Annotated in this window: 56 protein-coding genes; 37 read left to right on the forward strand and 19 right to left on the reverse strand. The window is 48.7% G+C overall.

Features of this window, described 5'->3' with window-relative positions:
- Positions 1 to 51 precede the first annotated feature (51 nt).
- From RN22_RS11730 to RN22_RS11745, 4 genes are all read left to right on the forward strand, one after another.
- Positions 52 to 549, forward strand: a complete 498-nt coding sequence (locus tag RN22_RS11730; RefSeq protein WP_046304419.1) for a heme-binding protein — start codon at positions 52 to 54, stop codon at positions 547 to 549.
- A gap of 152 nt (positions 550 to 701) precedes the next feature.
- Complete coding sequence (locus RN22_RS11735; RefSeq protein WP_052737529.1) at positions 702 to 1,607, forward strand: GyrI-like domain-containing protein; 906 nt, start codon at positions 702 to 704, stop codon at positions 1,605 to 1,607.
- On the forward strand, positions 1,604 to 1,840 hold the full coding sequence (locus tag RN22_RS11740) for a hypothetical protein (protein WP_046304420.1): 237 nt from the start codon (positions 1,604 to 1,606) through the stop codon (positions 1,838 to 1,840). The genes RN22_RS11735 and RN22_RS11740 overlap by 4 nt, the downstream gene beginning before the upstream one ends.
- A gap of 113 nt (positions 1,841 to 1,953) precedes the next feature.
- On the forward strand, positions 1,954 to 2,415 hold the full coding sequence (locus RN22_RS11745; protein ID WP_046304421.1) for an isoprenylcysteine carboxylmethyltransferase family protein: 462 nt from the start codon (positions 1,954 to 1,956) through the stop codon (positions 2,413 to 2,415).
- Between the two features lie 4 nt (positions 2,416 to 2,419).
- Here the strand turns inward: RN22_RS11745 and glcF are convergent, their stop codons facing one another.
- The 4 genes from glcF to RN22_RS11765 form a co-directional block, all read right to left on the reverse strand.
- Entirely contained in the window at positions 2,420 to 3,643 is a 1,224-nt protein-coding gene (gene glcF / locus RN22_RS11750) for a glycolate oxidase subunit GlcF (RefSeq protein ID WP_046304422.1), read from the reverse strand.
- Positions 3,640 to 4,734 (reverse strand): glycolate oxidase subunit GlcE, encoded by a 1,095-nt coding sequence (gene glcE / locus RN22_RS11755; protein WP_046304423.1) that lies wholly within the window; start codon positions 4,732 to 4,734, stop codon positions 3,640 to 3,642. The genes glcF and glcE overlap by 4 nt, the downstream gene beginning before the upstream one ends.
- Positions 4,727 to 6,169, reverse strand: a complete 1,443-nt coding sequence (locus RN22_RS11760; RefSeq protein ID WP_046304424.1) for an FAD-linked oxidase C-terminal domain-containing protein — start codon at positions 6,167 to 6,169, stop codon at positions 4,727 to 4,729. The genes glcE and RN22_RS11760 overlap by 8 nt, the downstream gene beginning before the upstream one ends.
- Before the next feature lie 122 nt (positions 6,170 to 6,291).
- Positions 6,292 to 7,206 carry a LysR family transcriptional regulator gene (locus RN22_RS11765; protein ID WP_231590888.1) on the reverse strand — a complete coding sequence of 305 codons (915 nt, stop codon included), beginning with the start codon at positions 7,204 to 7,206 and terminating at the stop codon, positions 6,292 to 6,294.
- Between the two features lie 81 nt (positions 7,207 to 7,287).
- On the opposite strand from RN22_RS11765, the gene RN22_RS11770 reads away from it, so the two are divergent.
- The 3 genes from RN22_RS11770 (at position 7,288) to RN22_RS11780 (ending at position 9,518) form a co-directional block, all read left to right on the forward strand.
- A complete protein-coding gene (locus RN22_RS11770; RefSeq protein WP_046304425.1) occupies positions 7,288 to 7,887 on the forward strand; it encodes a glutathione S-transferase family protein in 600 nt (199 codons plus the stop codon).
- On the forward strand, positions 7,884 to 8,294 hold the full coding sequence (locus tag RN22_RS11775) for a VOC family protein (protein WP_046304426.1): 411 nt from the start codon (positions 7,884 to 7,886) through the stop codon (positions 8,292 to 8,294). Before RN22_RS11770 ends, RN22_RS11775 begins: the two co-directional genes overlap by 4 nt.
- A 63-nt stretch (positions 8,295 to 8,357) precedes the next feature.
- Positions 8,358 to 9,518 (forward strand): AAA family ATPase, encoded by a 1,161-nt coding sequence (locus RN22_RS11780; protein WP_046304427.1) that lies wholly within the window; start codon positions 8,358 to 8,360, stop codon positions 9,516 to 9,518.
- Positions 9,519 to 9,961: 443 nt separating this feature from the next.
- On the opposite strand, the gene RN22_RS11785 is transcribed toward RN22_RS11780, so the two are convergent.
- Both RN22_RS11785 and RN22_RS11790 read right to left on the reverse strand, forming a co-directional pair.
- Positions 9,962 to 13,054, reverse strand: a complete 3,093-nt coding sequence (locus RN22_RS11785) for an efflux RND transporter permease subunit (RefSeq protein ID WP_046304428.1) — start codon at positions 13,052 to 13,054, stop codon at positions 9,962 to 9,964.
- A 5-nt stretch (positions 13,055 to 13,059) separates the two neighbouring features.
- Positions 13,060 to 14,151, reverse strand: coding sequence for an efflux RND transporter periplasmic adaptor subunit (locus RN22_RS11790; RefSeq protein ID WP_046304429.1), 1,092 nt, complete (start codon positions 14,149 to 14,151; stop codon positions 13,060 to 13,062).
- Positions 14,152 to 14,290: 139 nt separating this feature from the next.
- On the opposite strand from RN22_RS11790, the gene RN22_RS11795 reads away from it, so the two are divergent.
- Complete coding sequence (locus tag RN22_RS11795; protein ID WP_046304430.1) at positions 14,291 to 14,917, forward strand: TetR/AcrR family transcriptional regulator; 627 nt, start codon at positions 14,291 to 14,293, stop codon at positions 14,915 to 14,917.
- On the opposite strand, the gene dgt is transcribed toward RN22_RS11795, so the two are convergent.
- Positions 14,914 to 16,374 carry a dGTPase gene (dgt, locus tag RN22_RS11800; RefSeq protein WP_046304431.1) on the reverse strand — a complete coding sequence of 487 codons (1,461 nt, stop codon included), beginning with the start codon at positions 16,372 to 16,374 and terminating at the stop codon, positions 14,914 to 14,916. The genes RN22_RS11795 and dgt overlap by 4 nt on opposite strands.
- Before the next feature lie 383 nt (positions 16,375 to 16,757).
- Here dgt and RN22_RS11805 point away from each other — a divergent pair, with 383 nt between their 5' ends.
- Positions 16,758 to 17,147: a VOC family protein gene (locus RN22_RS11805; protein WP_046304432.1), complete on the forward strand. Its 390-nt coding sequence runs from the start codon at positions 16,758 to 16,760 to the stop codon at positions 17,145 to 17,147.
- A 238-nt stretch (positions 17,148 to 17,385) separates the two neighbouring features.
- Positions 17,386 to 17,703, forward strand: a complete 318-nt coding sequence (locus RN22_RS11810; protein ID WP_039849570.1) for a PilZ domain-containing protein — start codon at positions 17,386 to 17,388, stop codon at positions 17,701 to 17,703.
- Between the two features lie 33 nt (positions 17,704 to 17,736).
- On the opposite strand, the gene RN22_RS11815 is transcribed toward RN22_RS11810, so the two are convergent.
- Positions 17,737 to 18,327, reverse strand: coding sequence for a hypothetical protein (locus RN22_RS11815; RefSeq protein WP_052737530.1), 591 nt, complete (start codon positions 18,325 to 18,327; stop codon positions 17,737 to 17,739).
- 499 nt (positions 18,328 to 18,826) lie between these two features.
- On the opposite strand from RN22_RS11815, the gene RN22_RS11820 reads away from it, so the two are divergent.
- On the forward strand, positions 18,827 to 20,944 hold the full coding sequence (locus tag RN22_RS11820; RefSeq protein ID WP_046304433.1) for a PTS sugar transporter subunit IIC/EAL domain-containing protein: 2,118 nt from the start codon (positions 18,827 to 18,829) through the stop codon (positions 20,942 to 20,944).
- 38 nt (positions 20,945 to 20,982) lie between these two features.
- On the opposite strand, the gene dctP is transcribed toward RN22_RS11820, so the two are convergent.
- Entirely contained in the window at positions 20,983 to 22,014 is a 1,032-nt protein-coding gene (gene dctP / locus RN22_RS11825) for a TRAP transporter substrate-binding protein DctP (RefSeq protein WP_046304434.1), read from the reverse strand.
- 350 nt (positions 22,015 to 22,364) lie between these two features.
- On the opposite strand from dctP, the gene RN22_RS11830 reads away from it, so the two are divergent.
- The 17 genes from RN22_RS11830 (at position 22,365) to phnP (ending at position 37,525) form a co-directional block, all read left to right on the forward strand.
- The gene (locus RN22_RS11830) at positions 22,365 to 24,908 is read left to right on the forward strand and encodes an Ig-like domain-containing protein (RefSeq protein ID WP_046304435.1); all 2,544 of its coding nucleotides are present in this window, start codon (positions 22,365 to 22,367) and stop codon (positions 24,906 to 24,908) included.
- A gap of 119 nt (positions 24,909 to 25,027) precedes the next feature.
- Entirely contained in the window at positions 25,028 to 25,597 is a 570-nt protein-coding gene (locus RN22_RS11835; protein WP_046304436.1) for a hypothetical protein, read from the forward strand.
- Positions 25,598 to 25,695: 98 nt separating this feature from the next.
- Positions 25,696 to 26,007, forward strand: coding sequence for a hypothetical protein (locus RN22_RS11840; RefSeq protein WP_046304437.1), 312 nt, complete (start codon positions 25,696 to 25,698; stop codon positions 26,005 to 26,007).
- Positions 26,008 to 26,237: 230 nt separating this feature from the next.
- On the forward strand, positions 26,238 to 27,071 hold the full coding sequence (gene phnC, locus RN22_RS11845; protein WP_002536192.1) for a phosphonate ABC transporter ATP-binding protein: 834 nt from the start codon (positions 26,238 to 26,240) through the stop codon (positions 27,069 to 27,071).
- A 27-nt stretch (positions 27,072 to 27,098) separates the two neighbouring features.
- The gene (phnD, locus tag RN22_RS11850) at positions 27,099 to 28,094 is read left to right on the forward strand and encodes a phosphonate ABC transporter substrate-binding protein (RefSeq protein WP_046304438.1); all 996 of its coding nucleotides are present in this window, start codon (positions 27,099 to 27,101) and stop codon (positions 28,092 to 28,094) included.
- Between the two features lie 73 nt (positions 28,095 to 28,167).
- Entirely contained in the window at positions 28,168 to 28,956 is a 789-nt protein-coding gene (gene phnE, locus RN22_RS11855) for a phosphonate ABC transporter, permease protein PhnE (protein WP_002536190.1), read from the forward strand.
- 71 nt (positions 28,957 to 29,027) lie between these two features.
- Positions 29,028 to 29,723 carry a phosphonate metabolism transcriptional regulator PhnF gene (phnF, locus tag RN22_RS11860; RefSeq protein WP_046304439.1) on the forward strand — a complete coding sequence of 232 codons (696 nt, stop codon included), beginning with the start codon at positions 29,028 to 29,030 and terminating at the stop codon, positions 29,721 to 29,723.
- Complete coding sequence (gene phnG, locus RN22_RS11865; RefSeq protein WP_046304440.1) at positions 29,724 to 30,176, forward strand: phosphonate C-P lyase system protein PhnG; 453 nt, start codon at positions 29,724 to 29,726, stop codon at positions 30,174 to 30,176.
- Positions 30,173 to 30,781: a phosphonate C-P lyase system protein PhnH gene (phnH, locus tag RN22_RS11870; protein WP_046304441.1), complete on the forward strand. Its 609-nt coding sequence runs from the start codon at positions 30,173 to 30,175 to the stop codon at positions 30,779 to 30,781. The genes phnG and phnH overlap by 4 nt, the downstream gene beginning before the upstream one ends.
- The gene (locus RN22_RS11875; protein ID WP_046304442.1) at positions 30,772 to 31,872 is read left to right on the forward strand and encodes a carbon-phosphorus lyase complex subunit PhnI; all 1,101 of its coding nucleotides are present in this window, start codon (positions 30,772 to 30,774) and stop codon (positions 31,870 to 31,872) included. Before phnH ends, RN22_RS11875 begins: the two co-directional genes overlap by 10 nt.
- Positions 31,869 to 32,756: an alpha-D-ribose 1-methylphosphonate 5-phosphate C-P-lyase PhnJ gene (locus RN22_RS11880; RefSeq protein ID WP_046304443.1), complete on the forward strand. Its 888-nt coding sequence runs from the start codon at positions 31,869 to 31,871 to the stop codon at positions 32,754 to 32,756. The genes RN22_RS11875 and RN22_RS11880 overlap by 4 nt, the downstream gene beginning before the upstream one ends.
- The gene (phnK, locus tag RN22_RS11885) at positions 32,747 to 33,568 is read left to right on the forward strand and encodes a phosphonate C-P lyase system protein PhnK (protein ID WP_046304498.1); all 822 of its coding nucleotides are present in this window, start codon (positions 32,747 to 32,749) and stop codon (positions 33,566 to 33,568) included. The genes RN22_RS11880 and phnK overlap by 10 nt, the downstream gene beginning before the upstream one ends.
- Before the next feature lie 8 nt (positions 33,569 to 33,576).
- A complete protein-coding gene (phnL, locus tag RN22_RS11890) occupies positions 33,577 to 34,299 on the forward strand; it encodes a phosphonate C-P lyase system protein PhnL (protein ID WP_197076288.1) in 723 nt (240 codons plus the stop codon).
- A 15-nt stretch (positions 34,300 to 34,314) separates the two neighbouring features.
- Positions 34,315 to 35,451, forward strand: coding sequence for an alpha-D-ribose 1-methylphosphonate 5-triphosphate diphosphatase (gene phnM / locus RN22_RS11895; protein WP_046304445.1), 1,137 nt, complete (start codon positions 34,315 to 34,317; stop codon positions 35,449 to 35,451).
- 20 nt (positions 35,452 to 35,471) lie between these two features.
- Positions 35,472 to 36,047, forward strand: coding sequence for a ribose 1,5-bisphosphokinase (gene phnN, locus RN22_RS11900; protein ID WP_046304447.1), 576 nt, complete (start codon positions 35,472 to 35,474; stop codon positions 36,045 to 36,047).
- Entirely contained in the window at positions 36,040 to 36,702 is a 663-nt protein-coding gene (locus RN22_RS11905) for a DapH/DapD/GlmU-related protein (protein WP_046304448.1), read from the forward strand. The genes phnN and RN22_RS11905 overlap by 8 nt, the downstream gene beginning before the upstream one ends.
- Positions 36,703 to 36,766: 64 nt before the next feature.
- On the forward strand, positions 36,767 to 37,525 hold the full coding sequence (gene phnP / locus RN22_RS11910; protein ID WP_046304451.1) for a phosphonate metabolism protein PhnP: 759 nt from the start codon (positions 36,767 to 36,769) through the stop codon (positions 37,523 to 37,525).
- 31 nt (positions 37,526 to 37,556) lie between these two features.
- Here phnP and catB read toward each other — a convergent pair whose 3' ends face one another.
- Positions 37,557 to 38,186: a type B chloramphenicol O-acetyltransferase gene (gene catB, locus RN22_RS11915; protein ID WP_046304453.1), complete on the reverse strand. Its 630-nt coding sequence runs from the start codon at positions 38,184 to 38,186 to the stop codon at positions 37,557 to 37,559.
- 133 nt (positions 38,187 to 38,319) lie between these two features.
- Between catB and RN22_RS11920 the strand changes: the two genes are divergently transcribed.
- Positions 38,320 to 38,895, forward strand: coding sequence for a redoxin domain-containing protein (locus RN22_RS11920; protein ID WP_046304458.1), 576 nt, complete (start codon positions 38,320 to 38,322; stop codon positions 38,893 to 38,895).
- A 49-nt stretch (positions 38,896 to 38,944) separates the two neighbouring features.
- Here the strand turns inward: RN22_RS11920 and RN22_RS11925 are convergent, their stop codons facing one another.
- Both RN22_RS11925 and RN22_RS11930 read right to left on the reverse strand, forming a co-directional pair.
- Positions 38,945 to 39,766 carry a c-type cytochrome gene (locus RN22_RS11925; protein ID WP_046304460.1) on the reverse strand — a complete coding sequence of 274 codons (822 nt, stop codon included), beginning with the start codon at positions 39,764 to 39,766 and terminating at the stop codon, positions 38,945 to 38,947.
- 241 nt (positions 39,767 to 40,007) lie between these two features.
- Positions 40,008 to 40,973, reverse strand: a complete 966-nt coding sequence (locus tag RN22_RS11930) for a hypothetical protein (protein ID WP_046304462.1) — start codon at positions 40,971 to 40,973, stop codon at positions 40,008 to 40,010.
- 147 nt (positions 40,974 to 41,120) lie between these two features.
- Between RN22_RS11930 and RN22_RS11935 the strand changes: the two genes are divergently transcribed.
- Positions 41,121 to 41,585 carry an Lrp/AsnC family transcriptional regulator gene (locus tag RN22_RS11935; protein WP_046304464.1) on the forward strand — a complete coding sequence of 155 codons (465 nt, stop codon included), beginning with the start codon at positions 41,121 to 41,123 and terminating at the stop codon, positions 41,583 to 41,585.
- Between the two features lie 22 nt (positions 41,586 to 41,607).
- Here the strand turns inward: RN22_RS11935 and RN22_RS11940 are convergent, their stop codons facing one another.
- Positions 41,608 to 41,979 (reverse strand): hypothetical protein, encoded by a 372-nt coding sequence (locus RN22_RS11940; protein ID WP_046304466.1) that lies wholly within the window; start codon positions 41,977 to 41,979, stop codon positions 41,608 to 41,610.
- Between the two features lie 157 nt (positions 41,980 to 42,136).
- On the opposite strand from RN22_RS11940, the gene RN22_RS11945 reads away from it, so the two are divergent.
- Positions 42,137 to 43,036, forward strand: coding sequence for a 1-aminocyclopropane-1-carboxylate deaminase/D-cysteine desulfhydrase (locus RN22_RS11945; protein ID WP_046304502.1), 900 nt, complete (start codon positions 42,137 to 42,139; stop codon positions 43,034 to 43,036).
- 50 nt (positions 43,037 to 43,086) lie between these two features.
- Here the strand turns inward: RN22_RS11945 and RN22_RS11950 are convergent, their stop codons facing one another.
- Positions 43,087 to 43,740, reverse strand: coding sequence for a heme-binding beta-barrel domain-containing protein (locus tag RN22_RS11950; protein ID WP_046304468.1), 654 nt, complete (start codon positions 43,738 to 43,740; stop codon positions 43,087 to 43,089).
- A 428-nt stretch (positions 43,741 to 44,168) separates the two neighbouring features.
- Here RN22_RS11950 and RN22_RS11955 point away from each other — a divergent pair, with 428 nt between their 5' ends.
- Positions 44,169 to 44,801, forward strand: coding sequence for a flavin reductase family protein (locus RN22_RS11955; RefSeq protein ID WP_002536158.1), 633 nt, complete (start codon positions 44,169 to 44,171; stop codon positions 44,799 to 44,801).
- A gap of 62 nt (positions 44,802 to 44,863) precedes the next feature.
- Here the strand turns inward: RN22_RS11955 and RN22_RS11960 are convergent, their stop codons facing one another.
- Both RN22_RS11960 and RN22_RS11965 read right to left on the reverse strand, forming a co-directional pair.
- Complete coding sequence (locus RN22_RS11960; RefSeq protein ID WP_046304471.1) at positions 44,864 to 46,204, reverse strand: calcium-binding protein; 1,341 nt, start codon at positions 46,202 to 46,204, stop codon at positions 44,864 to 44,866.
- A gap of 449 nt (positions 46,205 to 46,653) precedes the next feature.
- The gene (locus tag RN22_RS11965; protein WP_052737531.1) at positions 46,654 to 46,959 is read right to left on the reverse strand and encodes a hypothetical protein; all 306 of its coding nucleotides are present in this window, start codon (positions 46,957 to 46,959) and stop codon (positions 46,654 to 46,656) included.
- A 198-nt stretch (positions 46,960 to 47,157) separates the two neighbouring features.
- Between RN22_RS11965 and RN22_RS11970 the strand changes: the two genes are divergently transcribed.
- From RN22_RS11970 to RN22_RS11990, 5 genes are all read left to right on the forward strand, one after another.
- On the forward strand, positions 47,158 to 47,679 hold the full coding sequence (locus RN22_RS11970) for a GNAT family N-acetyltransferase (protein WP_046304474.1): 522 nt from the start codon (positions 47,158 to 47,160) through the stop codon (positions 47,677 to 47,679).
- Positions 47,680 to 47,786: 107 nt separating this feature from the next.
- A complete protein-coding gene (locus RN22_RS11975; RefSeq protein ID WP_046304477.1) occupies positions 47,787 to 48,377 on the forward strand; it encodes a TetR/AcrR family transcriptional regulator in 591 nt (196 codons plus the stop codon).
- Positions 48,378 to 48,459: 82 nt separating this feature from the next.
- Complete coding sequence (locus RN22_RS11980; RefSeq protein WP_046304479.1) at positions 48,460 to 49,314, forward strand: alpha/beta hydrolase; 855 nt, start codon at positions 48,460 to 48,462, stop codon at positions 49,312 to 49,314.
- Between the two features lie 24 nt (positions 49,315 to 49,338).
- Positions 49,339 to 49,722, forward strand: a complete 384-nt coding sequence (locus tag RN22_RS11985) for an MAPEG family protein (RefSeq protein WP_046304481.1) — start codon at positions 49,339 to 49,341, stop codon at positions 49,720 to 49,722.
- A gap of 61 nt (positions 49,723 to 49,783) precedes the next feature.
- On the forward strand, positions 49,784 to 50,257 hold the full coding sequence (locus tag RN22_RS11990; protein WP_046304483.1) for an NYN domain-containing protein: 474 nt from the start codon (positions 49,784 to 49,786) through the stop codon (positions 50,255 to 50,257).
- Here RN22_RS11990 and RN22_RS11995 read toward each other — a convergent pair.
- The 3 genes from RN22_RS11995 to RN22_RS12005 all read right to left on the reverse strand — a co-directional run bounded on the left by RN22_RS11995 (position 50,252) and on the right by RN22_RS12005 (position 53,552).
- Entirely contained in the window at positions 50,252 to 50,755 is a 504-nt protein-coding gene (locus RN22_RS11995; RefSeq protein ID WP_046304485.1) for a GNAT family N-acetyltransferase, read from the reverse strand. The genes RN22_RS11990 and RN22_RS11995 overlap by 6 nt on opposite strands.
- A 68-nt stretch (positions 50,756 to 50,823) precedes the next feature.
- Entirely contained in the window at positions 50,824 to 52,167 is a 1,344-nt protein-coding gene (locus RN22_RS12000) for a TldD/PmbA family protein (protein WP_046304487.1), read from the reverse strand.
- Complete coding sequence (locus RN22_RS12005) at positions 52,167 to 53,552, reverse strand: TldD/PmbA family protein (protein ID WP_046304489.1); 1,386 nt, start codon at positions 53,550 to 53,552, stop codon at positions 52,167 to 52,169. Before RN22_RS12005 ends, RN22_RS12000 begins: the two co-directional genes overlap by 1 nt.
- Positions 53,553 to 53,767 lie beyond the last annotated feature (215 nt).

Raw genomic sequence — 53,767 nt, forward strand, 5'->3', positions numbered from 1 at the left:
TCAGGTCGTTTGGGTATATCACATTAGGACGAACAGAAAGGAAAAAGGCTCATGAAATTATCAATGAAACATTTGGCACTGGTTATTGGCGCAACCTGTATTACCTCCTTTGGCGTAATGGCTAAGGACATCAGCATTCAGAAATCAGAACTCTCTTCTTCTGTTGCTTTTAACCTTGCAGTGGAAGCGATGAATAAGTGTAAGAAAGACGGCTATGCGGTGACGGCAACCGTGGTTGATCCGACCGGAAGGGTGTTAGCGCAGGTTCGTGATAACAATGCAGGGACCCACACACTGGAGAGCTCGCGCCAGAAAGCGTTCACATCCGTCAGCATGAAACGCCCAACGGTGGATCTGATGAAAACCATCAATGACAAGCCCATTCTGCAGCCCCTGCAATACATGGACGAGAACCTGTTGTTTTTGGCAGGCGGTATTCCTCTGAAAGAGAAAGACATGATTGTTGGTGGGATTGGTGTCGGCGGTGCGCCTGGCGGCCATCTTGATGTTGCCTGCGCAGAAGCTGCCATTAAGAAACATCTGAAATAGTGCGACAAGAGCAGGGGAGACTCTGCTCTTTCCATTTCCGGTGCTTGATAAAGCCCAGCGTAGATCGAAGCTCAGCAATTTTGGTCATGTTTTATTTTCGGTTTCAGGATACTTTGGTCTAACTGGTTTGCCTTGCGAAAGGCAGACCCAGAATGACACCAAACATGGATGAAACGGTAAATAGAACCAAGATGCATCATTTAGCGGAAAAACTGGAAAGAGCGCGCGAATTCATTGAACTTAACCTTGATAGCGACATTGATTTGGATGCGCTCTCAGGCGTGGCATGCTTATCCAAGTTCCACTTCCACCGTCAGTTTTCCATCCGCTATGGCGTTAACGTTGCCACTTATGTCAGGCTGCTTCGCCTGAAAAAAGCCTCCTACCAACTGGTTTATCGGCCTGATATCTCCGTCACTGATATTGCGCTCGATTGTAGTTACGAAAACAGTGAATCTTTCTCCCGCGCGTTCAGGAAAGTCTTTGGTGTTTCCCCCTCTGCTTTTAGGCAGGATCCAGACTGGGCGTCGTGGGAAACCCATTTTGATGCCATTGTGCGGGTGAGAAATGAAGTGTATGTGAATCGGACTGACTTTGAGGTAGAGATTGTGGATTTCCCAAGCATCACGATTGCTGCCATGGAGCACCGAGATTCACCTAATCGACTCGGTGGAACGGTGGGAGAGTTTATTGAATGGCGACGTGCCAATCATTGTCCTCCATCGAAGTATCGTACCTTCAATCTGGTTTTTGATGACCCCGATGCGGTAACCGACTCTTCTTTCCGCTTTGATATTGGTTGTGAGCTCCCTGAAAAAGCGGATCTATCTGACCCGCGCATCATAGTGAAAACCATTGAAGGCGGCCGATGCGCCAAGATCCGCTTTGTGGGTAGCACGGATGCCATTGGTGTCGCTGTTCGCTACCTTTATTCCCCGTGGCTGGAACAATCGGGTGAGAAGCTTCGTGATTTTCCGGTGTTTTTCGAACGAATCAACTTGTTCCCAGAAGTACCGGAGCGGGAGATGATCACTGATATTTACCTGCCAATACTATGAATGTGGCGAGGATTGAGAAGTTTTTAGGTTACGCCCGGCTGGGTGTATCGAGCTTTATCAAAACCTATCTTGCGGCATTGCTTGTTGTCACGGTGAAAGGGGAGATGTTCGTATTGTCATTGCGGATTTGGTCTGATGAACCTCTGACGTTTTGGGGGAATGGGCTTTGGCAGGTGAACTTCATACTGGCGCTTTTCTTCACTCTTTTTTATTACGTGAATCCAAACCCTTGAACCTACTCGCGTAAGTATCTTTAATTCAACAGGTTAGTATCTGGTCGGGGCGCGCTGTTTGCTATAACGCGTTAGTATATTGGCAAACGAAATAAGCCCAAGGAACAAATGTGATGGATAGCCTGAAACTGAAAATCCCCCCTGTTATTGTTGTCGCACTGGCACTTGCATTAATGAAGGTCATTTCCCTGTTTACCCCTGCCAGCGAATGGTTGGTTTCCCTTCCTTCCGGTTTGTTTTTGTTATTTGTGGCTATTGGTGCGTTTGTTGCTGTGAGCGGTGTGGTCGAGTTTCGTCGCCATAAAACCACAGTAAACCCAATGCTGACGACGGAAGCCACAGCACTTGTTTCCGGTGGCATATACAAAATCACCCGAAACCCTATGTACCTTGGAATGCTTCTGGCGTTGGTGGGTGGTGTTTTTTATTGGGCGAATCTGTTCACTGCGTTGGGCTGTTTAGCGTTTGTGTTTTACATGAACCGTTTTCAGATTGAGCCGGAAGAAGCATACCTGACGGGTCAATTCCCGGATGCTTTTCCTGAATACATGACCAAGGTAAGACGCTGGATTTAACCGCTCAGTTTTCCAAACGTTCCGCAATCAATTCAATCCAATGTTTCACCGGCACTTGGGCTTTCGAGCCTAAGTGCAATTGGCAGCCAATGTTGGCTGTGACAATCCCTTCAGGATCACCTTCACTGAGCGCCTTCATTTTACGTTTCAATAATTGCTGACTGAGCTCTGGTTGGAACAGTGAATAGGTGCCTGCTGATCCACAACAAAGATGATCTTCCGTCGTGCGGGTTTGCTCGACACCTAATCGCCTCAATACCTCGTAATAGGTTTCCTTAGTCTTCATGCCGTGTTGGAGCGTGCAGGGGCAGTGAACGGCAACTCGCTCCTTGTTCGTTTTAAGCGGCAATTGGGTGAGATCTTCGGCGAGTAAGATGTCACTCAAATCCTTGGCTTTTCCAGCAATAACCAAAGCCCTCTCTCGATAGTAAGGGGATTCGACCAGAAGCTGCGGGTACTCCTTGATGGTGACACCACAACCTGATGCAGACATGACAATGGCTTCAGCACCATGTTCGAGATAGCGCCACCAGGCATCGATGTTTCGTTTGGCTTGCTGAACGGCCCGCTCATGCTCAGAAAGGTGAAGATTGACTGCGCCACAACAGCCTTCCTGAGCCACTTCAATCAGCTCAATCCCCAAATGACTTAACACCGCTTTGGTAGCTTTGACAGTATTGGGCGTAGCGGTTTGCTGCACGCAGCCTCTGAAGGCAATCATGGTCCGGTTGGTTTTCGTTGCGGAAGGATAGGACTTTAGCGGTTGTTCCGTTGGAATTTGCTCACGGAAGGTGTCTGGCATCAGAAACGTAAACTGGCGTGCGAGCCTGAACATTACCTTGTTCCATGAAGCATTGGGTAGGATTCGTGTGACGCCGTAACGTAGTATTCTGTCGCTAAACGAACGAGGCACATGCTTTTCAATGTGCTGCTTGCCGATATCCAACAGCTGGCTGTATTCGACGCCAGAGGGACAGGTGGTTTCACAACTTCGGCAAGTCAGGCACCTATCCAGATGCGTTCGTGTTTTCTCTGTGGCTTCGCCGTTTTCCAGCATTTGTTTGATGAGGTAAATTCGCCCGCGCGGTCCGTCCCGTTCATCGCTGAGTTCTTGGTAGGTTGGGCAGGTAGCATTGCAGAAGCCGCAGTGAACGCATCGTCGCAGGATTTCTTCGGCCTTTTTGCCATCCAGCGTGCTTAGAAACTCATCTTTCAGTGATGTCTTCATTGGCTATTGTCTCCCTGAGCTTCATCTCGCCCTAACCACGAATACATGCGGCCGGGATTAAACAGACTGTGTGGGTCAAAAGCCATTTTCAGGTTCTGGTGAATGCGTTTGGCCGTGTCCGACTGCGGATGAAAACACTCGGCATGACGATCAATGGGACGATAACAAGCGGCATGTCCACCTTGCAGAGCTGCAAGATTGGCGAGGGTGGAGAGCGATTGTTCCGAGTAGACCCATCTGACGCCACCTGCCCAGTCGATCAGTGTATCGCCCAATTGCTCATAGTGCGGTGCGGCGGGAGAGAGGGAGAGCCGATATAACGGCTGTGCACGATGAGCAAAGAATGGGTGACGGAAATTTCTGATGGAACGCCAGAACAAATCCTGATTTTCCAGCCGTTCTCCACCAAGCGTTTCTATGCTGTGATTGATAGCCAGTTGACTGCCGGAAAGCCGGATGAAGAGTTGGCCTGAGCACCAAGCGCTTGCAGACAAAGGATGCGCGGACACTGAAAGATCGCGCATTCGCCTGATAGCAGAGGGTGCATCGTATTCAAACACCAGGGTGGTGGTGCTTTCTGATTTTGGACGCACACGCAGACTGACTTCAGTGATAATGCCGAACGCACCAAACGCCCCGGCTTGCAGTCTGGAAACATCGTAACCAGCGACGTTTTTCATCACTTGTCCACCAAAGCGAAGATGTTCCCCGTAGCCATTGATGAGTTTCACCCCCAGTATTGCATCGCGCAGTGAGCCCCAAAAAGGGCGTGAAGCACCGCTGATGCCAGCAGCAACAGAACCTCCGAGCGTGGCTTTGCCGTTAAAGGCCGGTGGTTCACCCACCAAGGTCTGGTTGTTATTAGCCAGCTGTGCCTGAATCTCCGCAATGGTCGTGCCCGCACGGGCGGTAATCGCAAGCTCGCTCGGGCGATAGGAAATCACGCCTGTATGGTTTTTAAGGGAAACGGCCTGACCGACAGGCTGACGTCCGATGAAGTGTTTTGTATTTCCGCCAATCAAATTTAATGCTGTTTTATCCGCAATCGCATCGTTGACCTGTTCAATCAGGTTGGAGGTGATATCAGCCATTTGAACTCCCCTCCGTTTTGTGAGAGTGGATAAGCGTTTTGTGTTCCTGACAATGCTTTGGCTCGGGAATGCCTTTGCCGGGGTTGAGCAATCCTTCCGCGTCCCAGGCTGCTTTTACGCGATGAAACTGCGCTAATTCAGCGTCATTAAACTGGTGGTGCATCTGGTTGATTTTCTCTACGCCAACACCATGTTCCCCAGTGATACAGCCGCCGGCCTCGACACAAATTCTGAGTATCTCTGCGCCGAATTCTTCGGTCTTTTCAAGTTCCCCCTGCACATTGGCATCAAACAGAATCAAAGGGTGGAGGTTACCGTCCCCAGCATGAAAGACATTGGCGACGCGTAGGCCATAGAATCGTGAAAGCTGGTGGATTTGATTGAGCACGCTGGCAAGTTCACTGCGCGGAATAGTGCCATCCATACAGTAATAATCCGGTGAAATTCGTCCTACCGCGGGGAATGCAGACTTGCGGCCTTTCCACATTCTCGCCCGTTCATCTTCGCTTTCGGAGATCTTCAGCGTGGTCGCGCCAGCCTGCTGCAATATTTGCTGAGTTTGTGAAAGCTGGTGATTCACATCTTCTTCGCTGCCATCCAGCTCGCAAAGAAGTAGGGCATCGGCCTCTTTGGGATAACCCGCTTTGGCAAAGTCTTCCGCGGCGGAAATGGCGTAAGCATCCATCATTTCTAAACCTGCGGGAATGATGCCGTTGGCGATGATATCGTTCACTGCATTTGCAGCGTTCTCCACCGAATCAAAACCAGCAAGGATAACGCGGGCCACGTCGGGCAGAGGAAGCAAGCGCACGGTGATTTCAGTGACGATGCCTAACATGCCTTCCGAGCCCGTCATTAAAGCCAGTAAGTCGAAACACGGTAGGTCAAACGCAGCTCCGCCCAAAACCAGTTTCTCGCCTTCGGCGGTGACGACCACAGCAGAAACCACATTGTGGACGGTTAAGCCATATTTCAGGCAATGCACACCGCCTGCGTTTTCGGCGACATTACCGCCAATCGAACAGGCAATTTGGGATGAGGGGTCAGGCGCATAATACAAACCTTCACGGCTGGCTTGTTCTGATATAGCCAGGTTACGAACGCCGGGTTGAACCACGGCCAGTGAGGTGGTTTTATCGATATCCAGTATTTGATTGAGTCTGGCGAGGGAAAGCAGGAGGCCATCACTTAACGGTAAGGCGCCAGCAGAAAGACCGGTTCCTGCACCTCGGGCGACGACGTTGATCTTGTATTTGTAGCAGAGCGACATGATCGCCATGACTTCTTCTGTCGAAGCGGGAAGCACGACACACACTGGCATTTCGGTATAGACAGAGAGGCCATCACATTCATAGGGACGCATGGTTTCTTCGTCGGTAATGACAAATTTGCTTCCGACAATGCCGTCTAGTGCTGTGATGACTTCCCTTTTCATGTTTCCTTCCCTGAAAACAATCCACGCTATTTAACAATAGGTGAGTACTTGTCTCTGCTTCCTATCCATTGAGCCTAGTGTGAGGGCTGCCGTCCAGTTTGAACGAAGAATGAGAGCGCAATTCACTTTTGCCAAGAAAGATCGGTGCTGCTTACTTCCGGAGGTAGGGGGATGGATTGGTTTTCGCACCAATGACTTTTCAGGTGATTAGTAAATGCTTTTACCAGACCGTTGTTGATTTGAGAGCGGTGATAAACCAACCATAAATCCCAAGTGGGGAGTGTTTCTTCAACGTGAATGGCTTCAAGGTACGGATCATTTTCCACCACGAAATCTGGCAACAATCCAATGCCTGTCCCGGTGCGAATCAATTCCGCCGCGCTCATATAGCTGTCGACTTTGATTTGGCTTTGGCTTTCTGATTTTTGTTCCCCTAGCCAACGTTCAGCAGGAAGGTGGGAAAACGCGTCGTTAAGGCAAATCCAGTTCGCATGGGAAGGAGAGTTCACTCCCGCGCATTTCGCCAGTTGGAACTGAAAGTGACTGAGCTTTACGCCAACCAGCGACTCATCGGGAGAGGTGGTGGCACGAATGGCGAGATCTGTGCTGGCAAGCCGTAAATCTGCATTCATCGCGCTGACTTTAATATCGAATTGAATGCCGGGATTGGAGACGGAAAGATCTCCTACGATACGCGACAGGCTCTGCAAGGCGATATCGCAGCAACTGAGTGACAGGACGCCAGCGAGGTCATCTTTCTTCTGTTTAATCCAGAACATGATGTCGTTGGCGCGTTCATCCATTTCCCTGACAAAGCCACCCAACTGCTCTCCATCTTTGGTAAATGCGATGCCATTAGATCGTCTTCGGATTAACGGGACGCCGACAATATCTTCGAGACGCGAAATTCTGCGGCACACTGTGGAATGACTGATGCTCAATCGTCTTGATGCGCCGGATAACGATCCTTCGCACACGACAGCGTTATAGATTTTCAGGTCATTCCATAATGGGTCTGCATTCTTGCAATTCTGCATTGCACTAACCTCCATGTTCGAAGGCATATTTTCGACTTACAGTGATGAAACCTCAATCATCCATTGGAAGGAGCTTTGGATATGAAACTCTATGATCTTGAACTTTCCGGCAACTGCTACAAAGTACGTTTGTTTTGCGCTTTAAATGATATTCCATTGTCTATCTATGCCGTTGATTACATGGCAGGTGAGCACAAAACGGATGCATTTTTAAAGATAAACCCTCTAGGGCAAATACCGGTGCTGAACGACGATGGTTTTATCGTCCGTGATTCTCAGGCAATTCTTATTTATCTCGCGCAAAAATATCAGCTTTTATCCTGGTGGCCTCAGAATGCCAAAAGTCAGGGAGAGGTGATGCAGTGGTTGTCTTATGCTGCCAATGAAATCGCAAGGGGGCCAAATGATGCCAGATTGCATGATCTCTTTGGCGTTGAGTTGGATGTGGACAGCGCGAGAATCAAGGCGCTTCAGTGTGCTGAGATATTAGATGACCACCTGTCAGAGAACGATTGGCTGGTGGGCGACTCTCCGACTATTGCAGACATCGCATGTTTTCCTTACATAGCCTTGATGCATCAAGGGGGCGTGAGTGGAGAGCAATTTGAGCATGTAAACCGGTGGATGGATGCGATAAAAGGGCTCGATGGCTTTATCACCATGCCGGGCATTGAATTATGACAGTTGAGGTGAAAATCAGGGCTTTTGAACATGTAGGCATTCGGGTCTGTAATGCTCAAAAAGCGATGTCTTTTTACAAAATGCTTGGGTTTACCCAAGTGTTGATGTTGCCTGAGCACAACGCTTGTGAGATGGAAAACAGCGAAGGTCAGCGTATTAATCTGATATTCAGTGGCGATGAACCTTTGTTGCACGGGCACAATGTTCTTCAGGATGCGGACACGAAGTTTCCAGGCATTACCCATATTGCTTACGTGATCGACTCAATGTCTGCGTTTCTCTCTTTTTGTAAGCGAAGGGGTATCAAGGTGACGGAAGGGCCGATACGCATCGGGGAAAGACGTGTAGCTTGTTTTATCCGCGACCCTGATGGCACTGTGCTTGAGTTTAATGAATTGGAAAAATGAAGGGTGACAGGCGATTGATAACATTGATATGTTACATCGTCTGGACACTTTTCAGGACCCATCATGCTTACCACGCTTTCCATTGCCAACTACCGCTCCATCCAGTCTCTCACTATCCCCCTCGGGCCGTTAAATCTGATCACCGGGCCGAACGGCAGTGGCAAATCGAACTTGTACAAGGCGCTTCGGTTGCTGGCGAAAACTGCATCCGGCGGAGTGGTCAACTCGCTTGCGGAAGAAGGGGGATTGCAATCGACCTTCTGGGCGGGTCCCGAAGAAATCTCTGAGGCGATGCGTCGTGGGGATGTGGAGGTGGAGCCAGTGGTACGCAAAGATGTAATAAGGCTAAAACTTGGGTTCTCGAGCGAGACCTTTGGCTACACGATTTCGCTTGGATTACCTGAACCCCAGCAAAGTGCATTTTGTTTCGATCCCGAAATCAAGCGTGAATGCATTTTCAATGGCCCGTACTATCGTCCAGCCAGCTCTCTGGTAGAGCGAAAAGGTAACATGGTTAGAATTCGCAATGGACGTAGCTGGGAAGTGGCCTCCCAGCATATACCTAGTTATGACAGCATGTTTGATGCTCATGCTGATCCAAGCTCTGCTGCCGAAGTTTTTCATACCCGCGAAATGATTCGGAGCTGGCGCTTTTATGATCATTTCCGGACTGACGCCGATGCACCTGCCAGAAAGCCTCAGCTAGGGACCAGAACGCCGGTACTTCATCACGATGGAAGGGATGTGGCGGCTGCCTTGCGGACCATCATGGAAATTGGAGACAAAGAAGCATTAGACAAAGCCATTGAAGATGCCTTTCCGGGTTGCAGTCTCAAGATAGTTGCTGGGCGTGATGGCCGCTTCGCGATGGAGTTCTACCAGAAAGGCTTGCTTCGTCCATTGAGCAGTGCAGAGCTTTCTGACGGAACGTTGCGGTTTCTGCTTTGGGTCGCTGCATTGCTGACGCCAAGGCCTCCAGCGCTGATGGTGTTGAACGAACCAGAAACCAGTCTGCATCCTGATCTTTTGCCTGCGCTTGCTAGACTGATCACCCACGCCTCACAGCATTCGCAGGTTTGGGTGATTTCCCATGCGAACCGCTTGATAAACGCCTTGAATCAGCATCCAGATTGTCATGCTATAGAGCTGGAAAAAGTCTTGGGTCAAACCGAAGTGCAAGGTCAGGGATTGTTAGACACACCAAACTGGTACTGGCCAGATTGATGAAGGTGAATTGAAGGTGTTGCGCATCCGATTTCGTATGATATTTGCTATAAAAGCGTGATGAATCGCAAAAATATTTAGAGAAAATATTCCTTATATTTCATATAGAACTGCTGGCTGTCTAAGTTTTTGTCCAAAAAGGTATGCAATGCTGTATGTCTTGTTAAAAGTTTGCGTCTATAATTAACAAGCTTTGCTGCTGTTGGCTTGGCGGAGTGCAAACCGTGCGGGAGAGTCGCGGGTTGCTAAAGCCGTACTATTAGAAAAGGAATGTGATAATGCGGATTCCGTTCATCATTAAGATCATGTTTCCAATTTTGCTGCTGATGGGCTTAATGGCTAGCCCTGTTCTTTCTGCGTTTTAGCTTTTGCGGATACGATTCAACCATTGAAGAAAAAACAGCCACCGGGAGGTGGCTGTTTTTTTATGCCTGCTGTTCACCTTATGCCTCAGTGGGTTCCAGAGAGTTGGGTTTGTCTAAAGGGCGAAACGCAACTGCAATCCTGAATGCTGCTGGCACGAAGTAGAATGACAGCAGGGTTGTCAGCAATGTGCCGCCAGCAATGGCGATAGCGAAAGGTGGCCAGAAGCCACCGCCAGCCAGGATTAACGGCAGGAAACCGCCAATTGTTGTGATGGTCGTGGAGGTGATGTGTCGCCCACAACTGCTTACAGCTTCAACAATGGCTTCTCGGTTCCCCGATTTGGCCTCTGGGCAGGATTTTAGCTCTGCCAGAATCACTATCGAGGCGTTGATCGCCAGACCAACCAAGCCAAGTAATCCAATGATCACCGTAAAGCCAAATGGGTAGCCAAACACCCAAACCGACAATAGACCCAAACCTGCAGCCTGAACGCCGACCAAGAAAATAATCCCGCTCAGACGGAATGAATTGAACGAGACCACGACAACCGCAATTAAGAGGGTGATAACGATGGTGAGGTTGGCCAAAAGCTGATTGACGGAATCGTTACGCTCAGCAGATTCGCCACCAAATTCGAGGCGATAACCCGGCGGTAAACGCAGGTCAGCGTTTTCCAGTTTCTCAGTAAAAGCGTTCAATGCAGTTTGTGGCAGCACGCCGGCAGTGATGTAACCTTCAATCACATTGACACGTTCACCATTGCGGTGGGGAATGGCACCACGGCTAGGCTCGATCGCCAAATCTGCAATGGCGGTGATAGGCAAGTCAGCCTGACCTTCACTGCCAGCCAAAGGCAATCTCAGTTTGTTCAATTCGTTGATGCTGGTACGTGAGTCATCAGCGACGCGCACCCGGACAGGAATGGACTCAGTTTCTTCGACGACGCTTCCCTGAACAATGCCTGACATGGAGGCATTGAGCAGCATGGCGATATCACTGAGTGACATGCCTGTAAGTTGACTGGCTTCTTCATTCACCTTGACGGCAATCTTAGGTGTGCCAGGTTGCAGGGTTTCGCGGGTGTTAATGACATCAGGTGTGGATGCCATCAGCAGACGAATGTTCTCACTGATATCCCGAAGACGGTCAAGGTTCGGGCCATACACTCGCACTTCCAGTGGCGCATTGAAAGGAGGGCCTTGCTCCAGCTTTCTCACCAGAATTTGCGCGTGGGGAAATTGCTCGGAAAGTTGCCCCTGAAGTAATGGGATCATGTCATTCGCGGCACGGAAGTCTTCGGCTTTCACCATGGCTTGCGCGAAATTAGGCGCGCCACGTTGGCGTCCCATCATGTTGTAGTAAAACGATGGGAAGTTCTCACCGACCACCCAGCCCACTTGCTCAACGCCCTCGGTTTCTTCTAGCAGCGCTTCAATCTGTCGGGTGGTTTCCAATGTCGCATTAATACTCGCTTGAGGAGACAGGAACACCTGAATCTCAAACATATCTCTGTCTGATGGTGGGAAGAATTGTTCGGTGAGCTGGCCAGCAGCCCAAAAGCCGGAAAATGGCACCATAAACACAATTGGGATCGCAAGCCACGGGAACCTAACCGCGGCTCGGACTGACGTGCGGAAAGCCTCACTTAACCAAGGAATGCTCAAGCCTGATTGATACCAATGGTTGTGGCTTTCGCCAGAAGGCAACCAGCGCGCCGCAAAGCCCGACACCAGAAAATGCGAAACGATGTAGGAGCCAATCAGCGAGAAGCTGACGGTAATGGCAATCGCGCCGACGAATTCACCTGCAGGCCCCGGCATGAGGAAGATGGGCGCAAAGGCGAGGATCGTCGTCAATGTCGAACCCAGCAGCGGTAACCAAAGGTGTTTGATGGCGTTCACTGCCGCTTCCAGTCGCTTCACGCCTTGTTGGCGGTAATGCTGGATGGTATCGACCATGACAATGGCGTTATCGACCATGATGCCGAGTGACACGATAAGACCCGTGACGGACATCTGGTTAATAGGCAAGCCCGTAAAGCTCATTAATGCAAGCGTAAAAGCAGAGGCGATGGGTAGAGACAGGGCGACCAAAATCGCAGATCGAAAGCCCAAAGTGATAAACAGCACAATCAATACCAGCCCGAAACCGAGCAGTAAGCTATCGACCAACTCTGACAGTCGGGTTTCGGTGTATTTGGCCTGCTTGAAAATAGGTTTGATGCTGATGTTTGAGGGAAGATCTGCTCGGAATCCGTCGATAAGTGCATCGGCAGACGCCGTCCAGTTGTCAACCCGAATCGTTCCTTGCATCCGTGCAGAAACCAATACCGCGGGTTTGCCATCAATCAGTGCAATTTGTTTGAGTGGCAAAGCCTGCGCCCGCACAACGGAAGCGACATCTTCCAACCGGACAAGAAAGCCATTCTCATCAATCGCGACAGGAACACGCTTTACCCGATCAACTGAGTCGAGTTCGCCTGCGACTTCCAGTTGGAAGCGGTTACGTTCATTGTGAAGTTCACCTGCCGCGTTTTTAGCATCGGCTGCTGAAATGGCGTTCGAGATGGAAAGGGCAGATTGCCCAAGCACACTGGCAGACGCCACATCGAGCGTGACGAGAATCTCTTCGTCCGGCGCGCCGTGGGTTTCTACAAATTCAGTGCCAGCAAGGTTTCGCCAACGTTTGGCAAGCTCTTTGGCATAACGGCCGAGGATCAGTGGGTCAACATCGCTGTCGTCATCCCACTGCAGGGCAGTGATGTAGGTAAAAGCATTCGAATGATCATTGTCGAAGGCGGGTTCTAAAGCGCCGGAAGGCAGGTTAGGCGACGCATCTCCAATTTTGTCACGTACCTTTGACCAAACCGGTTCAGTTTCGGTGAGTTCGTCATGAAGTTCTATGGTGATGACAGAAATACCAGGGCGCGACTGGGATTCAATCAACTTAATTTCATCGAGTGCACGTAGCTCGTTTTCAAGCTCCTCTGTGACCAAGGCTTCTACACGCTCTGCACTAGCGCCAGGATAAGCCGTCGTAATCGTTGCCCAGCGATTGATGAGTGCAGGGTCTTCTGCGCGGGGAAGGGTAGAGAGCGCTGAAAGCCCTGAAACCAACAACAGGACAGTAAACAGGACCAATAATCGGGTGTTTTTGAGTAACTTTTCCATGGAAGTTACTCCGCCGCTACGTTTACGGATTGACCGGAAACCACGCGGTGAACGCCATCCACTAATACTTTGTCACCGTCGCCAATCGCACCGGAGACATAGGCCTTCTTCTCATCAGCATGGAGAACTTGCACTGAACGGCGCGATACAAACTGACTGCCCGAATCGCCCGGTACCACGGCATAGACATTCCAAGTTCCACGCAGTCCATCAGTCAGTCCTGTCAATGGCATCCAGAAACCTTCTTGCGGTGTTTCAAAGGAAAACTGCAAATAAGCGAGTTGGCCGTCGAGGGCATTTGAGCCTTCAGGAAGCAGGTAACGAAGCGTCACGGTGCGCGAGCGCATATCCAGTGCAGCGCCAGGATTCAGTAACGTCGCTGGATAAACATCTGAAGCGACACGGACCTTGGCGGATGAATTGGCAGTCAGTGCTTCGAGATATTTTATAGGCACGCCAATACGCGCTTCTTTTAGATCATCTGCCAATAGGGTGAGGGTCGGCGCACCAACATTGACAACGTCCCCTTGGGAGACATAGCGCTGGCTTATCTTGCCGTTGTAAGGGGCGTAGATGGTGGATTTTTCCTGACGAAGTTTATTCGAGGAAAGTGACGCATTGAGTTGTCGAACATTAGCCAACAGGGCGTCACGTTGGCTGATCAGTGAATCGATTTCTGCATCCGCACTGAAGCCTTTCTTTTTCAACTGGCGTTGGCGTTTTAGGTTGGTGCGGGTGAGGTCCAGTTGGGCGTCGAGTTGTTCCAATTGCGCGCCCAACTGCTGGGCTTCGGTTTCGAGTAACTGGGTATCCAGTCTGATCAGGGGCTGGCCTTTAACAACGGTATCGCCCTCGTCGACTAATAAGCTGTTCACCTTGCCGCCGAGCTCAAAACCTAGATTGGCACTTTGACCCGCCTGAACAGTACCGACATATTCGCGGTTAACGGAATAACCCGGTGCAAGTTCTACGGTCAGTACATTAACGGTCGGTAAGTTATGCTCAGGCTGTGCCGCGGCTTCTTCTGTCTGCGAATTACAGGCAGTGAGGAGAGTGATAGTGGCCGCGATAGCGACAGATGGAATGCACTTTTGCATGGAAAATTTCTCGTCGTCCGTTACGATTATTTAGTGGACTAGACTGTCCAGTCCAATTAGATTAAAAATAAAGCAATCAAACTAGACTGTCCAGTTTGATTAGGCTAATAAATGCACAGCAACTCAACCAGGGAAGACTATGACAACGCATATCTCGCAGCGAAAAGAGCAAAAGCGCCAACAAATCCTTTCGGCAGCTGTTGAGCTCTTTTCCAAGCAAGGCTATGGGATCTCTATGGATGCAATTGCAGTGCATGCAAATGTCAGTAAACAAACGGTTTACGCGCACTTCAGTAGTAAAGATCAGTTGTTCGAAACCTGCATCATTGAAAAATGCATCTCGGCGGGGTTGGAGCTGGATCTGGAACACGAATCACGTGCCGCACACGTCGTGCTCCGTGAGTTTGGCTGGCTGTTCCAAAACATGCTGCTGGGGGAAGAGGCGCGTAATACGTTTCAGAATACGATTCGTCAGTCTGGTACCCATCCTGAAATCGCCCGCATCTTTCTAGAACAGGGTCCTATCCGCAACATCAACCGAATCAGTGATTACCTTTCCCTGTTGGTAAAAAGGGGGGAGCTGCCCCTGTGCAACAACACTGAATCTGCGGCTATGCAGCTCTTGCTGATGTTGCATGGTCGTGCGGTGTATTGGGCGTTACTGGGGTTTGACTCAGAAGAAGACGCAGAAACACGACGCACTTACGTGCATTCCTGCGTGGATCTGTTCTTACGAGGATACGGCTATCCAACTGAGAGGCTTTAATCGCTAACCAGCAGGGTTTTGTATTCATCAAACGCGAACTGATCGGTCATGCCACTGATGTAATCCTGCAGTAATCGGCATCTCAAGTAGAACTCCCAAAGCGTCGGATGACTCACTGGTGCTTCTTCCTTCAGGGCAATTTCATATGCCGCTACATGTTTTCTGGAAAGTTTGTTGAATAACCTTCTTTCCACGGGCAATTTTCGTCCCTCACCGCGAACGATTTTCTGGAAGGTATCTTGGTCTAAATCCAGCAGGGGTCGATATTCTTCCAATAACCCACCAATGATTTTGTAACCTTGAAGTTCCAGATTTTCGACTTCGGGATCGTTGAATACGTGATTAATTGCCACCTGTTTGAAAGTCTTCGCCAATGCGTGGAATTGGCTGTTGTCTTCGATTAACGCACGGTTCAGATCGCCATTGAATACCGCTTCAAGGTTCTGCGTGAACTGTTCTGACGCGTGATTGACCAATGGATGAACCATTTCCACACGAAGTTTGATAAAGAATTTGTGGGTTGGGCTGATCTCGTCGTTTTGCGCATCACGATAAACGTTGTCGAGCAGGGCGTCGAAACAGTGCCTGCCTTTTATCGGGCGGTTATCCGGCTCAAGCTCGGCAAACGTGCGTTTGAGATGTTCAGTCAGGGTTTCCAGAGAAAGAATGCGTTTCTCGACCGCGTCTTCCAAGTCAGCCAGACAGTAAGAAATGTCGTCTGCCGCTTCCATGATGTAGCTGAGAGGATGACGGCAGTATTTGCTGATTTCCAACTCGTCCATCAAAGCATTCACGTAGCGGTTTTCAGTGATGTAGTAACCGACTTTCTTGGTGAGATAGCTTTTATCTACCGGCACTTCCTCGGCGCGCTCAGTCGCTGGACGGGTGTATTTCAGCACTGCCGCTGCCTGACTGTAGGTAAGATTGAAGCGATGCAGTGATTGCACCAGACGGATTGCCTGCGCGTTGCCATCGAAATGACAAAGCTCATGGAGAATGGGGTCTGTTGTTGACGTTGGAAGTTCCTCAAGAAGCCGACGCATGGGCGCGAGATCGTTGAGGTGTTTGCTAAACCAACGGTTAATCGCGTCTTCACCGCAATGCCCGAATGGCGGGTTGCCCATGTCATGCATCAGGCAGGCTATTTCCACCAAAGATTCAATCGGACGCTCAAGCTCCGCCAATCCATAGGCTTTGATTTCATTGTCTGAGAGGCGATCAAAAATAGAGTGGACGATAAATCGGCCAACTTGCTGCACTTCCATGGAATGAGTGAGTCGGCTTCGTACCGCAGAGTTTCGTTCCAGTGGGAAGACTTGCGTTTTTTGCTGTAAACGGCGAATGGGGGCGGAATTGATAATGCGCCCACGGTCACTTTCAAGGGCCCGTTGAAGATGGGTGCCATAAGGTCTGGGACGGGCGAGGCTGATTTTCTTCCTGAAATCGATGTGAGACATGGGTACCCTACCGGAAGCAACGTATTTTCATAACCTTAGCGCTGTAAGGCAGGATTGTCGATAAGCTTGATAGGGAAGAAAAAAGAGAAATGCCGACAGGCAGTGATACGGCATTTCTCGGGTATAACTGTACTTAACAAACGGACGCGAGAAGCGCGACTCCAAAGGAAAAGCCGAACATAAACACTGAAAAACCTGCTTTATACTGGTTCTTACGTTTTGCTGTTAGCGTCATCATTTCTATCCTTGTTATTACTTTAACGTCTTTTTCAGCAAATCTGATGCCAATTATGATAGCCGTATTTTCAAAGAGTTAGAGACGTGTCGGTCAGTCAACCTAATAATGGTTGGTAAAAATGACTAACTAATAGGAGTTTTCGCCAGTGATTCAAGGAATTCATCACGTCGCTTTGATTGCCAGCGATATTGTCGTGTCAAAGCGTTTTTATCATGAGGTGCTGGGGTTTGAAATTCTGGCGGAGAATTACCGTGAAGCGCGGAATTCCTGGAAAGTTGATTTGCAACTTCCTGATGGCAGGCAACTGGAGCTGTTTTCTTTTCCGGAAAGTCCTTCACGTCCTTCGTTCCCTGAAGCTCAAGGGCTGCGCCACCTTGCTTTTTCCACGCAAAACATTGATGAAGCTACCGCCTATCTGGAATCGCAGGGTGTTCAATGCGAGCCTGTGCGTGTCGACCCATACACTCAAGCCCGTTTTACCTTCTTTCAGGATCCTGATGGTTTGCCATTGGAACTCTATGAAGTGCCTCACTAACGAGAGCTTCCGTAAGTTAAACTTAAGTTGTTTCTAAAATAAGACGAAATTTTATCGTTCTCGTCCGTACTATATCTCAGGGTCTGTTGATCTTTGGTGGTTGAATTTTGTTCTAGCCCTAAGCGTTTTAGGTGCCACAAACTGCATCAAAAACCATCACCAAAGGTCAACAGCTCCTATTGATTCACTCAGGTTGAGTGAATCTCATTGAGTATTTATGTGAGAGAGAAGTAGGGCGATGAGTGAAGTACGCCGTTGGCAAAGATACAAGTGCCAATCTAGGGTGAAAGGAACCCTGTATTGGGCACATAAAATTTTCCCGAAGGTGAGTATTCAAATTACGGATATCTCTGAACGGGGTATGGGTTTTACTTCAGAGTGGAAGCTGGAAGAGGGCATTGGTGAGCTGAAAATCAACTCCATGCCGAAACTCCGTGTCGAAATCAAGCATAAAGGGGAGGTAAAGATTGGTGGTCGTGTACGTTATCGCTATGGACTCGCCCTACGCCGCAAACTTCATGCAGTCCAACTCTCTCAAATCAAACGCGCCGCCTGAGCACAAACGTTGACGGAGAAATGTCACAAGTGCTCAGCGGTAAATCCTTCCACCCACCCGAACGGTTTCCGGAATGGTACTGACCGGAGAGCCTCTTAAATATAGATCCCCGCCAACGCTTAAATCAGGTGGCAGCGACTTCACGCGCGTGTTGCTTAGGTAAAGATTTCCTTTCACGTTTAATCGTCTTGGCAAGGCAGCGATTGGTGTACCGCTCAAGCTGAGATCGCCGTTTACTTTAAATCCTTGTGGCAAAACAGCGACTTTTGAGTTGGTGAGGTTGATGTATCCGCCTACATCAATTTTAGGGAATCGGGTCAGCCTTGTATTGGAAGCGTTGACATAACCTTTCACGGTTAAGCCGTCGGGCAAACGTTCGATCTGACTACCTTCGATGTCTAGAAATCCTTCCACATCGAAAGGCTCGGGTAATTCCGTCAAGGGCGAATTGTTTAATCGAACGTTACCATAGTTATCAATGTATCCATGAAGTTTCAATGTATCGACAAAATGTGGCTTTTTCTTGCCCATAGCTTGGACAGTCTGGCCTGACAGGATCAACAGAAATGTCAGTAATACGACTGAAATCCCGAAACGCGGGTGAGCTGTTGATTTATTGGTCATCTTCTCTCGCAGGCATAAAGGTAATAACCACTTAATTATACGCCATAAATCAAATGCTTTGATGGATGTTAATTAAATATTCCAATTGGAATTAATCGTAAACGTCGATTTACCAAAGATAATTAATAAATAATTTTTCAATCATCGAGACAAATAACATTATTAATATTGTTGTTAATTGATGTTTTGATATTGGACTCAAGATCTCATTTTTTCTTTCAAGCTCTTAATTTCTGGCTGTAAGCTGCCGAAAACGTGAATAAGTTCCCAGCGCAAACGATTGGTAATGAGTGATCCAATGGATGAAATTTGATATTGCATTCGCAGGGTGAATGTTAATGGCTGGTAAAAATCGATTTTATTTATGGGAGATGTTGATTTAGGTTTTCTAGACACTACAATACCCGGCAAATTATCGCTGTTTTAGCATATTTACTCGCTCTGAATTTTCATCGCGACAATGGGCAACAATGTCGTTGGCCTTCTTTCAGTGAATTAAATGAAGCAAAAATTAAACAACCAATCTTTCTTACATTGGCTCAATCCGTATCGGTTTGAGGCGGTGACGCGATCGCTCAGAGCAATGCGAGACGGGATGTTGTGGCTTGTCCCTTGTTTAATAGTGTCAAGCATCCTGGGATTTGTGGCGAGCATGCTCGAATTCCTTCATGTGGATGCACCCATTTTTATACACGAACTGAACCTACTGAGACTGTCACTGACCTCCCTTTATCCATACCTTTTTGCTGCATCTATTAGCATGATGCTTGCGATTCAGTGGCGTTTACCCCGACCGCCGATTGCGGTGTTATGCATCTCTTACGTTGCAGTGGCGGAAAAAGTGCTGGGCTATGAGTATCAAGCCAGCTCAATTCTGTTGACCTTTGTTGGCTTAACCCTGCCAATTTATGCTGTTCCTTTGCTCTCCAAACTGAAAAAGCAAAGATGGGCGCGAATTGTCGAAAACGAAGTCGCTGGTAAGTTAGTCAAAGACTCCATGAACCTCATCATTCCGGGTGTTATCACCACTGGTGTGGTTGTCTTGCTGACAAAGCTACTCACTCTGACCAGCTTGTATTTTGATTCAGCGGCTTTCCTTAAGGCGTTTGACCCAGTCAATGACCCATATAGCGTCGGTGCGCTCTTCTCTACCTTGAATTCCTTGTTGTGGTTTTTGGGTATTCATGGCTACTACGCGCTAACGCCATTGGTTCAACCTTTGATTGATGTACTGGATATCAACCGCGTGCTTTACAGTGCTGGGGCCATGCCTTCAAACGTGATGAATATTTCGACCCTGTCATCGTTTGTTTTCATTGGTGGCTCTGGGGCGACATTGGGGCTTGCGCTGGCGATATTGGCGTTTTCCAAAGACAAAGTGATGCGTGTGATTGCGATTTCAAGCATTCCTTTGGGTTTCTTTAATATCAATGAAATTCTGATGTTTGGTTTGCCAATCATTTTTAACCTGCGTCTTTTCATTCCGTTTTTGATCGCACCATTGGTCAATATGGGTATTGCATTAACTGTGATGTCGATGGGGCTGGTGGCTATTCCTGTGGTGATGGCACCAATCACAAGCCCGTTGATTCTGAATGCGTTTATCTCAACAGGTGGCGATTACAACGCAGTGATATTGCAAGTGGGGCTGGTGATGGTCAGTACACTGATCTATTTACCCTTTGTTCGTATGTTGGATGCGCACGCCAAAACCCGTGATTTGTACATTCCTTCGCTGGATACCACTTTCACCCGCCGTGAAGAAGAAGCGTATGTGTTAGCGGTAGATCCGGTGACGGAATCGCTCCATAAAGTGCGTGAAATTCAAGGCGTGCAAATGCAGTTGGAAGCGTTCGCTACCCGCGAGTTCTATCTGGAATATCAACCGCAGGTTTCTAGCCACACTGGTCAGGTGACGGCAGTAGAAGCGCTGATCCGTTTACGCGATAGCATGGGGAATGTTGAAGCGCCGGGTCAATTCCTTTCGGTGTTTGAGAAAGCGAACCTGATGACAGATATCGACCTCTGGGTTGTTCGACAGTCTGTGGAACAGAGCAAGCTCTGGATGGATCAGACTTTCTATATGCCAATCAGCGTGAACATTACCAGTCATACCCTGACAAATAAAGACGCAATGGAAGAGATTCTCTCGCTCATCGCGCAGGTGCCGGGACTGATTCATTTTGAGATTACTGAAGATTCGCTGATTGATAAACCAGCGATGGTAGAACAGGCCATTTCGCGTCTTCATATGGCGGGTTCTGCTGTACATATCGATGACTTCGGGACGGGTTATAGTTCATTGAGTTATCTCAACCGCTTCGATATTGATGCGATGAAAATCGACCGCAGTTTTGTGTTGGCGCTTAGCAGCGAACGGGGCAAACAGGTGTTCTATAGCCTGACTGGAATCGCCAAACAGCTAGGCATGAACATTATTGTGGAAGGGGTGGAAACCCAAGAGCAGCTTGATATTGTTTCGCGCGAAGCAGATGTGGTGATTCAGGGCTGGTATTACAGCAAGGCAGTTTCTGCTTCAGAGGTGCGGAACTATGCTCTGCAACGCCAGGCGATCAGTAAAGTGCCGGTGGCACGCACCAATCGAGAAATTGCTTAACCAATCCAAAGAGAAATGAGAGAGCGCCGGTCGCTCTCTTATTTTTTGTGGGCAAGTGCCTCATCCAAGGCTTCCAACAAACGCTCCCCAGGCTTCCCTACTAACTCTACATAACGACTTCTAACAGGCTCAGCGAGTTTCTTAAATGCGTTTTGTTGACTTCGGTTGAGAGTGATAAAGGTCATACTGGGTTTGAATGCTTTAATGGTGGCCAGTTGCTTTTTGTTCAGGGCTTGCTGCTTTTCGAGTATGTAATCGCTCAAGCCCTGAAACGTCTCCCGAAGCAATGTTTTGTGCTCAGGCGAGAGTGATAAATACCATGCTTGATTGGCAATCACTGAGGTGGTGAACTTTTGCTTGCCCGGCCAAATCATGTATTCCGTCACTTCGTAAAACTTCATTTCTTCTATCGAGAAAACCGGATTGGTCTGCCCATCCACAATATTGGCTTGTAGCGCGCCATAAACCTGAGAATAAGGGAGTGGCACGGCATCTGCGCCATAAAGTTGAAAGGATTCAATCACCAACGGGGAATTCATCACTCGCATTCGGAATTGCTTGAAATCGCTGGGTTTGACCACTTCTTGATTGGTTGACCACACCATATCGCCTTCAAGATAGAGGGTCATCAAGCGCAGATCTTGATCGATAAGTGCATTCCCAAGCACTTCATAAAGAGTGGGATTGCTGGCGATAACGGATTGATTCAGCTCGTCGTCATGCGAATAAATGTAGGGAATATTGAAAACCTGCATTTCAGGCACCAGGCTGCCGATGATACCCACGGAGGCATGGGTAAGCTGAAGTGTGCCGAGTGTGGTCAACGCGGTGAGATCTTCTGATTCACCCAAGGTGCCATAAGAGTAAATATCGACGACCACCTCACCACCGGACTTTTCTTCGATGATGCGTTTAAATTCTTTGGCGTAAATGTCTTGTACTGACCCTTCAATTTCTTCCAGCCCAAAACGCCACACCACCCGTTCTTCCTCACTCGACGCCTGAACGGATAAAGAAAGGGAAAAGGTGAGTGTCACCATAAACAGTCTCAGCAGATAGCGCATTTTCACCTCTTTACTTCCATGTCTTGAATGATTTTCCTCTAATTAATTGTTAATGCAAATGCATGTGTTTCATCAGTTTAGTCCTTGAGATTCTGGGAGAAAAAGTGATGCCTTGGGAACTTCCTCAATGAAATAAAAAAGTTGCGGACTGTGTTTGTGCAATGGGCACCAATGTGAGCGTAAAAAGCCGTATTGTCATGGAGTTAGCTGGCTGATTCACCCATGATGGAAATGGGATAATTCTCGATAAGAATAAAGTCGAAAGATCCCAAACCACGCCACGAAGTCTTTTTGCGGTAGTCCCGTGAGCGGGACAGAAAATGGTGGTGACTTATTATCGAATAAGGAAATTCATCATGCACAAACCAATGATGCTCTCGGCCATTGCGCTGAGTGTAGCAACAGCCCTGCCAGCTTGGGCAGTTGACTGTACTTCATTACCAACTTGGGAAAACACTGCCATATACAATGGCGGCGATCAGGTGGCATATACTGGCGAGGCTTACAAAGCCAAATGGTGGACGACAGGCAAGAACCCGGCTGAAAACTCTGGTCCATGGCAAGAGTGGGAAGCGCTGGGGCAATGTTCTACCGGTGGAAACCAGCCTCCCGTCATCGACCTGACTTCTCCTTTAAATAACTCCAACTTTGTTACTGGCGATGTGATTACTCTTGCAGCGACGGCCTCCGACAGTGATGGCTCGGTGTCGGATGTTGAATTCTTCATCGGCGCAAACAGCGTAGGTATTGTTACTGCACCTCCTTTCTCTTTGGAGTGGGTTGCAGAACAGGGACAGGCGATTGTTCGTGCTGTGGTCACAGACAATGAGGGCGCAAAGTCCGAGCAAAGCGTGAGTATCTCGGTTGAGGACCCTGTCTTTGGTATCCCGCCTACCGCACAGCTGACTAATCCGACTGCGAGTTCGCAATTAAAAGCTGGTGAAACAGTTGCTCTGACAGCAACTGCAGAAGACTCCGATGGTGCAGTCACGCTTGTAGAATTCTATGTCGACAACAAACTTGTCGGTTCAGATGACGTTGCTCCGTTTGAAACCCCTTGGCTTGCTACGGAAGGCAACCACAGTTTCAATGCTAAAGCGACTGACAACGATGGCTTGCAGGCTTGGGCAGGTGAAGTCTCTGTTAAAGTTGCCGGCAATACCGTTGGTGGTGGTTGTGCTGGCGTTCCGACTTACAGCGCTGGCACCAGCTATGCAGTTGGCGATATTGTTCAAAACGCGAACTACAAATACCAATGTGACGTAGCGGGATGGTGTTCATCGGATGCGGCGTGGGCATATGAGCCAAATACCGGCGCTCACTGGCAAGACGCTTGGACTGAACTGGGTATCTGCGCCATTGTTCCTACCGTGACTTTCACTTCTCCGTCGGATAATGCAACTCTGCTTGCAGGTGAGATGGTTTCCCTTGCTGTTGATGCCGTTGATTCTGATGGCAGCGTAACCGGCGTTGAGTTCTTCGTAGCTGGCCAAAGCGTTGCCGTTGATAATGCTGCGCCTTATGCCGTTGATTGGGCGGTAACAGGTTTAGGCGAAGTGAGCATCAGCGCCGTTGCCACTGATAACGAGGGTAATACAGGCGATGCCGGCATTCTGGTTAATGTGAGTGACCAGCCATTGGTAGCGAGCCTGACCTCCCCAGCAGCAGGCAGTTCTGTCGGCTTAGGTAAAGCTGTGTTGCTCGAAGCAGAAGCGAGTGCCCTCAACGGTACTGTGGCGAAAGTTGATTTCGTGGTTGATGGTGCCATCGTCGCATCTGATTCAACGGCGCCTTACAGTGCAAGCTGGACACCAGGTGCAGTAGGTAGTTACGCGGTTTCTGCGCTAGCAACTGATAGCAATGGCCTGACTGCGTCAACCGCAGCTGTTACGCTGAAAGTGTTCGAGCAATCGGCGAAAAAACATCAGCTGATTGGTTACTGGCACAACTTTGTGAACGGTGCTGGCTGTCCACTGAATCTGAGCGAAATGTCGGATGCGTGGGATATCATTGATATCGCCTTCGCAGAGAACGATCGCAACAGTGACGGGACTGTCCACTTTAATCTGTATAACGGTGACATTCGCAGCACTTGTCCTCCGCTTGATCCTATGAAGTTCAAGCAAGACATGGCTGCGTTGCAGGCGAAAGGAAAAATTTTCGTTCTGTCACTCGGTGGTGCGGAAGGGACGATCACGCTGAATACTGATGCGGATGAAGCTAACTTCGTTTCGAGCCTGACAGCGATTGTGAAAGAGTGGGGCTTTGATGGTCTGGATATCGATCTGGAAAGTGGCTCTAACCTTGTTCATGGTTCGGAAATTCAGGCGCGTTTACCACGTGCATTGAAGCAGATTGAAACCAACATGGGTGGTGACATGTACCTGACGATGGCACCTGAACATCCATATGTTCATGGCGGTATGGTGGCGTACAGCGGTATTTGGGGCGCTTACATTCCATTGATTGATGAACTGCGCGATACCTTGGACCTGCTGCATGTTCAGCTATACAACAATGGTGGTCTGCCGAATCCGTATCTTTCAGGCGCTGCACCGGAAGGTTCAGTAGACATGATGGTTGCTCAATCCAAAATGCTGATTGAAGGTTTTGAATTGGCAAACGGGACCACGTTTGCGCCACTTCGCGATGACCAAGTCGCTATCGGCTTACCATCAGGTCCAAGCTCGGCGAACTCTGGCCAGGCACCTACTCAGAACATCTTGGATGCTCTGGATTGCGTGACCAAAGGTACTGCGTGTGGAACAGTGAAACCTGCTTTCAACTACCCGAACTTTGGTGGTGTCATGACCTGGTCAATCAACTGGGACAAACATGACGGCTTCAATTTCTCTGGCCCCGTCGGCGATAAGTTAAGTGCCATGAATGCAGGGCAATAACCTCAATGCGAGAAGCGGGACGTAATGTCCCGCTTTTTTTCCTATTCATCAATTTTGAAACAACAGCTATCCATCTTAATTCATAGACTTGCATAATCTTCTTAAAGTAGTACCCAGATATGCACGTTCAAACACCAAACAAAACGCTTCGCGGACTTTCTTTCCTGTTCTCGCGACTACCCTCAGCGGAAAAGTGGCTTCACTTTACGACCATAAGCTGGGTGATATTTCAACTGCTCACCTCAGCCGGAATGCATGTCAGCAAAGATGCGACCGTTTATCACCTCACCCTGATTGACCATATTCATATGTATGGCGGGATAGGGCTGTTACTTTTCTCTATGGTTTTTTTCGTAACCGTGGTTAACCGGCGTCCAATCACAGACATGTATCCCTGGCTGTTTGGTAACTTTACAGTCATTAAAGCTGACTTGCTTATTCTAAGAACTGGCCGCTTGCCAGAACCAAAACCTGCTGGGTTGGCTGCGATGGTTGAGGGACTAGGCTTGCTGGCACTGATGTTGGCGACCGTTACAGGCACTCTTTGGGCCATCGCGATGTTAATGGAAAATCCACTCAGCCCAGATTTTTTAGCCATTCATAAAACCGCCGTTGGCGCGATTGAAGCCTATATCTGGGGGCACGGCCTGTTTGCTTTGTTGCATCTCATCATCTGGTGGCGACGTTAGGGCCTATAACGACATAGGTCACGCTTGTCTCATAAATGCGATCAATGTTGTCGTTACTGTCTATAATTTCGACAGGCTTATATGATGAGGCATGCTAGATGAATACATGGAGAGAACAAGAAGTTGCCGAATTTTATGTTGAAGTATCTTCCAAGAGAACAGTAGGTGATGTCGGCGCTGAGTATGAAAGAACAGGCAGCGGTAAAGATTGGCAGCAGTGTATGAGATTGTCATTTGAAGGGTTTAATAATTCCCGCATTTTGTCGTTAGACGATATTTGGCGCGACCTGATTGAGAACAAGAAAACCACGTTTACCGGTGAGGTTTTAGCGCTGGAAACCATCGTGAAATTTGGTGACACGATGCAGTTGGAAACGCCGTACAAAGTCCAAATTAAAGTCACTCATTAATCTGGTGGTAATGTCACCGGATGAGTATGAATCTTTAGTGACGAGGTTATCTAGACAAGTCGAGCAACCTATCTAGATAACCCCTCCAGCCCCTGCATACAAACGCTTCCACGCAATTTATACCTCTGTCTCACCTCTTCAATCGTCAACTTCCCTGACACCATTTCGTTATAAAAACGACACAAACAGACCACACGATAGGGACACCACATAACGAGGTTCCCTGAAACATGGATAGCATTATCGAAGTGAATGGTCTGACGAAAACGTTTGGAAAAAACAAAGCGCTTGACCAGATCAACCTCAAGATCCAACACAAAGAAATGACCGCACTTCTTGGACCTTCTGGTTCAGGAAAGTCAACGCTACTTCGCCATCTGAGCGGCTTGGTCTTCTCTGATAAAACGCAAGACGGACAGATCCAGGTGCTTGGTAAAACCGTTCAGAGTCAGGGCCGAGCTTCAGGTCAGGTTCGCAACTGTCGCGCGCAAGCTGGTTATATCTTCCAGCAGTTCAATTTAGTGAACCGTCTGTCAGTGATGACCAACGTGCTGATTGGGGCGCTCAACTACACGCCGTTCTGGCGCACGCTTACCGGTAACTTCACCAAGCAGCAGAAAGCAGAAGCGATGGCAGCATTGGAACGTGTTGGTATGCAAGATTTCGCTCATCAGCGTGTTTCTACGCTGTCGGGTGGACAGCAACAACGTGTGGCTATTGCCCGCGCACTCATGCAAAAAGCCCGGATCATTTTCGCCGACGAGCCTATTGCCTCTTTGGACCCTGAATCTTCCCGCATCGTGATGGAGCTGCTTAGCGACATCAACCAGCGTGAGGGTATCCCTGTGATCGTTACTCTTCATCAGGTCGATCACGCCCTCAAATACTGCCAGCACGTTGTCGCACTGCGAGACGGAAAAATCTTCTATCAAGGAGAAAGCGCGGCAATCGACAAACACGCCCTTGCTGAACTTTATGGCAGTAAATCAGAAATGACATTGGACGTCGGTATGGAAGAACAACCGGCTTCTGTGGAAAAAGCACCACTTTCTCTCATCAGTTAAACCGTTAACACACAAAGGACGATGACGATGTTACGAGCACTACGCACATTCACCTGTGGACTTGGCATGTTGGCTGCAGCCGTCGCTGCACCTGCGTCTGCAGAGGAAAAAATGGACACCCTGAACTTCGGTATTATTTCTACGGAATCCCAGCAAAACCTTAAATCAGTGTGGGACCCGTTCCTAGACGACATGAGCAAGAAACTGGGTATGGAAGTGAAAGCCTACTTTGCTCCTGACTACGCGGGCATCATTCAGGGCATGCGTTTCGACAAAGTTGACGTTGCATGGTTTGGTAACAAATCAGCGATGGAAGCGGTCGACCGTTCTGGCGGTGAAATCTTCGCGCAAACTGTCGACTCAGAGGGTAACCCAGGCTACTGGAGCCTTTTGGTGGTTCATAAAGACAGCCCAATCAACAGCGTTGAAGACATGATTGCAAACCGCAGCAAGCTGGCTTTTGGTAACGGTGATCCTAACTCTACCTCTGGCTTCTTGGTGCCTTCTTACTATGTGTTCGCGAAGAACAACATCCAGCCAAGCGACTTCAAACGAACGCTCAACTCAAGCCACGAAGTGAACCTGTTCGCGGTTGCTAACAAGCAAGTGGATGTGGCGACCAACAACACCGAAAACATGCGTCGTTTCGAGCGCACCAATCCTGAAAAATTCAAAAATATTAAAGTGATTTGGCAATCGCCACTCATCCCTTCTGACCCAATCGTATGGCGTAAGAACCTGCCAGATAACGTGAAGGAAGACATCTACAGCTTTTTCATGAACTACGGCACAACCGGCGATGCGCAGGAAGTGGCAATTCTGAAAGGCCTGGACTGGGCACCGTTCAAACCATCTAGCGACCTGCAACTGTTGCCTATTCGTCAACTGGCGCTTTACAAGCAGCTTAATGGCCTGAGCAACCAAGACAAGCTTTCTGATGAGCAAGTCGCAGAGCTGGCAAGCATCAAAAGTTCTCTGGCTGCCCTGAACCGCCAAATGAGTGCTTTGGAAGCGATGGAGTAAGTACCTGATGAGCCGGAGTTCTCTCCGGCTTTTCTTTTTAACTCGGTTATTTGTAGCTTGATGGAATTTTAGAATGAGCAGTAATACCGCCGTTTTAACCGCGCCACAAACCTCTCACTGGAAACGCTTTGTCGGCATGTTGATTGTGGCTCTCGTGCTTGCCTGGTCATGGCAAGGTTCTGAGATGAATCCAGCGCAACTCATTAAAGATGCTGGAAACATGGCAGAGCTGGGGTCTGATTTCTTCCCACCGGATTTCACGCATTGGAAGCTCTATGTCGATGAAACCCTGATCACCATCCAAATCGCTATTTGGGGCACCGTGCTTTCTGTCCTTCTTTCGATTCCTTTCGGACTACTTTGCGCAGAAAACATTGTGCCTTGGTGGGTTTATCAGCCAATGCGCCGTTTGATGGATGCCGCGCGTGCCATCAACGAAATGGTTTTTGCGATGTTGTTTGTTGTCGCTGTCGGTCTGGGACCTTTCGCAGGTGTATTAGCACTGTTTGTTCACACTACGGGCGTACTCGCCAAGCTGTTTTCTGAAGCGGTCGAAGCAATCGATATCGGGCCTGTCGAAGGGGTTCGGGCGACCGGAGCCAACAAGATTGAAGAAGTGATGTACGGGGTGTTACCTCAAGTATTGCCGCTTTGGATTTCGTTCACTTTGTACCGTTTCGAATCGAACGTCCGCTCAGCCACCGTGGTCGGCATGGTTGGTGCGGGTGGCATTGGTGTGTTGCTCTGGGAAGCGATTCGCGGATTTCAGTTCCAACAGACCGCCGCCATCATGTTGATAGTCATTGTGACCGTCAGTCTTATCGACTTCGCGTCCCAGTACATCCGCAAGATGTTTATTTAACAGCCAGATTTTTATTTCACCCAACTTGTCTAGATAACCCATAAGCGCAGAGGAATGCGGAGGGATAAAAGATGCGAGTTTATTTAGATATCGCCAGACATCTTGAACAGGAAGTTCGCAGCTATTTTCAGGCGGGGGATTACCTGCCGCCTGAATCCAAGCTGGCGAAGAAGTATGACGTTAACCGCCACACAGTGAGACGTGCAATTGACGAACTGGTTTTTACCGGCCTCATCGAGCGTCAACAAGGGCGCGGCAACATGGTGGTCAGCCAACCGTTTGACTATCCACTTCACGCCGGAGCGCACTTTACGGACAACTTGATGGAACAGGGCAGTTTGCCAACCAGTCAGGTGATCAGCAGGGGGCTGGTGGCTGCGAACGAGAAAATAGCAGGCATGTTTGGTGTTGAGCTGGAATCGCAAGTGATCAAACTTCGCACGCTTAGAAAGATAAACGGCATGCCAGCGAGCGTGATTGACCACTACCTTGCTGACCTTGAATGGTGGCCGGTAGTGAAGCATTTCGAAGTGGGTTCGCTACACGCTTTTCTCAAAGACAAGTTGGACGTTCACCTTACCCGTAAAAGTACTCGGCTCAGAGCCATGATGCCGAAAAAGACCGATTGCCGATTGCTTCAGTTATCCGGCAAGACACCCATCATGGTGTTTAAAACCACCAACGTGATCACAGGAACCGACCAGATTGTGGAGTTTTCATCGTCCCACACACGTTCTGATCTGGTCGAGATTGTTTTGGAGCATTGAATGGAACAGGAAAAGCAAACATCGCGCCAGCGCTGGATGTCAGTCCTCGCCAGAACGGATGCCAATGCGTTGATAACGCACTGGGTAAAACTCTCACTTAACCCGCAATACCAGTTGGTTCGCGCACCGGAACTGGGGTTGGCTCAGGTACGCGCTCGAATGGGCGGTACAGGGAACGCTTTCAATATGGGTGATGTCACCATCACCCGTGCGGTAGTTCGACTGGATAGTAGCGAGCTGGGCTACAGCTATGTCACTGGAAGAAACAAGCAGCATGCAGAACTTGCTGCAGTGGTGGATGCATTGATGCAAACCTCTGCACATGATGTGCTGCAGCAAGCTCTGATATCGCCGCTCGCGGCAGAAAAAGCAGAACAAGAACAGTTGCGTGCAAGGGAAGTGGCGACCAGTAAAGTTGACTTTTTCACCATGGTGAGAGGAGAGGACGAATGAGCAAGATAACAGAGGGTTTTAACTCACCCGTGCATGACGCACAGCAGGTCTTCCGAGAGTTAATGGAGGCAATGTCCCACCCCGGGAAACAGGTTTCATTGGACTACACCGCTCAGTTTGGAACAACTAGCCGCGCAGCGACTCAGGTATTACTGACGTTGGCCGACAACGCAACCAGTCTGTGGCTATCAGAACGCTTCAATGCAGATGAAACTTTGGTTGAAAACATCCGTTTTCACTGTGGCGCACCGCTCTCTGGTCAGAAGTGCGAGTCCGCTTTTGCGCTTGCCAGAGGCAGTGAACTGGAAGACTTTGAAGGTTTCAATGTTGGTAGCGAACACTATCCGGACAGAAGCGCCACGTTGATTATTGAGGTGGACAGCCTGAAGGAAGGTGATGTGCTGGTGCTGGCCGGCCCCGGTATTCAGTCGACAACAAAAATGAGAGTGAAGGGTTTGAACCCGCTGCTGCTTCTGGCTTTGGTAACAAAACGCAGCCACTTCCCCCATGGTGTGGACATTCTGTTTACATCCGGCTCCGACATTATTGCATTGCCTCGCTCGACAGAGGTGACGCTGGAAATTGAGGAGGTCACATGTATGTAGCTGTAAAAGGCGGTGAGAAAGCCATCGCTGCTGCTCATGAATTGCAGGACAAAAAACGCAGGGGCTCTTTTTCGCAAGCTGCTCTGAATGTCAAACAAATAGCCGAACAACTGGCTGGCGCGACAGATCGTGTGATGACCGAGGGCGGCATCTATGACAAAGAACTTGCGGCGTTGGCTATCAAACAAGCTGGCGGTGACTTGGTGGAAGCTATCTTCCTGCTTCGCGCCTATCGCACTACTTTGCCTCGGCTGGCGGTGACGGAACCTGCGAATACCGAAACGATGAAAATCGAGCGCCGTATCTCTGCAACTTATAAAGATTTGCCGGGTGGGCAGGTACTCGGGCCAACTTATGACTACACCCATCGATTGCTTGATTTTGCTTTGTTGGCTGAAGGTGGAGATCGTAGCGAACCCGCCAGACTGAGTGATATCGATGAGATGGCGCATTGCCCAAGGGTGATGAGTATTCTGGAAAACCTCGATCTAACGGTGACTGAGGAAGATAACGGTGCAGCGCCGGATGATATCACCATGGAGCCACCCACATTCCCGGCAAACCGGAGTGCAAGGTTGCAGCAACTTGCGCGCAGTGATGAGGGGTTCTTACTGGCATTGGGCTATTCCACCCAGCGTGGTTACGGGCGTAATCACCCATTTGCCAGCGAAATCCGCTCTGGCAACGTCACGCTTGAAGTTGTTCCTGAAGAGTTAGGCTTTGCCATTGAAATTGGCGATATCGAAATGACCGAATGCCAGATGATCAATGGTTTCACTGGCAGTAAAAAGCACAAAGCGAAGTTTACCAGAGGTTACGGTATCACATTTGGGTTTTCTGAGCGTAAAGCGATGTCGATGGCCTTGGTAGATAGAGCATTGCAATGTGGCGAATATGACGAAGTGCCACAAGGCCCTGCTCAGGATGAAGAGTTTGTGTTAGCGCATGGCGATAACGTTGAAGCAGCGGGTTTTGTCAGCCACCTGAAGTTGCCGCACTACGTGGACTTTCAGGCTGAGCTCGAACTCATCCGCAAGCTTCAAAAAGAATTTGATGCCCGCGACGCTTCGGGCGAAGGAGAAGCGCTATGACTACGCAAGCCGTTCAAAGTGGTTATAACTTCGGTTATCTCGATGAACAAACCAAACGCATGATTCGACGTGCCCTGCTGAAAGCCATTGCGATTCCCGGTTATCAAGTGCCGTTTGGTGGCCGTGAAATGCCCATGCCTTATGGCTGGGGCACAGGCGGTATTCAAATCACCGCTGCCATTATCGGTGAGCCTGATGTGCTTAAAGTGATTGATCAGGGGGCTGATGACACAACTAACGCGGTTTCCATCCGCCACTTCTTTGAAAAGGTTGCCGGCGTTGAAACTACTGAGCGCACAGAGCAGGCTACGTTGATTCAAACCCGCCATCGCATTCCAGAAAAACCGCTGAACGAAGGTCAGATTCTGGTGTACCAGGTGCCGATCCCTGAGCCGCTGCGCTTTATTGAACCGCGTGAGACGGAAACACGCAAAATGCATGGTCTGGAAGAATATGGCGTGATGCACGTGAAGCTCTACGAGGATATCGCGCGCTATGGCCATATTTCGACCGCATACGCCTACCCAGTGCGGGTCAATGGTCGCTACATCATGGACCCTTCGCCCATACCGAAATTCGATAACCCCAAGATGGATCAAATGCCCACGCTGCAACTCTTTGGCGCTGGGCGTGAGAAGCGTATTTACGCCATTCCTCCTTATACGGATGTGAAGAGTCTGGATTTCGACGATCATCCCTTCGAAATCCAGCAATGGGGTGAGCCTTGCAGCATCTGTGGTTCAACAACCAGCTTTCTGGATGAGGTAGTGACAGATGATAAAGGCAACCGAATTTTCGTGTGTTCTGATACCGATTATTGCAATGACCAGCAGTCAAAAAATGCTCTGAAAAAGGAGCAAGAGGAGAAGTGCGCGTGTCAGTAACAGAGTTAGGTCGCGAGCACGCGACGCTGCGAGCAACGAACTTGCAGCCACTATTAGAAGTAGAAAGCCTCACCAAGCTTTATCAGCCAGGCAAGGGGTGTCAGGACATCTCTTTTGCTTTATGGCCAGGCGAAGTGCTGGGTATTGTGGGTGAGTCAGGCTCAGGAAAAAGCACCTTGTTACGTGTGCTTTCAGGTCGTGAAACGCCAGATGGTGGCGCAGTGAATTACCAGTTTGAAGATGGCTCTCAAGCGAGCCTCTATGCGCTTTCTGAAAGTGAGCGCCGTCGATTACTGCGCACTGACTGGGGTGTGGTTCATCAGCATCCGATGGATGGATTACGCCCGCGGGTTTCTGCTGGTGGCAACATCGGCGAACGATTAATGGCAGTAGGAAACCGACATTACGGCGATATTCGGGAGCAAGCGTTGGACTGGCTTTCTCAGGTGGAGATTCCTAAAGACCGAATCGACGACATGCCAATCACTTTCTCCGGCGGCATGCAGCAAAGGCTGCAAATTGCCCGCAATCTAGTGACGCATCCAAGACTCATCTTTATGGATGAACCGACAGGTGGGCTTGATGTTTCTGTGCAGGCAAGGCTGCTGGATTTGATTCGAAATCTCGTTACGGACTTAGGTCTGTCTGTGGTCATTGTGACCCATGATTTAGCTGTCGCGAGATTACTGGCTCACCGATTGGTGGTGATGAAAGAGAGTCGAATTGTTGAAACCGGGCTGACCGACCAGGTGCTCGACGATCCGCAACATCCTTACACACAGTTGCTCGTATCATCCGTCTTGCAGGGGTAGGGAAGACCATGACAAACACAACCATGTTAAGCGTGTCGAATGTCAGTAAGACTTTCGTTCTTCACAATCAAGGCAGTGCAAAGCTCTCCGTGCTTGCTGACTCTAGCTTCTCTGTCGACAAAGGGGAATGCGTTGTACTGCTGGGCCGTTCCGGTGCAGGAAAGAGTACCTTGCTCCGCGCGCTATATGCGAACTACCTCGTCGATAACGGCGAAATTAAGGTACGACACCAAAATAGAACGCAAGGCGAGCATTGGGTGGATATTGCCAGTGCGCTGCCCCGCGACATTCTGGATGTTCGCAAAAACACCTTAGGTTGGGTGAGCCAGTTTCTGCGTGTTATTCCCAGAATCAGTGCACTGGATGTTGTTGCGCAGCCTCTGGTGGAGCAAGGGGAGTGCAAAGAAACGTCACGGCAAAAGGCTGGGGCGTTGTTGAAACGACTCAACGTGCCGGAACACTTATGGCATTTGGCACCCGCGACATTTTCTGGTGGTGAGCAGCAACGGGTGAACATTGCACGCGGATTTATCGTTGAATCACCGATTCTGTTGCTGGATGAACCGACGGCATCACTGGATGAAAAGAACCGTGATGTCGTGATTGAACTCATTCTGGAAGCCAAGCAACGGGGCGCCGCAATTGTTGGCATATTTCACGACGAATACGTCCGCCAGCAAGTGGCAGATAAGTTCTACGACATTTCAACCGCCACATTGAAACTGGCTTAAGGGAAGGAAGCGACAATGATCATTACCAATGTTCAACTGGTGTTGGAAGACGAAGTCGTTAATGGCTCGTTAGAAGTTGAGAACGGCATTATTCGCGCTATGTCTGATTCGCCCAGCTATCAGCCAGGAGCAGTAGATGGCAATCAGGGATGGTTGATGCCGGGGCTAATTGAGCTGCATACCGACAATCTGGAAAAGTACTTCACGCCGCGACCAAAGGTCAGCTGGCCTGCATTCTCGGCCATGGCAGCGCATGATGCGCAACTTATCGGAGCTGGTATCACAACGGTTCTGGATGCAATTGCAGTCGGTGATGTGCGCGATGGTGGTCATCGTCAGGATAACCTCGACAAGATGATCAATACCATTGTCCAAAGTGGCGAAAAAGGTCTGAACCGCGCTGAGCATTTTGTTCATATCCGTTGTGAGTTGCCCCACGAGACGACGGTTGATTTAGCTAAGCTTTATCTGGACTTGGATCAGACTCATATGGTTTCCCTGATGGACCACTCTCCGGGTCAGCGCCAGTTCGTGAATCTCACCAAGTATTACGAATACTATCAGGGTAAATACAACCTCAATGACGAGGAAATGGCCGCATTCGAACAAGACCAGCGGGAAAAGTCCGCGGTATGGTCAGACTTAAACCGACGAGCGATTGCTAGCCTATGCCATGAGCGAAATATCCCTCTTGCAAGCCATGACGATGCGACCCGGGCCCATGTTGAAGAATCCCGTGCTTTGGGACTGGTTTTGGCGGAATTCCCTACCACTATTGAAGCGGCGCAACGCTCCCACGAACTTGGTCTGAAAGTCATGATGGGAGCGCCCAACGTGGTTCGTGGTGGCTCGCACTCAGGCAATGTCGCAGCGCATGAGCTGGCGTCGTTGGGCGTGTTAGATGCACTGTCGTCTGATTATTTCCCTGGCAGTTTGTTGGATGCGGTTTTCCGTCTTGCAGATGATGAACGCAATGCGCTGGATATGGCCTCGGCGACTTGCCTGGCGACACGTAACCCAGCGTCCGCGCTTAGTCTTTCAGATCGCGGCATCATCAAAGAAGGCATGCGGGCAGATCTGCTGCTCGTAGAGCTTCATTACGATCAGCCTTATGTGGAGCAGGTCTGGCGTCAAGGACGCCGCGTGTTTTAACCCAAAGGCAGGAAAAGAAAATGGCAAAGCTGTTTTATGTTCTTGGTGCTTCCGGGGCAGGGAAAGATTCGCTGATCAATGCCGCCAGAGAGCGCTTCTGCCAAAAGTTGATGGTGGCACATCGTTACATTACGCGACCCGCTTCGGCTGGCAGTGAAAATCACGTTGCCTTGTCAGATGACGAATTTGATCTTCGTATTAAGCAAGAACTGTTTTCCATGCACTGGCGAGCGAACGGACTTCGCTATGGGGTGGGGCGTGAAGTGGAAACTTGGTTGGCGTCGGGCATGGATGTGATGGTGAATGGTTCTCGCGCGTATCTACCCTTTGCCAGAGGGGTATTTGGAGAACAACTGGAAGTCGTGTGGATCTCAGTCAACCCTGATGCACTTAGAGAACGTCTCGAAGCCCGGGGCAGAGAAAGCGTAGAAGAAATTGCCCAGCGATTGGAACGCGCCATTCACTATGATGCGATGCGCCCGGCCAATGCGATTCATCTCAACAACAGCGGGAAACTTGAAGACACCGTTGCTCAGTTTGCCTGCCAATTAGATATTGCACTCTGCAAAGAAAACGGAGGCAATCACCATGGATAAGCATCACATTGACACAAATCTCACTTTGCATGAAGAGGCAACAATTTGTCGCGATGCTGTGGTAACTGACTCGGTGCTCGGGCGATGGACTGAAGTCGGGGAACGTACATTATTGGAACATGTTGCGCTGCAAGACTTCAGCTATATTGGTCCCGACAGTGAAGTGGCGAACACTGACATTGGTAAGTTCACCTCGATTGCTTCAAAGGTTCGGATTAATCCCGGCAACCACCCTTGGTGGCGGCCGACGTTACATCACTTTACCTATCGTCCCGGAAAATATGGAATGGAAGATCTCCATCAGGCCGGCTCAGACAAGGATGCAGAGGTATTCGACTGGCGGGCGGAAAACCGGGTGACGATTGGGAATGATGTCTGGATTGGGCATGGTGTCATCATTCTCCCCGGCGTCAGCGTCGGAGATGGTGCGATCATCGGCGCAGGCAGCGTAGTCACCAAAGATGTGCAAAGCTATACCATTGTGGTTGGTAATCCAGCGAAGATGTTGCGGCCAAGGTTTGAAAATCCAGACACCGCGAGAAAGTTGGAAAGCCTGTGCTGGTGGGATTGGCCGGAAGAGAAAATTAGGCAGTATTTTCCATACTTTCAGCAAAGTGCCGAAGCCTTTCTTGAAGCAGTAGAGAAGCGCCACTGACTGTCAAAATTTAAAGGGTATAAAGTTGGGTACATACCCAACTTTTTCGCGCATGGAAGGATTAATGTTGAGAGTGACCTTGTTAGGGACAGGGGCGGCAGGGGGCGTTCCCCTGTATGGATGTGAATGTGGGGCGTGTCGGCGGGCCAGAGAGCACACTGCATTTGAGCGAAAACCCTGCTCCGCAATGGTGGAATGGGGTAGAGGGAGCACCCGAGAAAGACTATTAATTGATGCAGGCCTGATGGACTTGCACGAGCGCTTTCCCGCAGGCACCTACCATGGCTTTTTGCTTACGCATTTTCATGTGGACCATGTTCAAGGTCTTTTTCATTTAAGGTGGGGCAACCCATCGTCCATCCCTGTGTGGTGTCCAGATGATGAGCAAGGCTGTGCTGATCTTCTCAAGCACCCTGGCTGCCTGAGATTTCTGCCGGAAATGAACCATGGTGATGTAGTCAACATTAATGGACTGCGTGTTACCCCACTTCAACTCAGACACTCGCGGCCGACTGTTGGTTACCTGCTGGAATATGGGCCAAAAAGTATTGCTTACCTCACCGATACAGACGGACTGCCAGCCCAAACGCTTGATTTCCTCGCCTCGTTAACGCAACTGGACGCGTTGATTCTCGATTGCTCATTTCCGCCCGAGCACGAGGGCTCAAACCACGGAAACGTTGAAGCGGCCTGGCAGATTTATGAAAACCTCCAGCCGAAAGAACTGATCATCACCCACATTGGTCATGAACTGGATTGCTGGTTAATGGATAACGGGATACCTGACTGGATGGAAATTGGCAGGGAAGGGATGGAGATATAAGGGCGATTTCTCGCCCTTTTGAACTAAAGCGCTAATTGGTAATTTGGGTCTGCCAATATTTGTATAGCCCCTCAATGTCTGAAGAGCACATCAAATCCATACAGCCCTTCAATTGCTCATCGCTACAGTTCCACCATTGCATTTCCATCAACATTTGTATTTCCGGTTCACTGAACCGGAACTTGATGTGCTTGGCAGGGTTGGAACCCACCACTTCGTAAGGTGAGACATCTTTCGTCACCAGCGCGCGACTGGCGATGATGGCACCGTCACCAATCTTCACGCCTGCCATAATCATGGCTTCTGAACCAATCCAAACATCGTTACCTATCACTGTATCACCGGCGCGTTTGAAGCCGTCTTCGGCACCAGTAAAGTTCTCATTGTCCTGATAGAAAAACGGGAAGGTACTGACCCAATCCGATCTGTGGCCTTGATTGCCCGCCATCATAAATACTGCGCCGGAGCCAATGGAACAGAAACTGCCAATGATGAGCTTGTCGACATCATCTCGGTTGGGCATCAAATAACGAGCGCAATCGTCAAAGCTATGGCCGTGATAATAGCCAGAGTAGTAGCTGTGTCTGCCGACAATGATATTTGGATTGGTAATCTGCTCAGCGATGGGCTTACCAACAAAAGGCGATTCGAAATAGTTCATGGTCTTTTTCACTGAAGTTGCTGCGCGAGAATGATACTCCTGAGATATTGGACAACCAAAGGAAACTTGACGTGAGTATCTGCAGAAAGATATATTGGTTTCGTATCGAAACTAATATTGATGGGAGGAAAATATGTCGAGTGTATTATCCGGTCAGACTTTCAAGCTGACCGCTAGTGAATGGTTGAATACGGAGCGACCTATCGAACTTAATGAATATCTGGGGAAAGTCGTTGTCATCTATGTATTTCAAATGCTGTGCCCTGGTTGTATTTCCCATGGACTGCCACTGGCAAAGAACATTCAGAGTACATTCTCGGACTCAGGCGTTCAGGTCATTGGTCTGCATTCTGTTTTTGAGCATCACGATGTGATGATTCCGGATGCATTGAGGGCGTTTATTCATGAATATCGCATTCAGTTTCCTGTAGCGATTGATCAACCCAGTGAACACAACCCAATCCCAAAGACCATGGATCGCTATCAGTTTGGTGGAACGCCGACGCTTCTTATTCTGGATCAGCATGGCAAACTCAGGCTTAACCATTTCGGTATGCTGAGTGATATGCAGGTGGGAGCGCTTATTGGTTCGCTGCTGGAAGAGGGAGCAAACGCTGAGGCAGAAAGCCAGACTGTAAGCACTCATAGTCAGGACGGCAAGGCTGTCGATGATCATAATGGGTGTGACGAGCATGGTTGCAAGGTGTAAGTCAAACTACCTGAAGTTAAGAGCCGACACGTGGCCGGCTCTTTTGGTTTCACTCGTTAATCTTATCAAGCATTTTCAATGAGCCCATATAAGCCATATATTCGATAAGCTCATTCAACTGCTGATCGGAAAGATGTTCAAACGTCAACATCCGAGATTTGGCTCGATATGAGTTCGGATTCTTAATGAAAGCCTTTAAGTACTCGATATCTCTATATTCAGTAATATTTTTGGGAATATTTAATTCCGGGCCAATGTCGCCACCTTCCAGATTAATAGAATGGCAAGAAATACATGTGGATTTGAATGCATTGTATCCGGCCATAATAACGGGTTTATCTTCCGCTCCCGAAGGGTAATAATCCGGTTTTGGCGCTTGATAATTAAGCTCTATCTTATAAACCTGAAACGGCCATATCCAATTGTTATATTCTTTAGGATCTGTCGTCATGACATAAAATGGCCCAGGATTGAGCGTCTCTTTGCCTTCACCAATGTCGGTGAATTTCCCTTCAGTACCTTGCTCGCCAGTCACCAAGACCAGCGGGCTTTTCGTTGTGCCTTTAGACCAAGTGGCGACAAAGCCATCCAACGCGACAAACTTGATTTCTTCTACTTTGCTGAAGTCAACGCCGGCCTGGCTTGCAACATCTTTGAAGGACAGACCTTCGTAAGCCATTGGCTTGTTGTAAACGGGAGACTGAAACGACAGTGAGCGCTGAGCCGCCGACGCTTCCATCTGATCAATGCCCACTGTTTTCTCAAAGAGTACCTGCTGTCCATCTTTGAGGATGAATTCTAACTTTCGGTCATCTGCTGAACTCTGGAACGAAATAAAACCTAGCAATATTGCAAAAACGAACCTGAACATATTGTCACCTTTTTATTGAACATCCTGTTTGGTTTCATTTTGATAGTAGTCTTAGAGACTGATTGTATTGATATTTATTTGGCTACTTTGAAACTGATCAAGTTAATTTTTCGGAGTGTTATGACTGAAGGTGAATATTGTAAAGATTATATGGTCTTTATTTATAAAAAAGACAAAAAGGGTAGGCATTAATTGGGGAAGGTAAGATGTAAGGGGGAGAAACTCCCCCTATTTGAGTAGACTAAGCAGTCGCAACGGAGCGGTAGAAAAGGCGCTCATAGCGTTTGCCATCGATCAGTCGCATTAGTCTGGATACAACACCCACTAAAACCAATGCAAAGACCAATCTTCCCCAGAAGATGGCAGTAAAGTCAGCACCAATCACCAGCATCAAGAGGGTATCTTCGATCAGGCTGTGCAGTAGCCCGAGCAAAGTAATGGCTGTAAATATATCCCGAGGCGGTATATGTCCCTTCTTGGCCTCATTGATGAGCAGGCCACCTCCATATGAAAGACCCAAAGTTATGCCAATCAGCGTCAGATTTGTGGCCTCTTTGCTGATGCCAAGCAAACGAAGGAAAGGGCTTAGTGCCTTGGCGATAAGTTTTTCAATACCTATTACCTTGAGAATATTTAGTACGAATATCAAGGCGACGATAATCACGAAGACCAAAATCAAATTCTGGAGCTGACTAATCCCCCAGGCTGCAAGCGACGTGTCTGTTTCCATAGAGGGTTGCCAGATGATTTGTGCCTGTTCTTGCAGCGATCCCGTTGCGCTATATGTCAAATGTAAGAGCCAGCCAAGAAGCAATGCACCGCCAACACGGGTAAGAATGCTCCACCAGACAGAAACACCGGATTTCTTGGCGAGCCCGACTTCAATTGGCATTGAGTGCGCAAGCAAGATCATGCTGCTTAGAATGGAAGCTTGGGCTACTGACATGGTGACATCAGTGTTTATAAGAACGACAAGGGCAGAGTATATATTCACAAAGATAGCGGTCGCCCAGACCAAGCCCATTTCACTGGGAAGGCCAACTGCATTCATTAGAGGCGCAATGAAATTGGAAAACCAGACCACACCGCCGAACTCCTCGAAGATCTTTACCACAATGATGGTGGGAATCATCACCTTATAAAGTGTGATTGCAACATTGATGCTGTCGGCTAACGTTCTCTGGAAAAAATTCACAACTTGTTTCATATCCCACCTCCTTGTGCTGCTGAGAAACTTAATACTAAACCGTTTCGGTGTGACTAAATTTCTATTTGGTGGGGATAATTAGCTGTTTATTTCTTTTGTTTGGGCGTATAAGAAATTTAAGGCTAAGAAAATGGATAGTGAAGAAATATGAAAATTGATCGTATCGACAAGCGTATTTTGATGGCACTTCAAACTGATAACCGTATTGCCAACGTTGAACTCGCAGAGCGGGTAGGACTGTCTCCCCCTGCTTGTTTGAAACGTGTAAAGCGACTTCGTGATGAAGGTGTTATCGCGAAAGATGTGTCGATTCTTAACCCGGACTTAGCGGGCGTGAAAATGACCATGATTGTTTCTGTGGAAATGGAGCGCGACCGCAGGGAAATCTATCAGCTTTTCCGCGCTTCGATTCTAAAAGCGCCAGAAGTGACCCAGTGTTACCAGATTTCCGGAAGCTATGATTTTGTTTTGATTGTCAATGTACCGGATATCAAAGCCTATGAAGCGTTTGTCGAGCGAGTGCTGCACACTGACCTGAATATCCGTAAGTTCCACACATCAGTCGCGAGGCGTCAGGTGAAGTTTGAGACGGCAATTGGGCTGGGGGAATAGATAACGCGTCCCCAAAACCCATCTACGCTTCGGAAAATGGTGTCGGTCCCTTTAATGCCGCGCCACACCCGTAGCAGTTTGCCCTGCGCTTTCTGATGGTATGTCCGCATTCCGGGCAATTTTTAACAGCAGATACGGTGATTTTCCCATCCAGCACGCCGTCTCTCATGTCTATTTCTTCCATTTTCTTCAGAAGATCATCCTCGGTATAACCGAGATGGTTGGACAGTAATTCCCACATGGCCTGATTGGCAAGAGATAGGGTGTCTAACCTGTCTTCGAGGTAATTTACGTCCCTGGCATTGCGCTCAGATTTGACCGAAGCTTGAGTCGCTGTTGAATGGTTTCGTCCAATTTGTCCCGACTGAAAGATAGTCCATAGGAAATTTGACATCGAGTACTCCTTTTCCATTTCGCTCGACGTTTGTTTAGGTCGTTATCTCATCATATCGTTAAAGTTTGAATAGAAAGTATACATTCGTAAGAAGTGGCAGCTATACGGTGGGCAAACTGAGATATGATGTAACCTTCACCAAACAAGTTCAGCAATGATGAAACTCTCCCAAACCCCCGTCACGCAGCATCGCTTTGAAGGCCATTCCTTCTTCCTTAAACGCGACGACCAGCTCCACCCGCATTTTTCTGGCAACAAAGCGCGCAAATTGATGGCGTTATTGGAACTGGAAGACAAGGGTGTTACTCATCTGATTGGCTATGGTTCTCCCCAGGCAAATTCACTGCTTTCGCTGGCGGCATTAGCGAAGATGAAAGACTGGCAGCTGGAGTTTTATGTCGATCGTATTCCCGGTTGGTTGAAGGAAAACCCGATTGGGAACTATCGGATCGCGTTGGAACTGGGCGCGGAAGTGATTGCAGTTTCGGAGCTGACGGATGAGCCTATTCATCCCCATGATTACATTCATGCAAACCGGCTTGGCGAGGGATGTTTATATGTGCCAGAAGGTGGGCGTTCTCCCATTGCAGAGCGGGGCGTTGTGACGTTGGCGAAAGAGATTTTGGAGTGGGTGCAATCCAACCACATGGAAAATGTCTGTGTAGCGCTGCCGTCAGGAACCGGAACCACAGCGTTGTTCTTACACAAGCATTTGAAAGCACATGGTATTGAAGTTCTGACCTGCCCGTGTGTGGGGGGAAAAGACTATTTGGTTGAGCAATTTAAGGAGCTCGGTGAAACTTCTTTCCCTGCGGTATTAGAGACACCGTCTAAGCATCATTTCGGAAAACTATATCGTCAAGATTACCAAACATGGAAAGCCTTACTGGAACAGACCGGGGTTGAGTTTGATTTGTTGTACGACCCTTTGATGTGGCGATGTCTGAGCGATTGGTTACTGGAAAATAAGAACAAGACGCTGCTCTATGTCCATCAAGGGGGCATTATCGGCAACGAGAGCATGCTGCCGAGATACCAACGAAAGTACGGTGAATGACGTTGCTTAGAGTTTTAAGAAAACGCCCTCCATACCGGAGGGCGTTTTTGTTAGTTGTTGACGCGAATCAGTGTGTCGCTGTCTGAATGTGAGAAAGGCTTTCCGTAGATATCGAGCTTAACTGTCTCAGTGTAAGTCAGCTTGTCGCCATCGATTTTGATGTTCATGGTGAAGTCTTTGGTGCTGGCATTATTGGCCATAAAGTCTGATTGCGCGATACCGTCACCAGAAGCAACCAGAGTCATGTCGTTGCCTGCTTTACCTTCTGCTACGACGCAAGTCGCGCGAGGCACACAGAAAGAGTTGTAAACGGTCTGATTTTTGTGATCGTAAATCAGATAGCCGCGCTGGTCATGGAATTTGGTGTCGTCGGCTTTACGGAACACTTCCTGTTTGTAGTAAATCGCAGCCAGATACTGTTCGCTGGCATTGGTGGCATCAGCGGCAACTTCAAATGTCATCACTTCGTACAGTGGTGTAGCAGCAGGCGCACCTTTGCCATTTTCTGTTCCCGACTGAGCAGGGGCGACATCTACGCCACCTTGTTCAGTGCTTTTCCAGGTGCCGACTAACTGTGCCAATGGGCCGAAGTTGATGCCGTCTATCACGCCTTCTTGATTGGTTGCTTTGTCCTCAGCATAAGATGTAGCGCTGGCTGAAACAGCCAATGACAGCAGCGCGATTTTGATTGTTGTTTTGCTCATTATTGCTTCCTTTTATTTGTTAAGCCCACGCTTTCCGTTGGGTATTTTCTTCACTCAACCCCTGCGTAGCTTGTGAGCGCTAAAATGCGTGGGTTATTGAGTTGTGCGAGTTGGAACAGGCGAGTAGATCCTAAGGAAGCAATGACAAAGAATGTAGTCAGAGATAGACCAATGCCATCAGTTTATTTGCGATGAAACAAAACCGGAAAATCAATAATAATCAGTAAAATTCAGACTATTTGGTTGTTATTGAGAACTTTCATTGAGTGGACGATGATAGTGAGAGGTTATGCCCATAAATCTAGCATTCGCAGGGGCGAGGTTAACATAGAATTAACAAGGGAAAGTGCAATTCTGGAGACGGAATAATTGATCGAAATGGGCGTTAATCTGGTATTGAAAGGCAAATATGACAACGAGAGGCCATCATGCATTTCAACATCGAAGCGCTCAGACAGCTTGAAGACAGGTATCGCGCCAAGCTCATTAACAGTCTTTCCGGTTTCAAAAGCGCAAATCTTATTGGTACAACGGATGGAAAGGGCAATCATAATCTCGCGATCGTAAGCTCCGTTTTCCACATTGGAGCCAACCCGCCTTTGGTGGGCATGATCATGCGTCCTCACACTGTCACCCGAGACACGTTGGAAAATATTCTCGAACTTGGCGAATACACTATCAATCAGGTCAACGTTGAGATTTGGAGGGAAGCCCACCAAACTTCAGCACGTTATGAGCAGCAAGTCTCAGAGTTTGATGAGGTTGGTTTGACACCTGAATGGGTTGATGAAGCCAAAGCACCTTTCGTCGCAGAAAGCCGACTGAAATACTCGCTGGTGTTGAGAGAATCACAAACACTGGAGATCAACGGTACAGTATTAGTGATTGGTGAAATCAACCATGTGCTGGTGGAAGACGATGTGATTGCGCATGATGGGTATATCGATATTGAAGCGCTGGAAACCGTGGCTGTTTCCGGACTAGATAGCTACCACGTCACCAACAGGTTAGGGCGACTGAGCTACGCGAAGCCAGACAAGAAACCAGATGTTATCGACTGAGAAAGCATCTGGCTGTAAAAAAGAAAAGCGGAGGGGAAACCTCCGCTTTTGAGTTTTCAGGATTATACGAAATCAAACATAGATGCATCGAGATCGTTTGCGCTGAACTTATCCAGCACGATCTTGGTTGGTGCTTTATCAAATGTCATGATCACGTCTTCACCAGATTGACGAATGTTGATGTCTGACATTCGTGTTGCCAGCGTCTTCTGAATTGCAATGGTGTCCAGGTTGCCATTGAAGTCGAGAATGATGTCGTTTTCACTGCTGTTATTGAAGAAGAAGGTGTCGCGGCCAGCGCCACCAGTCAGGATGTCACGACCCATGCCGCCATCCAGATAGTCGTCACCGCCACCGCCATTCAGGCGATCCAGTCCGTCGTGACCGTAAAGCTTGTCGTTATCTGCTTCACCGAACAGTTTGTCGTCGCCTAAGCCACCTCGCAGGGTGTCATTGCCTGACCAGCCGTAGAGGATATCGTTCTCAGTGTGGCCGTCGATGAAGTCATTGCCGAGACCGCCATAGATGGTGTCACTACCTTCGAGCCCGATCAGGTGGTCATCGCCTTCTTCACCCAAAATGGTGTCGTTACCGGAACCGCCATTGACGAAGTCGTTACCCAGGCCACCACTGACATAGTCATCGCCTGCGCCACCAAAGACTTGATCGTCATCGCCACGGCCATACAGTTCGTCATTACCCAGGCCGCCATGAAGTTCATCGTTACCGTAGCCACCGTTAAGCATGTCATTGCCATTGCCACCATCGAGATAGTCGTTGTTCAAACCACCGTAGATTTCGTCATGGCCATCACCACCTTCCAGAAGATCGTCGCCGTCTTTACCATAAAGCAGATCATCGCCTTCGCCACCGAAGAGTTTGTCGTTGCCCAATCCGCCGTCTAGTTTGTCGGTACCTTCGTTGCCCCAAAGTACGTCATGACCTTCGTCGCCTTCGAGCACGTCATTGCCCGTGTTACCGAATAAGATGTCGTCGCCTTTTCCGCCGCTAACGAAGTCATCACCTTCATTACCTCTTGCGCGGTCATTGCCATCGCCACCGTAAACATTGTCCTTGCCTTTGCCACCATAGAGGTCGTCATTCCCGGTACCGCCGTAAAGGTTGTCGTCACCATCGAAACCTTCAACACGGTCATCGCCAGAATCGCCAAACAGGTTGTCATTCAAAAGGCCACCACGTACCCAGTCGTTACCCGCATCACCGTGTACTTCGTCTGTTCCATCGCCTCCGATAACCGTGTCATCGCCATCACCACCGTAGATGTAATCTGTTCCATCCCAGCCTTGGATGTAGTCGTTACCACCATGGCCATAGATGAAATCGACACCGTCTGTGCCTTCAATGATGTCGTCGTTTTCGGTTCCGTTGATGATATTCGCCATAGGTTCCTATTCCTTATTTTGAGAGATTGAAATGCTAACGTGGAGAAACCGCTTTCACGTGGTGGGGAATAATGCCATCTCTCACTGTTTGACCTGTCTTTGTGGTGAGACAAAATAGGGAATGTCAAGGTATTTATCATGATAATTACCCTGGAGGAGGTAGAAATAATTCATCTAGGATTAGTGTGGAAATAAATGCCGTTGTATGGCTGACATGGCTTGTAACGGAGCGGTTTTGGCAGAAATTGTGATGAATATTCGAAAAACACAAAGCTAATTTAGGTTTGGCTTTAGGTGTGGAAAGTTATACACAGTTTAGATAGGCCTAATTTTATGCTTTTAATGGAAAAAGAATGAAACTGGCAGCTGGTACTTTTGTAGCGCTTAATGTGATGAATAAATAGTCAGACAATACCCACGCCGCGCAGAAGACGCGGCGGGGGCGCACTTTAACCGTTTCGTTCAATCGTGCGCTTTTGGCTCGCTGTGTATCCATCGGCATCGGTCATGCTGAATTCAACCCGTTGGGTGATTTGTGGCGATGCTGAAAAGAATGCCCTGCCGTATTCATCTGTGAGTTTGGAGCCAAGCAGATCGGAGCTGGTAATCACTTCAGCACCTTCAACAGGTTGACCGTTTTGGGTGACTTTGACAAAAGCACCGCCGTGTACCGGCGTGACCTTAATCTCCGTATTGGCCGCAAAAGCAGGAGAGGCAGCAAGGCTAAGAAGCAATGTAGCAAGGACCTTTTTCATTGTTTTTTCCTCATAAGTGCGTTGATGCCAAATCACGTTAGCAATGAAAGATTGAGTCGAAAAGTGTTAACTGCATCGCGTTCAGGAAGGGTTAAGATTCAAGGGGATAACTGAATGAGGCCTTAACCAGGATGCTGATTTTGATAGTATTACTGGAAAGAAATTCTTTCCCATCAGTCACGGAACGGGTTATTTGAAATGTTTGAATTATTCACGCCAAGGTTAAAGCTTCGGGATTTTCTCAAAGAGGATTTACCTGACTATTTCAGCATGACCCAAGATGAGAAGTATCAACGTTTCTATTCGCCTGATGATGTTAGCGCAGAGAAAGCCGAATATTTGGTGGCTTTGTTTCAAGAGCAGGCGATCTCCATACCACGCACACATTATCAGTTGGCAGTTTGCGATAAAGAAACGGATCAGTTTATGGGAACGGTAGGGCTCAGGTTAGAACAGTCAGGAAAGGCGTCAGTAGGGTGCGGTTTGTCACGTGAGTTTCATCATTCAGGACTGGCTGAAGAAGCGATGACAGCCTTGGTGGCATATGGCGTTGAATCTCTCGACATTCAGCAGCTTTATGCGGAAACGATCGCTGAAAACAAAGCTGCTATTCGCTTGTGTCAGAAAATGGGGATGAGGGAAATTGAACGTCGTACCGGGGATGTTACTTTTGCAGGCCGCGAGTGGGATACCCTTGTCATGAGTCGGTATCTCAAATGACATTAGTTTGCGGATGGGTGGTATCGACTACTCTGACCAGCGCATTCAGTGATTGATCTATCGAACGTTCGTGCTATTTTTATTTTTAGATGCTTGAGAGTCGTAAAATGAGCAAGAAAAAACAGACGCGGGAACAGATACTGACAGTTGCCTTTGAAATGGCGAGTCGGGAAGGGTTGGAAAGCCTGACTATTGGCGAACTTGCCAAGCAGGTGGGTATGTCCAAAAGCGGGTTGTTTGCACATTTTAACTCGCGCAGTAATTTACAGGCGGCTGTCGTGATGTTTGCCGGCGAGTGCTTCGCTGCCCGCATCATCGTGCCTTGCCGTGAAGCGTCGCACCCCAGCATTGAAGCGAAAATTCGCCATATGCTAGATAACTGGTTGACTTGGAATAGCTCGTTTCAGGGAAGCTGCATGTTTTTGGATGCGTGGCGTGAAAGCCACGACGAAGAAGACCCAATGCAGCAGGCGTTGGAAGGAACAATCAAGAAGTGGCTGAACTATTTGCATATTCAATTCGAGAAAGGGATTGAGTCTGGTGAGTTCCGCGAAGATTTGGATTGTTGGCAAACCGTTTATGAGCTTTATGGTTTGTACCTGAGTAGCCATCTGTTTAGAACGTTGAAACTTGAATCTGAAGGGGCGAAAAGGTTTTGGACAGGGATTGATGGCCTGTTCAATAAAGTCAGAAAATAATTGGTGGAAGCAGATGCATACCGAGCCTGCTTTTTCTTTGAGATGGAATAGCACGACCGTTCGATAACGATGAGGGACATCCATGAGTAGCAAAATCTACTTTGGCAATAATAACCGGTTCAGCTTTAAACGTGGCGCTTTGAGTGTTGCCAGCAGGCTTCATCACACTATAGCCCCGAAGCATGCACTTAAAACCGCCCGTCGTCTATTTCTAACACCGGCAAAAGGACGCGAAACCAATCCAATGCCTGAGGGAATGGTGGTGGAAGCGGTACCAACGGCACAAGGTAAAATGATGACATACAAGTTGGGAACTGGGCCAACTTGGGTGCTGACACACGGCTGGTCAGGTTCTTCAAATCAGTTTTTTCCGTTGATGGAATACATTGCTGAAGCTGGCTTTACCGCGTTGGCTTATGACCACCCAGGACATGGCAAAAGTGAAGGCAAAGAAGGGAGTATTCCCGCTTTCCTCAACGCTTTGGATGACATTCTCAACCAACAGGAAAAGATAGAAGGTGTCGTGGCGCACTCAATGGGAGGAGCAACCTTGCTGGAAAGCGAGCATCCTTCATTGCAAGGCAAGCCAATTATTCTCGTGGCACCAGTACTCAAATACTGGGACAACCTATTTGGCACCATTGAAGCGTCGGGTTACTCCATGAAACTGTTCAAAGAGGTGATTGCTTCTGTCGGGCAGGAATACAACGTCCGTATTGAAGATATCGATCCCTTCGTTAAGTTGGGTCAACGCCAATCTCCGGTTGTGATTGTTCATGACAAAGGTGACCGTTTTGCGCCATTTGGGGTGTCAAAAGAAGCGACCATTTATGACCATGTCACCTTGGTGGAAACAGAAGGGCTAGGGCATGGGCGTGTATTGAAAAGTGCTCCGTTAAAAGAAGCGTTTTCAAAAGTGGCCGGGCCGCTTACCTAAATCAGTCATTGGGAAGGGAAACTCATGATCACACCTATCTATGCTGCGCTGCTTTGTTTGGTATTTATTTACTTGGCAATGAGGGTCATTAAATTCCGTAGAGGATATAAAGTGGCCTTGGGTGATGGGAACGAAAAGTTGCTGAACAAAGCCATTCGCGCTCACGGCAATTTCGCAGAGTATGTCCCGTTCGCTTTGTTGCTGATGTTGATGGTGGAACTTCAGCTAGATCAGCAAAATCCGTATCTTCATGTGCTCGGTATCGCCTTACTCCTTGGTCGATTGCTCCACGCCTATGCAGTGAGCCAACCAACTGAGCCTCTGAAATTTCGCGTTTACGGTATGTTGTTGACCTTCACAGTGTTGATAGCTTCAGCACTATGGGCGTTATATCTAGGTATCTTCTGATTTTTTCACATCCGGTGTGCTATTCTCTTCCCGTCCCTCAATAAGCACACCGGAACTTCCTTTGAAGAAAATCGCTGTATTCGCAGATGTTCAAAATATCTATTACACCACCCGCCAAGCCTACGGCCGCCAGTTTAACTATCGAAAACTTTGGCAGCAGCTGCAGTACATGGGAGATGTTGTGGTGGCTAACGCCTATGCCATCCGTCGCGATGATGATCAGCAAATCAAGTTCCAGGATGCTCTACGCCATATTGGTTTTGAAGTGAAGCTCAAACCCTACATTCAACGCAGCGATGGCAGTACCAAAGGAGATTGGGACGTCGGCATTGCGATTGATGTGATGGAAATGGCACCGGAGGTAGATACCATTATCCTGCTTTCCGGTGATGGAGACTTTGACTTGCTGATGAATAAAGTGCGTGACCGCTACAGCAAAGAAGCGATTGTATTTGGTGTGCCGATGCTTACCGCTAATTCATTGATCAACAGCGTTGACCGTTTTATCCGCATTGAAGAAGACCTACTTCTATAACGTTAACCTCAATAGCATGACTTCGGGTTCTGGGTGCGCGGCTGTTGCCTTTTTGAACCCGAGACTTTTCAGCAGTTTCAAACAACGTTTGTTGGTTTCGAGTGTGATGGCGACGACTTCGGTCAATGCCAAAGATTCCTTAGCCATCTCCAAAACAGCGATTGCCGCTTCTTTCGCATAGCCTTTCCCGTGATGTTCTGGAAAGAATCCAAACCCCAGATCAATGCCGTCTAGGTTGTCTCTATCAATCAACCCGCATACACCTATGGGTTCATGATTTTTAAGCTCTACAGCCAATAAGCCCATATTTGGCGTACTGTGCATCGGCAGTAAGGTTGAGCGAAGATACACTGCCGCATCAATATTGCTTCGGATATTCTTATCCCCAATAAACTGAAGAAAACCGTCGGTGTTATAAAGTCGATTGATAAAGCCTGCATCATTCTCGTTAAGGTTTCTGAGCGTTAATCGAGAGGTGCTGAGTATGGGTTGTTGCATTGTGTTTCCCCAAAAAAAGAGCCCTGAAATCAGGACTCTTTGAGTATAGACGCGGTTAGACGCTAAGCTTATTTACCCGCTATATTTAGTCGCGCAAAGCGAATCAATGGCGAATAGAACTGCCCCGCGTAGTTTGGCACGACAGTGTTTCCTACTGCTTCAATCTCTTTGATCATGGTATAGAAGTTACCCGCGACTGTGATGCCTCGCACAGGTTGGATTCGTTTACCATCGCGGCAGAGGAACCCGCTTGCACCAAACGAGAAATCACCACTGATAGCGTCTGCACCAGAGTGAACACCTTGGAGGTCAACCAGCTCAAGGTATTCACCAGCGGTGACTTCGGCTTCACTGCTGGTACCAGCCCCAATCACGTCGTGGCGAGAACTGACGCTCAAGGTGCCTTTTGGTGAACGGCCTGCATTCGCGGTATGCGCAACGCCGAAATGTGCGGCAGTGGCTGAGTTATGCAGCAGACCAACCAGCTCACCGTTTTCTATCAGTGGCGTGTCACTTGTTGCAAAGCCTTCACCATCGAATGACTTGATGGCATGGCCTCCAGGCATGTAAGCCACATCCCTGAAACTCAACAGCGGACTTGCGACTTGCTGGCCAATCTTATCGCGCCATGGGTTGATACCACGTTTTGCCGATTCACCGGAGAACACACTACCAAAAGCACCCAGCACTTCATTCAGGCTGTCTTGCTCGAAAATGACCGAGTATTGGCCAGTCGCAATTGGCGTGCCTTCCAACAGGGCTTCAGCCATATCGTAGGCATCGTTGATGACCTTTTCTGGTGTCAGGCCATCAAAGGTGCGGGCAACAGACGCAGTAACGTGCATCGCTTGCTTGTCGTTGTGGTCAATCAACGCGGCGGTATAGCAGCTCAGTGAACGAGATTGGTGGAAACAGCGGGTGCCGAGGGTGTTGCCCAGCAGGGTGATGCCACTGCTTTCGCTGTATCCGTTGTATGGTGCGCCTTTTGCCAATGGTTTTTCACGGATTTTGCCTTCAAGCGACAACGCCAACTCGATCTTCTGCTCGGGCGTTGCATCGTCCTGCTGATAGATTTCCGGATAATCCGTGTTGATGTTTAGACCTTCTGCGCGAATTTTCTGGAGCGGATCTTTCTTGGTGAAGCTGGCATTGGTCAGCGCCTGATCGACCATTTGCGCCAGATTTTGCGGCTCAAGGGATTCGGAGTAGCTGATAGCGACATGTTCATCTTTAATCACTCGAACGCCGATGACCTGACTTGCGGTGACTTTGTATTCTGACAGTTCGCCTTGGTCGGCCTTCAGGCTAAAGCTTTCGTTGCTGGATGCAATCACATCAGCTTGCGCGCCGCTTTTCTGTGCCAGTTCAAGCACCTGCTCGATGGCGTTTTCTAATGTTTTTTGCTCGCTCATTAGTTACCGCCTCCTACCAGAATGTTGTCCACTTTAAGCGCGGGTTGTCCAACCGTCGTCGGAACTGAGCCACTCACAGAGCCACACATGCCGGCAGCAAGTGCAAAGTCTTTACCTACCAAGCTGATTTCTTTAAGCACTTTAGGGCCTGTACTGATCAAGGTTGCGGATTTCAGCGGCTTGGTCACTTTGCCATCTTCAATCAGATAGGCTTCCTGAACCGCAAAGTTAAACTCGCCGGTTCCTGGCTGAACGGAACCACCACCCATTTTCTTCGCATAGATACCGCGCTCTACGCCGCTGATCATGTCATCAAATGACGCGTCACCCGGTTCAATGAAGGTGTTACGCATGCGGGAGGTTGGGGCATACTTATAGGATTCACGACGACCGGAACCTGTGCGTTCGAAACCAGTTTTCAGGCTGCCCATGTGGTCAACCATAAAGCTTGTCAGCTTGCCGTCTTTGATCAGCTGAGTGCGTTGGGTTTCCATGCCTTCATCATCGATGTTGATAGAACCCCATTCGTTTGTCATTAAGCCATCATCAACGGCACTGACTGCAGAGTGGGCAATCATCTCACCCATTTTGTCGTGGAAGACAGATGCTTTCTTGGCAACAGAAGTCGTCTCCAGCAAATGACCACATGCTTCATGGAAAATCACGCCGCCAAAGCCATTGCCAATCACCACTGGCATTTCGCCTGACGGACAGGCATCTGCGCCTAGCTTGATCAATGCTTGTTTCGCGGCCATTTCTCCCAGCTCTTCTGGATCAATTTGAGCATTGAACTCCCAACCAGAAAGCATACCCGGTGCTTCATATCCGGTAGATTGCTCGTTGCCATGAGTCGCAACGACTGAAGAAGCAATACGGGTATAGTGGCGGGTATCCTGAACATGCAAACCCGTTGAGTTGAAGATTTCGATCTGCTGCTCACGCTGGGCGATACGACCAATGATTTGAGAAATTTTATCGCTTTGAGCGCGCGCTTTGGCATCGACACGCTTAAGGAAAGCAATTTTCTCTTCAACATGGTTGTTTGCTGAGAAAGGCATACTCACTGGATGACGATCGTCGCGCTGCATAAAGTTCAATGAGCCGGCTTGTGCGATTTGGTCACGTTTGTCTTTTGCACAGAGGAGTGAGGTGACTTGCTTGAGCTTTTCTTCGTCTTGGCTGTTTGTGTAGCCGTAAAGCACTTTATGACCAAAGAAAAGGCGGATGCCGATACCGAAATCGATACCTGAATTTACTTTGTCGACTTCGCCTGAAAGTAACTCTACGCTCCCTGAATGGTGTCGCTCAACGAACAACTCCGCAAAATCCGCACCCAAAAACAGGGCGTGGTCAATCACTGCTTTGGCAGTGCTGGTATTTAACATTCCTTCCTCCTACATAGAGTCAGTTTTCTTATCTGTTACTTTGAGATTAACAGCTAGCAACCAGAGCACCAATCGTGTGTGCCTTTTAGTGATATAGGTAGAGACTGTTTGATTAAAAATCATGCAAAACATTTACATAATGTAAGTTAATATACCCAAACGACCTGAAGATGCTCGTATTCAGAGGTCATCAATGCGTTCAATTCGAGGCAAAT

It is taken from the genome of Grimontia sp. AD028 (assembly GCF_000973155.1).
GTDB lineage: Bacteria > Pseudomonadota > Gammaproteobacteria > Enterobacterales > Vibrionaceae > Enterovibrio > Enterovibrio indicus.

Excerpts from the sequence above, each read along its gene's own strand:
- RN22_RS11745 (WP_046304421.1), top strand. The coding sequence starts at position 1,954 with ATGGATAGCCTGAAACTGAAAATCCCCCCTGTTATTGTTGTCGCACTG.
- RN22_RS11735 (WP_052737529.1), top strand. The coding sequence starts at position 702 with ATGACACCAAACATGGATGAAACGGTAAATAGAACCAAGATGCATCAT.
- dgt (WP_046304431.1), bottom strand. The coding sequence starts at position 16,374 with ATGTCTCACATCGATTTCAGGAAGAAAATCAGCCTCGCCCGTCCCAGA.
- phnG (WP_046304440.1), top strand. The coding sequence starts at position 29,724 with ATGGAACAGGAAAAGCAAACATCGCGCCAGCGCTGGATGTCAGTCCTC.
- phnH (WP_046304441.1), top strand. The coding sequence starts at position 30,173 with ATGAGCAAGATAACAGAGGGTTTTAACTCACCCGTGCATGACGCACAG.
- RN22_RS11995 (WP_046304485.1), bottom strand. The coding sequence starts at position 50,755 with ATGCAACAACCCATACTCAGCACCTCTCGATTAACGCTCAGAAACCTT.
- RN22_RS11965 (WP_052737531.1), bottom strand. The coding sequence starts at position 46,959 with ATGAAAAAGGTCCTTGCTACATTGCTTCTTAGCCTTGCTGCCTCTCCT.
- phnL (WP_197076288.1), top strand. The coding sequence starts at position 33,577 with ATGACAAACACAACCATGTTAAGCGTGTCGAATGTCAGTAAGACTTTC.
- RN22_RS11820 (WP_046304433.1), top strand. The coding sequence starts at position 18,827 with ATGAAGCAAAAATTAAACAACCAATCTTTCTTACATTGGCTCAATCCG.
- RN22_RS11765 (WP_231590888.1), bottom strand. The coding sequence starts at position 7,206 with ATGCAGAATTGCAAGAATGCAGACCCATTATGGAATGACCTGAAAATC.
- RN22_RS11785 (WP_046304428.1), bottom strand. The coding sequence starts at position 13,054 with ATGGAAAAGTTACTCAAAAACACCCGATTATTGGTCCTGTTTACTGTC.
- RN22_RS11970 (WP_046304474.1), top strand. The coding sequence starts at position 47,158 with ATGTTTGAATTATTCACGCCAAGGTTAAAGCTTCGGGATTTTCTCAAA.
- RN22_RS11775 (WP_046304426.1), top strand. The coding sequence starts at position 7,884 with ATGACAGTTGAGGTGAAAATCAGGGCTTTTGAACATGTAGGCATTCGG.
- RN22_RS11935 (WP_046304464.1), top strand. The coding sequence starts at position 41,121 with ATGAAAATTGATCGTATCGACAAGCGTATTTTGATGGCACTTCAAACT.
- RN22_RS12005 (WP_046304489.1), bottom strand. The coding sequence starts at position 53,552 with ATGTTAAATACCAGCACTGCCAAAGCAGTGATTGACCACGCCCTGTTT.
- RN22_RS11795 (WP_046304430.1), top strand. The coding sequence starts at position 14,291 with ATGACAACGCATATCTCGCAGCGAAAAGAGCAAAAGCGCCAACAAATC.
- RN22_RS11740 (WP_046304420.1), top strand. The coding sequence starts at position 1,604 with ATGAATGTGGCGAGGATTGAGAAGTTTTTAGGTTACGCCCGGCTGGGT.
- RN22_RS11955 (WP_002536158.1), top strand. The coding sequence starts at position 44,169 with ATGCATTTCAACATCGAAGCGCTCAGACAGCTTGAAGACAGGTATCGC.
- RN22_RS11730 (WP_046304419.1), top strand. The coding sequence starts at position 52 with ATGAAATTATCAATGAAACATTTGGCACTGGTTATTGGCGCAACCTGT.
- RN22_RS11770 (WP_046304425.1), top strand. The coding sequence starts at position 7,288 with ATGAAACTCTATGATCTTGAACTTTCCGGCAACTGCTACAAAGTACGT.
- RN22_RS11985 (WP_046304481.1), top strand. The coding sequence starts at position 49,339 with ATGATCACACCTATCTATGCTGCGCTGCTTTGTTTGGTATTTATTTAC.
- phnN (WP_046304447.1), top strand. The coding sequence starts at position 35,472 with ATGGCAAAGCTGTTTTATGTTCTTGGTGCTTCCGGGGCAGGGAAAGAT.
- RN22_RS11760 (WP_046304424.1), bottom strand. The coding sequence starts at position 6,169 with ATGAAAAGGGAAGTCATCACAGCACTAGACGGCATTGTCGGAAGCAAA.
- RN22_RS11975 (WP_046304477.1), top strand. The coding sequence starts at position 47,787 with ATGAGCAAGAAAAAACAGACGCGGGAACAGATACTGACAGTTGCCTTT.
- RN22_RS11880 (WP_046304443.1), top strand. The coding sequence starts at position 31,869 with ATGACTACGCAAGCCGTTCAAAGTGGTTATAACTTCGGTTATCTCGAT.
- phnD (WP_046304438.1), top strand. The coding sequence starts at position 27,099 with ATGTTACGAGCACTACGCACATTCACCTGTGGACTTGGCATGTTGGCT.
- catB (WP_046304453.1), bottom strand. The coding sequence starts at position 38,186 with ATGAACTATTTCGAATCGCCTTTTGTTGGTAAGCCCATCGCTGAGCAG.
- RN22_RS11780 (WP_046304427.1), top strand. The coding sequence starts at position 8,358 with ATGCTTACCACGCTTTCCATTGCCAACTACCGCTCCATCCAGTCTCTC.
- RN22_RS11940 (WP_046304466.1), bottom strand. The coding sequence starts at position 41,979 with ATGTCAAATTTCCTATGGACTATCTTTCAGTCGGGACAAATTGGACGA.
- RN22_RS11950 (WP_046304468.1), bottom strand. The coding sequence starts at position 43,740 with ATGAGCAAAACAACAATCAAAATCGCGCTGCTGTCATTGGCTGTTTCA.
- glcE (WP_046304423.1), bottom strand. The coding sequence starts at position 4,734 with ATGGCTGATATCACCTCCAACCTGATTGAACAGGTCAACGATGCGATT.
- RN22_RS11790 (WP_046304429.1), bottom strand. The coding sequence starts at position 14,151 with ATGCAAAAGTGCATTCCATCTGTCGCTATCGCGGCCACTATCACTCTC.
- RN22_RS11840 (WP_046304437.1), top strand. The coding sequence starts at position 25,696 with ATGAATACATGGAGAGAACAAGAAGTTGCCGAATTTTATGTTGAAGTA.
- RN22_RS11835 (WP_046304436.1), top strand. The coding sequence starts at position 25,028 with ATGCACGTTCAAACACCAAACAAAACGCTTCGCGGACTTTCTTTCCTG.
- RN22_RS11875 (WP_046304442.1), top strand. The coding sequence starts at position 30,772 with ATGTATGTAGCTGTAAAAGGCGGTGAGAAAGCCATCGCTGCTGCTCAT.
- RN22_RS11945 (WP_046304502.1), top strand. The coding sequence starts at position 42,137 with ATGAAACTCTCCCAAACCCCCGTCACGCAGCATCGCTTTGAAGGCCAT.
- glcF (WP_046304422.1), bottom strand. The coding sequence starts at position 3,643 with ATGAAGACATCACTGAAAGATGAGTTTCTAAGCACGCTGGATGGCAAA.
- phnC (WP_002536192.1), top strand. The coding sequence starts at position 26,238 with ATGGATAGCATTATCGAAGTGAATGGTCTGACGAAAACGTTTGGAAAA.
- RN22_RS11925 (WP_046304460.1), bottom strand. The coding sequence starts at position 39,766 with ATGTTCAGGTTCGTTTTTGCAATATTGCTAGGTTTTATTTCGTTCCAG.
- phnM (WP_046304445.1), top strand. The coding sequence starts at position 34,315 with ATGATCATTACCAATGTTCAACTGGTGTTGGAAGACGAAGTCGTTAAT.
- RN22_RS11810 (WP_039849570.1), top strand. The coding sequence starts at position 17,386 with ATGAGTGAAGTACGCCGTTGGCAAAGATACAAGTGCCAATCTAGGGTG.
- phnF (WP_046304439.1), top strand. The coding sequence starts at position 29,028 with ATGCGAGTTTATTTAGATATCGCCAGACATCTTGAACAGGAAGTTCGC.
- RN22_RS11930 (WP_046304462.1), bottom strand. The coding sequence starts at position 40,973 with ATGAAACAAGTTGTGAATTTTTTCCAGAGAACGTTAGCCGACAGCATC.
- RN22_RS11960 (WP_046304471.1), bottom strand. The coding sequence starts at position 46,204 with ATGGCGAATATCATCAACGGAACCGAAAACGACGACATCATTGAAGGC.
- phnP (WP_046304451.1), top strand. The coding sequence starts at position 36,767 with ATGTTGAGAGTGACCTTGTTAGGGACAGGGGCGGCAGGGGGCGTTCCC.
- RN22_RS11905 (WP_046304448.1), top strand. The coding sequence starts at position 36,040 with ATGGATAAGCATCACATTGACACAAATCTCACTTTGCATGAAGAGGCA.
- RN22_RS11920 (WP_046304458.1), top strand. The coding sequence starts at position 38,320 with ATGTCGAGTGTATTATCCGGTCAGACTTTCAAGCTGACCGCTAGTGAA.
- RN22_RS11980 (WP_046304479.1), top strand. The coding sequence starts at position 48,460 with ATGAGTAGCAAAATCTACTTTGGCAATAATAACCGGTTCAGCTTTAAA.
- RN22_RS11830 (WP_046304435.1), top strand. The coding sequence starts at position 22,365 with ATGCACAAACCAATGATGCTCTCGGCCATTGCGCTGAGTGTAGCAACA.
- RN22_RS11815 (WP_052737530.1), bottom strand. The coding sequence starts at position 18,327 with ATGACCAATAAATCAACAGCTCACCCGCGTTTCGGGATTTCAGTCGTA.
- phnE (WP_002536190.1), top strand. The coding sequence starts at position 28,168 with ATGAGCAGTAATACCGCCGTTTTAACCGCGCCACAAACCTCTCACTGG.
- RN22_RS12000 (WP_046304487.1), bottom strand. The coding sequence starts at position 52,167 with ATGAGCGAGCAAAAAACATTAGAAAACGCCATCGAGCAGGTGCTTGAA.